Source organism: Actinomadura scrupuli, from assembly GCF_050971785.1.
Classification (GTDB): Bacteria; Actinomycetota; Actinomycetes; order Streptosporangiales; family Streptosporangiaceae; genus Actinomadura_E; species Actinomadura_E scrupuli.
In genome coordinates this window covers 279962-335138 of record NZ_JBPCCU010000011.1, presented here as the reverse complement: position 1 = coordinate 335138, position 55177 = coordinate 279962, and the positions used below count along the sequence as shown (strand labels likewise).

The 55177-nt window shown below is 71.6% G+C and carries 52 protein-coding genes, 2 tRNA genes, 2 pseudogenes and 1 riboswitch (2 of these 57 cut by a window edge); of the genes and pseudogenes, 25 read left to right on the top strand and 31 right to left on the bottom strand.

Annotated features, from left to right (window positions below; genetic code table 11):
* The 3 genes from ACRYCC_RS37650 to ACRYCC_RS37640 all read left to right on the top strand — a co-directional run.
* Positions 1–49 carry the 3' portion of an SMI1/KNR4 family protein gene (locus ACRYCC_RS37650; RefSeq protein ID WP_433818841.1) on the top strand. It extends 1124 nt beyond the left edge of the window, so 49 of the gene's 1173 nt are visible here — the last part of the coding sequence; its start codon lies beyond the left edge, outside the window; it ends in the stop codon at positions 47–49.
* A 77-nt stretch (positions 50–126) separates the two neighbouring features.
* Positions 127–202: riboswitch (S-adenosyl-L-homocysteine riboswitch) on the top strand.
* A gap of 14 nt (positions 203–216) precedes the next feature.
* Complete coding sequence (gene metH / locus ACRYCC_RS37645) at positions 217–3861, top strand: methionine synthase (protein ID WP_433818840.1); 3645 nt, start codon at positions 217–219, stop codon at positions 3859–3861.
* A gap of 74 nt (positions 3862–3935) precedes the next feature.
* The gene (locus ACRYCC_RS37640) at positions 3936–4295 is read left to right on the top strand and encodes a hypothetical protein (RefSeq protein WP_433818839.1); all 360 of its coding nucleotides are present in this window, start codon (positions 3936–3938) and stop codon (positions 4293–4295) included.
* 12 nt (positions 4296–4307) lie between these two features.
* Here the strand turns inward: ACRYCC_RS37640 and ACRYCC_RS37635 are convergent, their stop codons facing one another.
* Positions 4308–4715, bottom strand: a complete 408-nt coding sequence (locus ACRYCC_RS37635) for an RNA-binding S4 domain-containing protein (protein WP_433818838.1) — start codon at positions 4713–4715, stop codon at positions 4308–4310.
* Between the two features lie 131 nt (positions 4716–4846).
* On the opposite strand from ACRYCC_RS37635, the gene ACRYCC_RS37630 reads away from it, so the two are divergent.
* Together ACRYCC_RS37630 and ACRYCC_RS37625 are read left to right on the top strand one after the other, a co-directional pair.
* The gene (locus ACRYCC_RS37630; protein ID WP_433818837.1) at positions 4847–5443 is read left to right on the top strand and encodes a DUF4232 domain-containing protein; all 597 of its coding nucleotides are present in this window, start codon (positions 4847–4849) and stop codon (positions 5441–5443) included.
* 66 nt (positions 5444–5509) lie between these two features.
* Positions 5510–6451 (top strand): annotated as a pseudogene (locus tag ACRYCC_RS37625) (SDR family oxidoreductase); the annotation flags it as partial.
* A 59-nt stretch (positions 6452–6510) separates the two neighbouring features.
* Here the strand turns inward: ACRYCC_RS37625 and ACRYCC_RS37620 are convergent.
* From ACRYCC_RS37620 to ACRYCC_RS37605, 4 genes are all read right to left on the bottom strand, one after another.
* Complete coding sequence (locus ACRYCC_RS37620) at positions 6511–7446, bottom strand: DUF4326 domain-containing protein (RefSeq protein ID WP_433818836.1); 936 nt, start codon at positions 7444–7446, stop codon at positions 6511–6513.
* A gap of 4 nt (positions 7447–7450) precedes the next feature.
* A complete protein-coding gene (locus ACRYCC_RS37615; RefSeq protein WP_433818869.1) occupies positions 7451–8230 on the bottom strand; it encodes a fatty acid desaturase family protein in 780 nt (259 codons plus the stop codon).
* Between the two features lie 5 nt (positions 8231–8235).
* A complete protein-coding gene (locus tag ACRYCC_RS37610; protein ID WP_433818835.1) occupies positions 8236–9729 on the bottom strand; it encodes a phytoene desaturase family protein in 1494 nt (497 codons plus the stop codon).
* A 114-nt stretch (positions 9730–9843) separates the two neighbouring features.
* Complete coding sequence (locus ACRYCC_RS37605) at positions 9844–10353, bottom strand: hypothetical protein (protein ID WP_433818834.1); 510 nt, start codon at positions 10351–10353, stop codon at positions 9844–9846.
* 84 nt (positions 10354–10437) lie between these two features.
* Between ACRYCC_RS37605 and ACRYCC_RS37600 the strand changes: the two genes are divergently transcribed.
* Entirely contained in the window at positions 10438–11334 is an 897-nt protein-coding gene (locus ACRYCC_RS37600) for an NAD-dependent protein deacetylase (protein ID WP_433818833.1), read from the top strand.
* 38 nt (positions 11335–11372) lie between these two features.
* Complete coding sequence (gene dinB / locus ACRYCC_RS37595) at positions 11373–12563, top strand: DNA polymerase IV (RefSeq protein ID WP_433818832.1); 1191 nt, start codon at positions 11373–11375, stop codon at positions 12561–12563.
* A 29-nt stretch (positions 12564–12592) separates the two neighbouring features.
* On the opposite strand, the gene ligD is transcribed toward dinB, so the two are convergent.
* Positions 12593–13543 (bottom strand): non-homologous end-joining DNA ligase, encoded by a 951-nt coding sequence (gene ligD / locus ACRYCC_RS37590; RefSeq protein WP_433818831.1) that lies wholly within the window; start codon positions 13541–13543, stop codon positions 12593–12595.
* A gap of 52 nt (positions 13544–13595) precedes the next feature.
* Here ligD and ACRYCC_RS37585 point away from each other — a divergent pair, with 52 nt between their 5' ends.
* Positions 13596–13970, top strand: a complete 375-nt coding sequence (locus ACRYCC_RS37585; RefSeq protein ID WP_433818830.1) for a DUF6191 domain-containing protein — start codon at positions 13596–13598, stop codon at positions 13968–13970.
* 27 nt (positions 13971–13997) lie between these two features.
* Here ACRYCC_RS37585 and ACRYCC_RS37580 read toward each other — a convergent pair whose 3' ends face one another.
* Positions 13998–16103: a catalase gene (locus ACRYCC_RS37580; RefSeq protein ID WP_433818829.1), complete on the bottom strand. Its 2106-nt coding sequence runs from the start codon at positions 16101–16103 to the stop codon at positions 13998–14000.
* 320 nt (positions 16104–16423) lie between these two features.
* On the bottom strand, positions 16424–16888 hold the full coding sequence (locus tag ACRYCC_RS37575) for an SRPBCC family protein (protein ID WP_433818828.1): 465 nt from the start codon (positions 16886–16888) through the stop codon (positions 16424–16426).
* A gap of 213 nt (positions 16889–17101) precedes the next feature.
* On the opposite strand from ACRYCC_RS37575, the gene ACRYCC_RS37570 reads away from it, so the two are divergent.
* Positions 17102–17275, top strand: a complete 174-nt coding sequence (locus tag ACRYCC_RS37570) for a CsbD family protein (RefSeq protein ID WP_433818827.1) — start codon at positions 17102–17104, stop codon at positions 17273–17275.
* A gap of 83 nt (positions 17276–17358) precedes the next feature.
* On the opposite strand, the gene ACRYCC_RS37565 is transcribed toward ACRYCC_RS37570, so the two are convergent.
* Complete coding sequence (locus ACRYCC_RS37565) at positions 17359–17823, bottom strand: SRPBCC family protein (RefSeq protein ID WP_433818826.1); 465 nt, start codon at positions 17821–17823, stop codon at positions 17359–17361.
* A 199-nt stretch (positions 17824–18022) separates the two neighbouring features.
* Between ACRYCC_RS37565 and ACRYCC_RS37560 the strand changes: the two genes are divergently transcribed.
* Positions 18023–18517, top strand: coding sequence for a DUF6328 family protein (locus ACRYCC_RS37560; RefSeq protein ID WP_433818825.1), 495 nt, complete (start codon positions 18023–18025; stop codon positions 18515–18517).
* Between the two features lie 75 nt (positions 18518–18592).
* Here ACRYCC_RS37560 and ACRYCC_RS37555 read toward each other — a convergent pair whose 3' ends face one another.
* Together ACRYCC_RS37555 and ACRYCC_RS37550 are read right to left on the bottom strand one after the other, a co-directional pair.
* Positions 18593–18844 carry a DUF4235 domain-containing protein gene (locus ACRYCC_RS37555; protein ID WP_433818824.1) on the bottom strand — a complete coding sequence of 84 codons (252 nt, stop codon included), beginning with the start codon at positions 18842–18844 and terminating at the stop codon, positions 18593–18595.
* Positions 18845–19005: 161 nt separating this feature from the next.
* Complete coding sequence (locus ACRYCC_RS37550; protein ID WP_433818823.1) at positions 19006–19974, bottom strand: DMT family transporter; 969 nt, start codon at positions 19972–19974, stop codon at positions 19006–19008.
* A 427-nt stretch (positions 19975–20401) separates the two neighbouring features.
* Between ACRYCC_RS37550 and fdh the strand changes: the two genes are divergently transcribed.
* From fdh to nrfD, 3 genes are read left to right on the top strand one after another with little or no spacing between them, the layout of a single operon-like run.
* Complete coding sequence (gene fdh, locus ACRYCC_RS37545; RefSeq protein WP_433818822.1) at positions 20402–23656, top strand: formate dehydrogenase; 3255 nt, start codon at positions 20402–20404, stop codon at positions 23654–23656.
* Positions 23657–23658: 2 nt separating this feature from the next.
* Positions 23659–24585, top strand: coding sequence for a 4Fe-4S dicluster domain-containing protein (locus tag ACRYCC_RS37540; RefSeq protein WP_433818821.1), 927 nt, complete (start codon positions 23659–23661; stop codon positions 24583–24585).
* A complete protein-coding gene (gene nrfD, locus ACRYCC_RS37535; RefSeq protein ID WP_433818820.1) occupies positions 24582–25595 on the top strand; it encodes an NrfD/PsrC family molybdoenzyme membrane anchor subunit in 1014 nt (337 codons plus the stop codon). Before ACRYCC_RS37540 ends, nrfD begins: the two co-directional genes overlap by 4 nt.
* A 33-nt stretch (positions 25596–25628) precedes the next feature.
* On the opposite strand, the gene ACRYCC_RS37530 is transcribed toward nrfD, so the two are convergent.
* Positions 25629–26492, bottom strand: a complete 864-nt coding sequence (locus tag ACRYCC_RS37530; RefSeq protein WP_433818819.1) for an NAD(+)/NADH kinase — start codon at positions 26490–26492, stop codon at positions 25629–25631.
* Between the two features lie 77 nt (positions 26493–26569).
* Positions 26570–27181, bottom strand: a complete 612-nt coding sequence (locus ACRYCC_RS37525; protein WP_433818818.1) for a TetR/AcrR family transcriptional regulator — start codon at positions 27179–27181, stop codon at positions 26570–26572.
* A 175-nt stretch (positions 27182–27356) separates the two neighbouring features.
* Here ACRYCC_RS37525 and ACRYCC_RS37520 point away from each other — a divergent pair, with 175 nt between their 5' ends.
* Together ACRYCC_RS37520 and ACRYCC_RS37515 are read left to right on the top strand one after the other, a co-directional pair.
* Positions 27357–28268, top strand: a complete 912-nt coding sequence (locus ACRYCC_RS37520; protein WP_433818817.1) for an ABC transporter permease — start codon at positions 27357–27359, stop codon at positions 28266–28268.
* Complete coding sequence (locus ACRYCC_RS37515) at positions 28225–29076, top strand: ABC transporter ATP-binding protein (RefSeq protein WP_433818816.1); 852 nt, start codon at positions 28225–28227, stop codon at positions 29074–29076. Before ACRYCC_RS37520 ends, ACRYCC_RS37515 begins: the two co-directional genes overlap by 44 nt.
* Positions 29077–29108: 32 nt before the next feature.
* Here the strand turns inward: ACRYCC_RS37515 and ACRYCC_RS37510 are convergent, their stop codons facing one another.
* Together ACRYCC_RS37510 and ACRYCC_RS37505 are read right to left on the bottom strand one after the other, a co-directional pair.
* Positions 29109–29924 (bottom strand): PIG-L family deacetylase, encoded by an 816-nt coding sequence (locus tag ACRYCC_RS37510; protein ID WP_433818815.1) that lies wholly within the window; start codon positions 29922–29924, stop codon positions 29109–29111.
* 71 nt (positions 29925–29995) lie between these two features.
* On the bottom strand, positions 29996–30430 hold the full coding sequence (locus tag ACRYCC_RS37505) for a DUF6069 family protein (RefSeq protein ID WP_433818814.1): 435 nt from the start codon (positions 30428–30430) through the stop codon (positions 29996–29998).
* A 232-nt stretch (positions 30431–30662) separates the two neighbouring features.
* Here ACRYCC_RS37505 and ACRYCC_RS37500 point away from each other — a divergent pair, with 232 nt between their 5' ends.
* On the top strand, positions 30663–31673 hold the full coding sequence (locus tag ACRYCC_RS37500) for an AraC family transcriptional regulator (protein ID WP_433818813.1): 1011 nt from the start codon (positions 30663–30665) through the stop codon (positions 31671–31673).
* Between the two features lie 24 nt (positions 31674–31697).
* Here ACRYCC_RS37500 and ACRYCC_RS37495 read toward each other — a convergent pair whose 3' ends face one another.
* The 3 genes from ACRYCC_RS37495 to ACRYCC_RS37485 all read right to left on the bottom strand — a co-directional run bounded on the left by ACRYCC_RS37495 (position 31698) and on the right by ACRYCC_RS37485 (position 34907).
* Entirely contained in the window at positions 31698–32681 is a 984-nt protein-coding gene (locus ACRYCC_RS37495; RefSeq protein ID WP_433818812.1) for an EamA family transporter, read from the bottom strand.
* Positions 32682–32960: 279 nt separating this feature from the next.
* Positions 32961–33797 (bottom strand): SCO4651 family lipoprotein, encoded by an 837-nt coding sequence (locus tag ACRYCC_RS37490; RefSeq protein ID WP_433818811.1) that lies wholly within the window; start codon positions 33795–33797, stop codon positions 32961–32963.
* A 282-nt stretch (positions 33798–34079) separates the two neighbouring features.
* Entirely contained in the window at positions 34080–34907 is an 828-nt protein-coding gene (locus ACRYCC_RS37485) for an exodeoxyribonuclease III (RefSeq protein WP_433818810.1), read from the bottom strand.
* 108 nt (positions 34908–35015) lie between these two features.
* Between ACRYCC_RS37485 and ACRYCC_RS37480 the strand changes: the two genes are divergently transcribed.
* Positions 35016–35867 carry an EamA family transporter gene (locus ACRYCC_RS37480; protein WP_433818809.1) on the top strand — a complete coding sequence of 284 codons (852 nt, stop codon included), beginning with the start codon at positions 35016–35018 and terminating at the stop codon, positions 35865–35867.
* A gap of 63 nt (positions 35868–35930) precedes the next feature.
* Here ACRYCC_RS37480 and ACRYCC_RS37475 read toward each other — a convergent pair whose 3' ends face one another.
* The 3 genes and pseudogenes from ACRYCC_RS37475 to ACRYCC_RS37465 form a co-directional block, all read right to left on the bottom strand.
* The gene (locus ACRYCC_RS37475; protein WP_433818808.1) at positions 35931–37406 is read right to left on the bottom strand and encodes a serine/threonine-protein kinase; all 1476 of its coding nucleotides are present in this window, start codon (positions 37404–37406) and stop codon (positions 35931–35933) included.
* Positions 37407–37509: 103 nt separating this feature from the next.
* Complete coding sequence (locus ACRYCC_RS37470) at positions 37510–38154, bottom strand: nitroreductase family protein (protein WP_433818807.1); 645 nt, start codon at positions 38152–38154, stop codon at positions 37510–37512.
* A gap of 67 nt (positions 38155–38221) precedes the next feature.
* Positions 38222–39235: pseudogene (locus ACRYCC_RS37465) on the bottom strand (TDT family transporter); the annotation flags it as partial.
* Between the two features lie 104 nt (positions 39236–39339).
* Between ACRYCC_RS37465 and ACRYCC_RS37460 the strand changes: the two are divergent.
* The gene (locus tag ACRYCC_RS37460; protein WP_433818806.1) at positions 39340–40251 is read left to right on the top strand and encodes a LysR family transcriptional regulator; all 912 of its coding nucleotides are present in this window, start codon (positions 39340–39342) and stop codon (positions 40249–40251) included.
* Between the two features lie 59 nt (positions 40252–40310).
* Positions 40311–40387: transfer RNA gene (locus ACRYCC_RS37455), tRNA-Met, on the top strand.
* A 126-nt stretch (positions 40388–40513) separates the two neighbouring features.
* Here the strand turns inward: ACRYCC_RS37455 and ACRYCC_RS37450 are convergent.
* From ACRYCC_RS37450 to ACRYCC_RS37435, 4 genes are all read right to left on the bottom strand, one after another.
* On the bottom strand, positions 40514–41113 hold the full coding sequence (locus ACRYCC_RS37450) for a dihydrofolate reductase family protein (protein WP_433818805.1): 600 nt from the start codon (positions 41111–41113) through the stop codon (positions 40514–40516).
* Positions 41110–41577 carry an SRPBCC family protein gene (locus ACRYCC_RS37445; protein WP_433818804.1) on the bottom strand — a complete coding sequence of 156 codons (468 nt, stop codon included), beginning with the start codon at positions 41575–41577 and terminating at the stop codon, positions 41110–41112. Before ACRYCC_RS37445 ends, ACRYCC_RS37450 begins: the two co-directional genes overlap by 4 nt.
* Positions 41574–41918 (bottom strand): ArsR/SmtB family transcription factor, encoded by a 345-nt coding sequence (locus ACRYCC_RS37440; RefSeq protein WP_433818803.1) that lies wholly within the window; start codon positions 41916–41918, stop codon positions 41574–41576. The genes ACRYCC_RS37445 and ACRYCC_RS37440 overlap by 4 nt, the downstream gene beginning before the upstream one ends.
* Before the next feature lie 222 nt (positions 41919–42140).
* Complete coding sequence (locus tag ACRYCC_RS37435; protein ID WP_433818802.1) at positions 42141–42875, bottom strand: ArsR/SmtB family transcription factor; 735 nt, start codon at positions 42873–42875, stop codon at positions 42141–42143.
* Positions 42876–42940: 65 nt separating this feature from the next.
* Here ACRYCC_RS37435 and ACRYCC_RS37430 point away from each other — a divergent pair, with 65 nt between their 5' ends.
* Both ACRYCC_RS37430 and ACRYCC_RS37425 read left to right on the top strand, forming a co-directional pair.
* Positions 42941–43732 carry an MFS transporter gene (locus ACRYCC_RS37430; protein WP_433818801.1) on the top strand — a complete coding sequence of 264 codons (792 nt, stop codon included), beginning with the start codon at positions 42941–42943 and terminating at the stop codon, positions 43730–43732.
* 15 nt (positions 43733–43747) lie between these two features.
* Positions 43748–43824 (top strand) — tRNA-Met (locus tag ACRYCC_RS37425).
* 179 nt (positions 43825–44003) lie between these two features.
* Here the strand turns inward: ACRYCC_RS37425 and ACRYCC_RS37420 are convergent.
* The 5 genes from ACRYCC_RS37420 to ACRYCC_RS37400 form a co-directional block, all read right to left on the bottom strand.
* On the bottom strand, positions 44004–44981 hold the full coding sequence (locus tag ACRYCC_RS37420) for an acetylxylan esterase (RefSeq protein WP_433818800.1): 978 nt from the start codon (positions 44979–44981) through the stop codon (positions 44004–44006).
* Positions 44982–45010: 29 nt separating this feature from the next.
* Positions 45011–45820, bottom strand: a complete 810-nt coding sequence (locus tag ACRYCC_RS37415; protein WP_433818799.1) for an IclR family transcriptional regulator — start codon at positions 45818–45820, stop codon at positions 45011–45013.
* 101 nt (positions 45821–45921) lie between these two features.
* Positions 45922–47217: an ABC transporter substrate-binding protein gene (locus ACRYCC_RS37410; protein ID WP_433818798.1), complete on the bottom strand. Its 1296-nt coding sequence runs from the start codon at positions 47215–47217 to the stop codon at positions 45922–45924.
* 28 nt (positions 47218–47245) lie between these two features.
* Positions 47246–48154, bottom strand: coding sequence for a carbohydrate ABC transporter permease (locus tag ACRYCC_RS37405; RefSeq protein WP_433818797.1), 909 nt, complete (start codon positions 48152–48154; stop codon positions 47246–47248).
* On the bottom strand, positions 48151–49047 hold the full coding sequence (locus tag ACRYCC_RS37400) for a carbohydrate ABC transporter permease (RefSeq protein ID WP_433818796.1): 897 nt from the start codon (positions 49045–49047) through the stop codon (positions 48151–48153). The genes ACRYCC_RS37405 and ACRYCC_RS37400 overlap by 4 nt, the downstream gene beginning before the upstream one ends.
* A gap of 219 nt (positions 49048–49266) precedes the next feature.
* On the opposite strand from ACRYCC_RS37400, the gene ACRYCC_RS37395 reads away from it, so the two are divergent.
* The 3 genes from ACRYCC_RS37395 to ACRYCC_RS37385 are packed head-to-tail and all read left to right on the top strand — an operon-like array spanning position 49267 to position 52072.
* Positions 49267–50415, top strand: a complete 1149-nt coding sequence (locus tag ACRYCC_RS37395) for a mandelate racemase/muconate lactonizing enzyme family protein (protein WP_433818795.1) — start codon at positions 49267–49269, stop codon at positions 50413–50415.
* Positions 50412–51335: a dihydrodipicolinate synthase family protein gene (locus ACRYCC_RS37390; protein ID WP_433818794.1), complete on the top strand. Its 924-nt coding sequence runs from the start codon at positions 50412–50414 to the stop codon at positions 51333–51335. The genes ACRYCC_RS37395 and ACRYCC_RS37390 overlap by 4 nt, the downstream gene beginning before the upstream one ends.
* Entirely contained in the window at positions 51332–52072 is a 741-nt protein-coding gene (locus ACRYCC_RS37385) for an SDR family NAD(P)-dependent oxidoreductase (protein WP_433818793.1), read from the top strand. The genes ACRYCC_RS37390 and ACRYCC_RS37385 overlap by 4 nt, the downstream gene beginning before the upstream one ends.
* Here ACRYCC_RS37385 and ACRYCC_RS37380 read toward each other — a convergent pair.
* Positions 52028–52912, bottom strand: a complete 885-nt coding sequence (locus ACRYCC_RS37380) for an SMP-30/gluconolactonase/LRE family protein (protein ID WP_433818792.1) — start codon at positions 52910–52912, stop codon at positions 52028–52030. The genes ACRYCC_RS37385 and ACRYCC_RS37380 overlap by 45 nt on opposite strands.
* A 95-nt stretch (positions 52913–53007) precedes the next feature.
* Here ACRYCC_RS37380 and ACRYCC_RS37375 point away from each other — a divergent pair, with 95 nt between their 5' ends.
* Positions 53008–55177, top strand: partial view of a golvesin C-terminal-like domain-containing protein gene (locus tag ACRYCC_RS37375; RefSeq protein WP_433818791.1) — the 5' portion only. Its footprint extends 416 nt past the window's final position; the window shows 2170 of its 2586 coding nt (coding positions 1–2170); the start codon lies at positions 53008–53010; its stop codon lies beyond the right edge, outside the window.

The following is a 55177-nucleotide window of genomic DNA, read 5'->3' as shown; positions in this document are numbered from 1 at the left end:
GATGCGGCAACTGCCGCTGCGCACCCGCCAGTTGCGCGCGCTGCGCTGAACGCCCGGCCGTGCCGATGACGGCGAGAAGGGGGCGGACGTTTCCCTCGGAGCGTCCCTTTCGATATCGTCGTTCGCCAGGTCGAGAGGCGCTGCAACGGGCTCAAGTCCGCCACGCTCGACCTGCGTTGTTCAGCAAGGGCGCCTCCCATGACGGGAGGTGGTCCGGTGGACAGGTCCTCGAACCGAGGCGACGAACTGCGGGAGCTTCTGGACCGGCGGGTCGCGGTACTCGACGGGGCTTGGGGCACGATGCTGCAGGCGGCGGGACTGACCGCGGCCGACTATCGCGGGGAGCAATTCCAGGACCACCCGCATGACGTGACCGGTGACCCGGACCTGCTGAACCTGACGCGACCGGATGTCGTGCTCGACGTGCACCGGCAGTACCTGGCGGCGGGCGCGGACATCACGACGACGAACACGTTCACCGCGACGAGCATCGGCCAGTCGGACTACGGGCTCCAGTCGCGGGTGCGGGAGATGAACCTGCGGGGCGCCACGCTGGCGCGCCAGGCCGCGGACGAGGTGGGGGGCCGCTTCGTCGCCGGCTCGGTCGGGCCGCTGAACGTCACCCTGTCGCTGTCGCCACGGGTGGAGGACCCGGCGTACCGGGTCATGTCGTTCGACGAGGTTCGGGCCGCGTACGCCGAGCAGATCCAGGCGCTGGCCGACGGCGGGGTCGACCTGCTGCTGATCGAGACGATCTTCGACACGCTCAACGCGAAGGCCGCGATCGCCGCCGCCCGCGAGGTCGCTCCGCACCTGCCGTTGTGGATCTCGGTGACGATCGTCGACCTGAGCGGGCGCACCCTGTCGGGGCAGACCGTGGAGGCGTTCTGGAGCTCGATCGAGCACGCCGAGCCGCTGGTGGCCGGCGTGAACTGTTCGCTCGGTGCCGAGGAGATGCGGCCGCACGTCGCCGAGCTGTCGCGGCTCGCGGGCACGTACACGGCCTGCCACCCCAACGCCGGTCTGCCGAACGCGTTCGGCGGCTATGACCAGACCCCGGAGGAGACCGCACGGCTGCTCGGTGAGTTCGCCGCGTCCGGAACGGTCAACATCGCCGGCGGGTGCTGCGGGACGACCCCGGCGCACATCGCGCAGATCGCGGCCGCCGTGGCCGGCCTCGCGCCGCGCCCGGTTCCGGCACCCCCGGCCCGCACCCGCTTCAGCGGTCTGGAGCCCTTCGAGATCGGCGCGGACACCGGCTTCGTCATGATCGGGGAGCGCACCAACGTCACGGGCTCGGCCCGGTTCCGGCGCCTCGTCGAAGCGGGCGACCACCAGGCCGCCGTCGACGTCGCGCTGGAGCAGGTACGCGGTGGGGCCAACCTGCTCGACGTCAACATGGACGCCGACCTGCTCGACAGCGAGCGGGCCATGACCACGTTCCTGAATCTGGTCGCGACCGAGCCGGAGGTCGCCCGCATCCCCATCATGATCGACAGTTCGCGGTGGAGTGTGCTGGAGGCGGGGCTCAAGCACGTTCAGGGCAAGGGCGTCGTCAACTCGATCAGCCTCAAGGAGGGCGAGGAGGCGTTCCTGGAGCAGGCCCGGCGCATTCGCGACCACGGCGCCGGCGTGGTCGTCATGGCCTTTGACGAGCAGGGGCAGGCCGACACGACCGAGCGCAAGGTGGCGATCTGTGCCCGCGCCTACGACCTGCTCACGCAGCGGGCCGGGTTCCCCGCGGAGGACATCGTCTTCGACCCCAACGTGCTCGCGGTCGCCACCGGCATCGCCGAGCACAACGGCTACGCGAAGGCGTTCATCGACGCGCTGCCGCTCATCAAGCAGCGGTGTCCCGGGGCGCGCACCAGTGGCGGTATCTCCAACCTGTCGTTCTCCTTCCGCGGCAACGACGTCGTGCGCGAGGCGATGCACTCGGCGTTCCTGTTCCACGCCGTGCGCGCGGGGCTGGACATGGGCATCGTCAACGCGGGACAGCTCGCGGTCTACCAGGACATCCCCGCGGACCTGCTCGAACTCGTCGAGGACGTGCTCTTCGACCGGCGCGGCGACGCCACCGACCGGCTCGTGGAGTTCGCCGAGACGGTGAGCGGACCGGGCACCCGCCGCACGGTGGACCTGTCCTGGCGCGACGCGCCGGTGGAGGAGCGCCTGGCGCACGCGCTCGTGCACGGCATCGTCGACTTCGTCGAGGCCGACACCGAGGAGGCCAGGCAGCAGGCGGCCCGCCCCCTCGATGTCATCGAGGGCCCGCTGATGGACGGTATGAAGATCGTGGGGGACCTGTTCGGCGCCGGGAAGATGTTCCTGCCGCAGGTGGTCAAGAGCGCGCGGGTGATGAAGCGCTCGGTCGCCCACCTCGAGCCCTACATGGAGGCCGAGAAGGAGCAGGCGCGCCTGGAGGGGCGTGCCGACACCGGCCGCGGCAACGCAAAAGTGGTGCTCGCGACCGTCAAGGGCGACGTGCACGACATCGGCAAGAACATCGTGGGCGTCGTCCTCGGCTGCAACAACTACGAGGTCATCGACCTCGGTGTCATGGTCCCCGCCGCCGTCATCCTCGACACGGCGATCGCCGAAGGCGCCGACGTGGTGGGCCTGTCGGGGCTGATCACCCCGTCGCTGGACGAGATGGTCACCGTCGCCACCGAGATGCGGCGCCGCGGGCTGAAGCTGCCCCTGCTGATCGGCGGCGCCACCACCTCGCGCCAGCACACCGCGGTCCGGGTGGCTCCTGCCTACGACGGCACCACGGTCCACGTGCTCGACGCGTCCCGGGTCGTCGGCGTGGTGTCGGACCTGCTCGACGTGGACCGGGCCGAGGAACTGGCCGTGCGCAACCGCGCCGAGCAGCGACGCCTGCGCGAGCAGCACGAGACCAGGCAGCGGAGTCCGCTGCTGACCCTCGCGCAAGCCCGGGCCAACCGTGAGCGGGTCCCGTTCGACGATCTGCCCGTCCCCGAGTTCATCGGCGTCCGCACCGTCCACCCCGACCTGACCGACCTCCGCGCGATGATCGACTGGCAGTTCCTCTTCCTCGCCTGGGAGCTGAAGGGCAAGTACCCGGCGATCCTCGACCAGCCGGTGGCCCGCGAGCTCTACGACGACGCCGGCGCCCTGCTCGACCAGATCATCGCGGACGGCCTCTTCCAGGCGCGCGGTGCCTACGGCTTCTGGCCCGCCCGCTCCGAAGGCGACGACATCCTCATCGACGCCGGTGCGCCGGACGCGGGCGACGGCGGCACCCTCCGCCTGCCGATGCTGCGCCAGCAGACCGCCAAGCCGGCGGGCCGGCGCAACCGGTGCCTCGCCGACTACCTGGCTCCGGCCGGGGATCACATCGGCGGGTTCGCCGTGGCCGTCCACGGCGCCGAAGACCTCGCCGCCACGTTCGAGGCCCGGCACGACGACTACCGGGCGATCATGGTGAAGGCCCTGGCCGACCGGCTCGCCGAGGCGTTCGCCGAGTACGTCCACCTGCGGGCGCGGCGCGCCTGGTACGAACCGGACGCCGATCCGCCGATCGAGGACCTGCACGCTGAGCGCTTCCGCGGCATCCGCCCCGCGCTCGGCTACCCCGCGAGCCCCGACCACAGCCAGAAGCAGACCCTGTTCGACCTGCTCGACGCCGGGCGGCTGGGCATGGGCCTGACCGAATCCTTCGCCATGACCCCCGCCGCCAGCGTCAGCGGGCTGCTCTTCGCCCACCCGTTGTCGCGATACTTCACCGTGGGGCGCATCGGCAGGGACCAGACCGAGGACTATGCCCGCCGGCGCGGCCTCGACCTTCCCGGCGTCGAACGCTGGCTGCGCCCCAACCTCGCCTACGAACCCCGGTGACCCGGACCGGCGGCCGGATCGGTGGTCCGCCGCCGCGGCTCGGCAGGCGGCGGGCGACCTGGGATAGTGGTCTCATGCGTCAGGCGTACGCGCACGAGGCGGTTCTGGTCATGGAGCCGGCTGCCGACGTGCGAGCGCCGGGGGCCCTGATCACGGTGGCGCTGTGCGGGCACTGGGAGCACGAGCCGCCGTGCCCGCTGGCACCGCACCACACCGGCGCGGAACGGATCGGCGGGCACGTGCGTCTGCGGATACTCTTCGCCGCCGAACCAGAGGCGGAGGACACCGTGCGGCAGCGCATCGACACCGCCCTGGCCGAGGGCCGCCTGCACGGCCCGGACGGCGTGACCACCCGGTGGCGGCTGCACGACAGCGGCCCCATCGACGTCCCGGCGCAGGACAGAGACCACGCCGAGCGCCTGACGCGCACCTGACCCGGCGCCTTCTCAGTCCGTACGGTCCCTGCGGTCTCCCCGCTCGGTGGCAGGGCGCCCGAAGAGCTTCTCGATGCTCCGGCGCTCGCGTTTGGTGGGGCGCCCGGCGCCGCGGGCGCGAACGGCCACCGCGAGTTGGCGCGGGGGAGGCGGCGGGCTCTTGTCGATATAGCACTCGGCGGCCACGGGGGCGCCGACGCGCTTGCTGATGATCCGGGTGACGACCACGATGCGCTCGTAACCCTCCTGCCGGAGCCGTACCTCGTCACCGACCCGGATCGCGTGCGCGGGCTTGACCCGTACCCCGTTGATCCGCACATGCCCGCCCCGGCAGGCGTCGGACGCGACCGAACGGCTCTTGGCCAACCGCACCGACCAGATCCAGACGTCCACCCGAGCGCTCACCTGCTCACCCGCCATCCCGTCACTGTAATGCGGTCCGCGCGTGCACCGCGTCCGCGGCGAAGATCATCAGGAGGGGGCGGCCCGGCCGGCGGCGGGCGAGAGGGGGCGGCCGGCGAGGGGCGGGCAGGTCAGGGCAAGATCGTCGTATGTACCCGTCATCTGCCGTGTCCGGTCGTGCGGCCGCCCGCCGCGCGGGCCCGCCGCTCGCCATGATCGCTTTGATCGCCGCGACCGGCGCCTGCACCTCGGCGCCGAGGCAGGGCATCGCGCTCACGCCGCCGGTCACCGCGACCGCGGCGCCCGGGTGCCCGTCGGCCGGGGTCACCCTCACGGCCGGTCCGATCGACGCGGCCATGGGCCTGCGGGCGATGCGCATCGACCTGGTCAACTGCGGTACCGAGCCGTACACCGTGCAGGGACATCCGGCCGTACGGGTCCTCGATGACCGGCGCCGGCCGCTCGGGGTCGCGGTCCTGGAGGGGACGGCGGCGATCTCCCGCATCGAGCGGTTCGAGGGCCGGCCGCAGCGGGTGACGGCGGCGCCGGGCGGTCGTCTGGCGGCGGTCGTGGTGTGGCGCAACACGGTCACCGACCCGTCGGTACCGGCGGTGACCGGACGGCACCTGGAGATCATCCCGGCCGCCGGGCAACCGGCGCAGACGCTGACGCCCGGCGGCGGCATCGATCTCGGCACCACCGGCCGGCTGGCGGTGAGCAGGTGGATCACGCCGCCGAGCGGCTGACGCCGATACGCGCATGATCTCGCGAGATCACCGTCGGGGGCGGCAGGGCGCTGGCAGAATTCGGCTGTGGGCTGGTCGCCGGATCGAGACGCACTGCGCGGGCGCGTGGCCGTCGTCGCCGGGGCGACCCGGGGCGCCGGGCGCGGGATCGCCGCCGCCCTGGGCGAGGCCGGTGCGACGGTCGTCTGCACGGGCCGCAGCAGCAGCGTACGAGCGATCCGGTCCGACTACGACCGTGCCGAGACCATCGAGGAGACCGCCGACCTGGTCACGCGGCTCGGCGGCACCGGTGTCGCGGTCGCGGTCGACCATCTGGAGAGCGGCCAGGTGAAGGACCTGGCCGACCGGATCCGCGCCGACCACGGCCACATCGACGTGCTCGTCAACGACATTTGGGGGGCCGAGCTGCTCAAGGGCGGCCCGGCGGACTGGAACACCCCCGTGTGGGAGCACGATCTCTACAAGGGCCTGCGCATCCTCCGGCTCGCCGTCGACACCCATCTGATCACCTCCCATCACCTCCTCCCGCTCCTGATCGATCAGCCCGGGGGCCTGCTCGTCGAGATGACCGACGGCACCACCGGCTACAACGCGTCCCGCTACCGGATCTCTGTGTTCTACGACCTGGCCAAGGTCGCGGTGAACCGGCTGGCCTACTCCCAGGGGCACGAGCTGGCCCGGCACGAGGCCACCGCCGTCGCCGTCACGCCCGGATGGCTGCGTTCGGAGATGATGCTCGACAACTTCGGCGTCTCCGAGGACAACTGGCGCGACGCGCTCGATCCGGGCGCCGTGGACGGCCGCCCTCCCGCCCCTGCCGACTTCGCGCTGTCGGAGTCCCCGCGATTCGTCGGGCGCGCGGTCGTCGCGCTGGCCGCGGACCCGCACCGGGCGCGATGGAACCAGCGGTCGGTCAGCTCCGCCCAGCTCGCGGCCGAGTACGGTTTCACCGACCTGGACGGCTCCCGGCCCGACATCTGGCGGTTCATCGAAGAGGTCCGCGAGCCCGGGCTCGACGCCGGCCCCCGACGGCTACCGGTGACCGCCGGCCGCGCGGCTCCCTCCGGTCAGCCGGGCCGGTCGGAGCCGTTGGCCCAGCGCAGGAGCACGTCCCCGTGGCAGCGCTCGTCCGGCCCGCACGCGCACACCAGGTCCTTGCCGGCCAGCTCGCGGCGTGCGTCGTCGATGCCGAGCGGCTCCCGGCCCTTCCCGGTGACGAGCCGTCCGGCGATCAGGTCGGCCTCGAACAGGTCGATGGCCTCGTCCCGGGTGTACGGGCCGTAGGGCTGGATCTTGTACGGGTTCGACCACCGGCCGGGGCGGGTGAGCATCACGGCGCCCTCGGGTTTGCGCCATCCCTTCAGGTGGCCGCGGCCGGGCCGGCGATGACGGACGGGGCCCTGGGACGGGGCGTCCGCGCCGGTGAGCGCGTCCCACATCGCCGCCATCGGCTCGGCCGCGGCGAACAGCGCCTCGGCCTGCGAGTACTCCCGGTCGAGGTGGGTCAGGGTCTGGAGGCCGAGGAACAGGGCGACCACGACGGTGCCGATCTCCCGCTCGGGGATCAGGCCTTCCAGCGGGGTGCCCGCGAGGAGCCGCAGGGCGGCCTGCGCGGCGAAGTCCTCCCAGCGGTCCACGTACGGGCGGATGCCCTTCCGCAGCTCAGGTGATCCGGACGCCCCGGCGATCAGCTCCTGTACGGCCGGGATGTGCCCTTCGGTCAGGTCCTCCGCGTACAGCTCGCGGAGCCGGGCGAGCAGCGCGACACCGCTCACCGGCGGAGCGAGCACCTCGGTGTAACGGATCAGGCGCAGCTCGCTGGTGTGGTGCAGCGCGGCCAGCAGCAGGTCGGTCAGGTCCTCGAAGTGGTAGTAGATGACGCCCGGGGCGAACCCGCCGTTCCGGGCGATAGAGCGGGCGGTCGTGCCGCCGAAACCCTCGGTGGCCAGGGTCCGTACGGTCGCCCGCAGGATCTTCTCCCTCGTCTCGGCACGCCGGGTCATGGGCTCAGATCACCCGCCATGGCGCCACCCCGGCCTGATCGAGGAAGGGATCGAGCCGCCGCCCGAGCGTCGCGAGGTGGTGGCTGGGCACCTGGGGGTAGAGGTGGTGCTCCAGGTGGTAGGTCAGCTCCAGGAAGAGGGCGGGCACCACCCTTCCCCGCAGGGTGCGGGTCTGCGTCAGCGGCGTGTCGCCGTAGCCGTAGTGCGGCAGATGGACCGTCAGCAGCGGGTAGACCCAGCTGCCGACGATCGTCAGCACGGCGTACACGAGCAGACCACGCGAGAACACTACGCCGCCGGCGACCGCCGCGAGCGGCACGGCGGCCTCCGCGAGCAGCCAGCCGCGCTGCGCGTTCTTCCGCCGGAACGCCCACCACCACAGGCGGGGCAGGAAGACCGGGCCGTAGAGGATCGCGCCCAGCGTACTCAGGTCGGCCGGATGCCCCTCCGGGTCGTCCTTGCTCGGGAAGAGCCGGTGATGCTGCAGATGGGTGGCCCGGTAGGCGTGGCCGCTCTCCAGGAGCACGGCCCCGAGGAGGAACAGCGCCCACTCCGAGGCGCGGCGGCCCAGGCCCAGGGACCGGTGCACGACGTCGTGGATCACCGTCACGATGGCGACGAAGATCCCGAACACGATGACCGGTGTGATCCACCACCACCGCAGCCAGGCGGCCGCGGCGTAGACCCCGACGCCCAGGAAGGGCAGCGCCAGGGCGACGATCCGGCGGCGCCGGGTGGTGACGAGCAGGTCGGTGCCGAGCTCGGCCAGCCGGGGCGGCTCCATGGTGATCACCGAAGGCGCCCTATCCGCCGGGACGCGCGCAGCGCCTTGCCGGCCACGATCCTGCTGCCGAGCGCGCACGCCACCGTGCCGAGACCGGGCCAGACCGAGTCACCCACCAGCCAGAGACCTGGCACGCCCAGCGAATGCGGGATCGCGTGCTGGTTGGAGTTGCCGAGCCTCTGATGGACGCCGCCGACCGCGCCGCGCGGGCGGAAGGCGTACCGCTCGTAGGCCCGGGGGGTGCCCACCTCCCGGACGAGGGCCCGCTCGCCGAGATGTGGGTGGACCTGGCGGGCCAGGCCGACCAGCCGCTCGCCGATCTCCCTGCTGCGCACCTGGTGGTCGGTGTCCCCGAGGCCCTCCCAGGTGCCCAGCTCGGTGTGCGTGGACAGCATCACGGCCCGATGGCCGGGCGGCGCGCTGTCGGTGTCGCCGGGCGCGGAGACCGAGACGAACATGTTGTTGCCGTCTCCCAGCGGCCGCCGGTAGTCGCCCAGCAACTGGTGGTGGGTGAACTCCTGCCCGCCGACCTCGTCGTCGGGCACTCCGAGGAAGACGATGATCGCACCGCCCAGATCCGCCGCGTCACGTTCGAGGTAGGGCCGGAGCCGGCCGGCGAGCTCCGGGCAGATCCGCGCGGTGGTGCCCGCCGGGACGGCGCTCACCACCTGAGCCGCGTGCACGGTCCCCTGGGAGGTGCGCACCTCGAAGGCGCCCGCCCGGCCGGTCACCGACTCGACCGGGCAGCCCACCCGCACCTCTCCTCCCAGCCCGCGGTAGTGGGTGGTGAACCGCCGCCAGAATCCCCGCATGCCGCCCTGCGCGCGGGACAGCCCGGCGCCGCGGATGGTCACGCCCAGCGCAGCGTTGATCAAGGGGGCCCGGTCGACCGTGCTGTGCACGGTGTCCTCCACCAGCATCGACAGCAGCCCCACCAGCGGCAGATCCCGGCGGAGCCCGTGCTCGGCGAGCACGTCCCCGAGCGTCATGCCCAGGCGGCGGGCGAGCGGGAGGTGACGGGGCCCCAGCGCCCTGAGGTTGTGCACGGCGTCCGCCGGGGTGCGCATCGGCATCCGCACGCCCGCCCGGCTCGCCGCCCAGAAGACGTCCGAGACATGATCGAGGTGGGACCAGAAGGCCCGGTGCTCCGCCGTGCCGCCCAGCGCCCGCAGCCGCTCGCGATGCCAGCGCTCCCGGTCGCGGTAGAGGGTGACCTTGCGATCGGGCAGCCAGGCGAGGTACCCCGGCAGCGCCTCCGCGGGGAACGCGGGCATCCCGACGTCGCCCAGCAGTTCGGCGCCCACGCCACCGGGCTCGAAGTCGACCAGCGTCGTCGCGCCCACGTCGAAGGAGAATCCCCGCCGCCGGTAGTAACCCGCGCACCCGCCCACATGGCCGTGCGCCTCGAGCACCACCGTCGACAGCCCGGCCGCCTGCAGCCGGGCGGCGGTCGCCATGCCCGCGAGCCCGCCGCCCACGACGGCCACGTCACGGCTCATCGGGAAACGGGGCCGGCGCGTGGCCGGGCCCGCGGTCTGAACAACTGTTCTGGACATATGTTCAAAATCCATCGGTGCCCGGGCGGTGTCAAGACCCGGGAACGGCGCCGGAGGTCAGGCGGGCGGCGGGGGATCCGGCCGTGGCTCCAGGCCCCCGCGACCGCCGAGCAGAACGCCGACGATGGCGCCGAAGGCGATGTGGTCGAGCCACTGGGGGAGCCGTGGCAGAGCGCGGATCGCCGGGCGGCTGCGGCCGATGATCTCGAGGTCGAGCGCGGCGATGAGCAGGCCCGCCGTGATGCCACCGGGCAGGCCGAGCCTGCGGCGCCGGTCGACGGCGGTGAGCACCACCGTCCAGCCGGCGGAGACGACCAGGTGGACCGCGACGCCGAGCATCACCTCCCGCCGGTCCCGGCCCCGCCGGTCCGGCCGGCCGGGCACGAGGGTGGCCGCCGCACGGGTGGCCTGGAGCAGGTCGCCGCCGGTCGCCAGCGCGTGCACCGTGGACGGCAGGCCGCTGCCCAGCGCCGCGACCGCGCCCACCAGCGGGACCGGTGCCCCGGCCCGCCGCCGGGGGCGGCCCGGACCGCCTGAAAGCGGCGACGCGCTCCTGCGGCTCTCCATGGACGTCATTCTCGCGCGCCCTGGCGAGGGCCGGACGGCCGTGGTGGGAGGCGGCGGGCCGGGCAGGCGCGGACGTCGGGCACCATGGAAGGCGTGACTACGGCAGCGGACGAGGTCGACGGTGGCCCGGCGGACCCGCGGGACGTGCTCACCACCGCGCGGTTCGAGGCCCTGGCCGATCTCGTCGCGGACGGTGGGGCGGTGATCCTGAGCGGCGCCGGGCTGTCCACGGAGTCCGGTATCCCCGACTACCGGGGGCCGAGCGGGCGGACCCGGCGGGCCGAGCCGATGACGTACCAGACCTTCACCGGCAGCGCCGCGGCCCGCCAGAGGTACTGGGCGCGCAGCCATCAGGGCTGGCGGCACATCGCCGGCGCCGTCCCGAACGCCGGTCATCACGCGGTCGCCGAGCTGGAGCGCCGCGGGCTGCTCGCCGGGATCATCACCCAGAACGTCGACGGGCTGCATCAGGCGGCCGGTGCGCGGCAGGTGATCGAGTTGCACGGCAGCCTCGCCCGCGTGCTCTGCCTGGGCTGCGGCCGGCGCACCTCCCGCGAGGCCCTGGACCGGCGGTTGCGTGCGGCCAACCCCGGCTGGACCGCCTGGGCGAGCGGGATCAACCCCGACGGGGACGCCGTCCTGGCCGACGACCAGGTGGCGGACTTCCGCATCGTGGACTGCGCCGACTGCGGGGGCCTGCTCAAACCCGACGTGGTGTTCTTCGGCGAGAACGTGCCGCGGCCACGCGTCGAGGAGTGCTTTGCGCTGGCCGGGCGGGCCGGCGTGCTGGTCGTGCTCGGGTCCTCGCTGACCGTGATGTCCGGCTACCGGTTCGTACGCCATGCGACGAAGCTCACGATACCCATCGTGATCATCAACCACGGGCCCACCCGCGGTGACGCCCACGCCCTGCTGACCCTGGACGCCCCCCTCGGCTCGACGCTCACCGCGCTCCTCGCGCGGCTCGACCCGGCACCCTGACCTCGCGCGTCCGACCTGGTTCGTGCGAACATATGTTCGTGTCGACCGAGGCGACGATCCTGCATGCCGACCTGGACGCGTTCTACGCGTCGGTCGAGCAGCGCGACGATCCCCGGTTGCGCGCCCGGCCTGTGATCGTCGGTTCCGGGGTGGTGCTCGCGGCCAGTTACGAGGCCAAGGCGTACGGCGTCCGGACCGCGATGAGCGGGCGGCAGGCCCGGCGGCTGTGCCCCGGGGTGCTCGTGGTCGAGCCCCGGATGTCGGCCTACACCGAGGCGAGCAAGGCCGTCTTCGCCGTGTTCCGGCACACGACCCCGCTGGTCGAGGGGCTGTCCATCGACGAGGCGTTCCTCGACGTGGGCGGGCTGCGCAAGATCGGCGGGCGGCCCGTGGACATCGCCGAGCGGTTGCGGCGCGACATCCTGGAGGAGGTCGGGCTGCCCATCACGGTCGGCGTGGCCCGGACCAAGTTCCTCGCCAAGGTGGCCAGCGGCGTGGCCAAGCCCGACGGTCTCCTCGTCGTCCCGCCCGACGGCGAGCTGGCCTTTCTCCACCCGCTCCCGGTCGGACGGCTCTGGGGCGTCGGGCCGGTCACCGCCGACAAGCTCGCCGGCCGAGGGATCACGACGGTCGGGGAGGTGGCGCGGCTGCCGGAGAACCTCCTGGTCGCGATCCTCGGCCGGGCGGCGGGCCGGCACCTGCACGCCCTCGCCCACAACCACGACCCGCGCCCGGTGCGGACGGGGGTGAGACGCCGCTCCATGGGGGCGCAGCGGGCGCTGGGCCGCGGCGACCGGTCACCCGAGGACCTCGACGCCATCGTGATCGGGCTGGTCGACCGGCTGTGCCGCAGGCTGCGGACGGCCCGCCGGGTCTGCCGCACCGTCACGCTGCGGCTGCGGTTCGGCGACTTCTCGCGGGCGACCCGGTCGCACACGCTGGCCCAGGCCACCGCCGAGACCCCGGTGATCATGCACGCGGTGAGACGGCTGCTGGCCACGGCCATGCCGATGATCCAGAGTCAGGGCAGCACGCTCGTCGGGGTCACGCTCGGCAACCTGCACGACGACGGCGCGGTCCAGCTCGCCCTGCCGTTCGGCGGGGCACCGGCCGACGCGCTCGACACCGCGCTCGACGGCGTACGCGACCGATTCGGATCGGCCGCCGTCACCCGCGGCGTGCTGCTCGGCCGCGACCAGGGCATCTCGGTGCCGCTGCTGCCCGACTGACGGGCCCGCCGGCGCGGCCGGCAGGGCGATCAGCCACGGCGGGCCCGGGCGCGCCGCTTGCCCTCGTGCATCGCCTGCACCCGGGCGATCGGGATGCCGTGGCCTTCCTCGATCAGGTCGGCGCGCAGCGGCTGCGGCGCGGGCATCAGGTCGGCCCACGGGTCCGTCTCGGCGATCAACCGTGCCGCGGTGTGCACGGTGAAGTCGGCGGGGCGGGCGTCGTCGAGGTCGTCCCAGGGCACCGGGAACGACACCGGCACGCCCGGCCGGATGCGCGGGCTGTAGACCGAGACCACCGTCGTGCCGCCCGAGCGGGTCGAGTCCAGGAACACCTTGCCGCCGCGGTCCTCCCGGATGAACGCCGTCGTGGCGAGCGCGGGGTCGAGGCGCTCGGCGCGCGCGGCGATCGCCCGGGTGGCCGCCGCGACGTCGTCGAGCGTCGCCCGCGCCTCGATGGGCACGAAGACGTGCACTCCCTTGGCCCCGCTCGTCTTGACGGCGCCCTCCATCCCGGCGTCGGCCAGGACCTGGCGGACCAGCCGGGCGGCGTGGACGGCCAGCGGGAACGCGTCCGGTGCCGGCGGGTCGAGGTCGAGCACGAGGTGGGTGGGGTGGTCGCGGCGGTCGGCGAGGGTCAGGGTCGGGTGGTATTCGACGGCGCGCTGGTTGCCGAACCACAGCAGGGTGCGGCGGTCGTCGCACAGGGCGTAGGAGACCTCGCGTTTGGAGGTCTCCGCCCACAGCGGCACCGTCCGTACCCACGACGGGGTGTACTTCGGCACGTTCTTCTGCATGAACGGCGGCTGGCCCCGGAGCACCCGGACCACCGACAGCGGCCGGCCGGCGAGCTGCGGAACGATACGGTCCGCGACGGCGTCCAGGTAGTCCAGGAGATCCCGTTTGGTGGCGCCTGCCGCGTCGAACAGCGGCTGGTCGAGGTTGGTCAGCTTCACCCCGTCCCGCAACTCATCACCGCTCATCGACTCACCATTTCATACGGAACCATTGCGCGACACGCCACGTTGAAGCGGCATGTCGACCGTGTACACGCTCGTGGCCATCACGTCGATCCCCGGCCTGGCGTTGCTGCTGGTGGTGCTCGCCGCCGTCGATCGCATGGGGCTGGCCGCGAACCGGCACCTGCGGTTGCCGTGGCACCGGGCCGAGTCCGGGCGGCCGATGGCGGCTCCGGGGCTGGACGAGCTGCACGCGATCTACTACGCCGCCAAACGGCACGAGCTGGACCAGCGGCAGACCTCGCTGATGCTGCGGGACGAGGAGGGGGACGCCGCGCCGCCGCGGAGCGAGGTCGACCTGGAGGCCAGTACCGCCGTCATCCGCCTCCGCCGGAGCGGCGGCCGAACCCAGGGCGAGCCCGGACCCGGCCACCGCGGCTCCGCCGGGTGAGCGGTCGCGGGGGAGCGGCCCCGGTGCTCAGGCCGGCACGGACCGCGCCGGACGGTCGTGGTGGCGGTGCGCGGCGACGGCACGGGTGAACGGCTCGACGAAGTCACCGGCGGCCTGCTCGCCCGCGGTCACCACGCCCTGGTCGGAGACCGGGTCGTCGCCGGAGCCGGCCGTGCGCACCGAGGTGATCCTGGCCTGTTCGAGCAGGGAGATCCCGGCTCCCAGCGCCCCGACGGCCTTGCCGTGCTTGTAGGCCTCGGCGAGGAAGTGCACGGCGTCGCCGTCCGAGGCCAGCGCCTGGACGCTCTGCTCGCCGCCCGGCACCACGACGGCGTCGTAGAGCACGGAGCCGACGGTGGTCAGCGCCCTGCTGACCGGTACGGGCTCGCCGGAGGCGCCCCGTACCGACCCGTCGCGGGGTGCCAGCACCTCGCAGATCGCGCCCGTGCCGGTCAGCGCCTCGACGACGGTGCGGACGTGCGCGGCCTCGGCCCCGTCGGCCACCAGGATCGCGATCTTGCGGGTGGCGACGGTGTCGGTGGGCTGGTCGTCCTGGCTGAGGGCGGGCGAGCTGCGCCCGTGGTTGGGCGCCGACGGGGCCGCGGGCGGCTCGACGCCGACGCCCTCGGCGACCCGCACGGCCAGCCCGTGATCGACCTGCGCCAGATTGCGGATCACGCCGGTACGGATCTCGGTGTGCAGCACCTTGCCGAGCTCGAACCGGAACGCGGCGACGATGTGCTCCTTCTCCCAGTCGGCCATGCTGTTCCAGAACAGGGTCGCCTGGCTGAAGTGGTCGGCGAAGCTCTCGCTGCGCTTGCGGATCTTGCGGCCCTCGACCCGCTCCTGGTAGTGGGCGTAGGCCTGGCCGTCCGGGGCGAGGGCGGGGCAGCCGCCGCTGAGGCTGTTGGGGTGGTAGCTGGCCTGGCCGCGCTGGATGGTGGTCTGGTGATATCCGTCGCGGTGGTGGTTGCGCACCGGGTCGATCGGCCGGTTGACGGGGAGCTGGGTGAAGTTGGGGCCGCCGAGCCGGATCAGCTGGGTGTCCAGATAGGAGAACAGCCGGGCCTGCAGGAGCGGGTCGTTGGTGAAGTCGATGCCGGGCACCACGTTGCCCAGGTGGAAGGCGATCTGCTCGGTCTCGGCGAAGAAGTTGTCGGGGTTGCGATCGAGCACCAGCCGCCCGACCGGCTGCACCGGTACCTCCTCCTCCGGGATGATCTTGGTGGCGTCGAGGAGGTCGAAGTCGAAGTCGTGCTCCCTCTCCTCCGCCACGAGCTGGACGCCGAGCTCCCACTCGGGGAAGGAGCCGGAGTCGATGGCCTCCCACAGGTCGCGCCGGTTGAAGTCGGGGTCCTTGCCGGCGATCTTCTGGGTCTCGTCCCAGACCAGCGAGTGGGTTCCGAGCCGGGGCTTCCAGTGGAACTTCACGAAGGTGCCCTGCCCGTCGGCGGTGACCAGCCGGAACGTGTGCACGCCGAAGCCCTGCATCATCCGGAAGCTGCGGGGGATCGCCCGGTCCGACATCAGCCACATCATCATGTGCGTGGTCTCCGGCTGCAGCTGCACGAAGTCCCAGAGCGTGTCGTGCGCGGACGAGGCCTGCGGGATCTCGTTGTGCGGCTCCGGCTTGACCGCGTGCACGAAGTCGGGGAACTTGATGCCGTCCTGGATGAAGAAGACCGGGATGTTGTTGCCGACCAGGTCGAAGTTGCCCTGCCGGGTGTAGAACTTGGTCGCGAATCCCCGCACGTCGCGCACGGTGTCCGCCGAGCCGCGCGAGCCCGCCACCGTCGAGAAGCGCACGAAGACCGGCGTCTGCAGGCCTGGGGTGGTCAGGAACTCGGCCGCCGAGTAGGCGGCCAGGGTGTCGTCGTAGGGTGCGAAGAAGCCGTACGCCCCCGCGCCCCGGGCGTGCACCACCCGCTCCGGGATCCGCTCGTGGTCGAAGTGAGTGATCTTCTCCCGGAAATGGAAGTCCTCCATCAGCGTCGGCCCGCGCTCGCCCGCGCGCAGCGAGTTGTCGGTCTCCCCGATCGGGATCCCCTGGTCGGTGGTGAGCACCGCGTCGCAGGGATCCACCCGGGCGCTGTCGAGCTGGCGGTCCTTGGCGCTGCGGGCGTCATCGGTCATGGTGGGGCTCCCCTCGTCGTGGGCGGCAGGACCTCGGAAGATCTCGTGATCGCGCGGTGTTCACGGGAGCCACCGATGGTGACCATGCGCAGTCCGGCGGGCTCTCTCTGTGACCTAGTGCGCCTCTACCCTCCGGCAGGCCGCCGTACGAGGCTCCGGGCGCGGCGGTCGGCAAAGGATGCTTGCCCTCGGCATGACGAGCGGCGGTGCAACCCGAGGTGCGGCCCCGGCGCGCCGGTACGGCGGCGTGGCGCGGCCCGCCCGGACGCCGAAGAGCGGCACGGGGACGCCGGTCCCGGTGCCGCTCTTCGAGGGAGGGGTCAGTGCAGGGGGTCCTGGCCGACGTCTCCGCGCCAGCCGCCGGACTCGACGCCGCGTGCCTCGATGTACTGCTTGAAGCGGCGCAGGTCGCCCTTGATGCGGTGCTTGACGAGGTTGAGCTTGTCGCCCGCCTTCTCGGCCAGTCCCTCGGGCTCGTACTCCATCTGGAGCATGACCCGGGTCTGGTCCTCACCGATCCGGTGGAAGGTGACCACCCCGGCCTGGCGGGGCTCCTCGGTCGAGGTCCAGGCGATGCGCTCGTCGGGGTGCTGCTCGACGATCTCGGCGTCGAACTCGCGCTTGACACCGGCGATGCTCGTCGCCCAGTGCGTACGGGTGTCGGAGACCTGTTTGATCTGGTCGACGCCCTCCATGAAGAGCGGGAACTCCTCGAACTGCGTCCACTGGTTGTAAGCGGTGCGCACCGGGACGGCCACATCCACCGATTCTTCGATCGTGCTCACGGCTTTCCCTTCTCGTGGGGTTTCTCTGACGGTCTCTTGAGACCGGAACCGTGCCCATCGCTTCCGGCTCGAAACACGGCGCCGATCGCCCGCGGGCGCGGCGGCGAAGGCGGGCCGGGCGGGCGGGCGATGCCGCCGGTGGGGATGTTCGAGCCGGGTCATGGTGGGCAGGGGTGAAAGGGGAAAAAGCAGTTCTACCTGGAGGAGTGACATATGAGTGCAGCGGACAAGGCCCGCAACAAGGCCCAGGAGATGAAGGGCAAGGCCAAGGAGAAGACCGGCAAGATGGTCGGCAACGAGCGGATGGAAGCCGAGGGCAAGGCGGAGCAGGCCAAGGGAGACGTGAAGCAGGCCGGTGAGAAGATCAAGGACGTCTTCAAGGACTGACGCCTTCACCATCGACCCGGTGGGCGGTCACCGACCGGCCACCGGGTCGTCTGCCGTCCGGGCGGCTCACCCGCCGGCCGGGATCACAGTCGCGGGTCCGGGTTGATCTCGCCGCGCCAGCCGCGCGTCCCGCCGCCGTAGGCCTCGGCGTAGTGCTTGAAGCGCTCCAGGTTGCGCCTGATCCGGTGCCGGATGATGCCGAGCCTGTCGCCCGCCCGTTCGGCCAGGCCTTCCGGCTCGTAGTCCATCTGCAGGGTGACCCGGGTCTGGTCCGGGCCGAGGTGATGGAAGCTGATGACGCCCGCCTGGAGGGGCCTGCCGGTCGAGGACCAGGCGATGCTGTCGTCGGGATGCTGCTCGATGATCTCGGCCTCGAACTCGCGCCTGACCCCGGCGATGCTGGTCTCCCAGTGCGTCCTGGTCTCGGTGCTCTGCTCGATCCGGTCGATGCCCTCCATGAACTGGGGGAACTCCTCGAACTGCGTCCACTCGTTGTAAGCCGCGCGTACCGGGACCGCCACGTCCACCGACTCCTTGATCTTGCTCACGGGGCCTTCCCTTCTCCGAGGCGTGTCGAGTGGACCGCCATCCCCGCGCTGAAAGATGCCAAACGTGCCGAGTCGAACGCACGGTCAAGTGGAGGGGTCGTCGAGGTGACCATTAGTTGACCTTTGCCCGGAAAGTCTGCACTATGCGGCAAGTGCGGGGCAGGTGACGGTCGCGGCGGGGCCGCTGGAAGGGGACGTGGTGACCACGGAAGAGCGGCAGGCGGACGGCAGGGATGACGAGACCCCGATGGAGCGCGCGGACCGCAACTTCGTGGAACTCCTCCAGGGCTTCCGGGTCGCCGTGACAGGCGTCCAGGTGCTGTTCGCGTTCCTGCTGACCGTTCCGTTCTCGCCGGGCTTCGAGCGAAGCGCCGACGTGGACCACAGGTTGTACTACGTGGCACTGGTCGGAGCCGCCGTGGCCTCGATGTTCTTCATCGCGCCGGTCGCCCAGCACCGCATCCTCTTCCGCCAGGGACTCAAGGAGTCACTGGTCAAGCGGTCGAATCTCTACGGGATGGTCGGCACGCTGGCGCTCGCGGTGTCGATGACGGCCGCGACCCTCATGGTGGTCGACTACCTGTTCAGCGGCCCGATGCCGGTGATCACAGGCGGCGGGGTCGCGATCCTGGCCTGCTGGCTCTGGTTCGTGGAGCCGCTGATCCATCGCGCGAAGGGAGCGGACCGCCCCTGAGCCCCGGGCGATCCGCTCGCTCCCGTACGGCGCTCGCTCGGCCGGGGGTGCCGTCCGCGCGCGGGCGGAGCCCGGTCAGTCGTCGCTCCACTGGCCGGTCGCCTGGGCGCCGGCCCGCTGGACGGCGGCCCGTACCAGCCCGAACACCGCTCCCTGCAGCGCCGCGGCGGTCAGCACCGCGGCCCAGGAGTGGTCCTGGTCCGTGGCGTCGGGGGCCTCGTCGTCGCCGGAGACCAGCTTCCAGGTCTGCTTGAAGACCGCGCCGGCGAGCATGCCGCCCAGCAGGCTGAATCCCATCGACATGGGCTTGTAGACGGCTTTGTTCATACCGCCACCCCCTTGAGGTGTTGTGGGCGTGAGTCCTGGCGGCACCGGGCCTACCCCGCAGGAGGCGTCCAAACGGCGCCCCGTCCGCGAAATGGCGGGGGAGGAAGCAGTGCTCCTCCCCCGACACGGGTGGTCAGCGGCGCCTTACGGCGCCGCCGGCATCAGCTCTGAACGCCCTGCGCCTCGGGGCTGGTGGGCTTTTCGCCCATCAGCACGACGAGAAGTGAGGCGATCATGATGAGGCCGATGGCGACCCACTGCACGATGCTGGGCCGCTGTACCTCGTCCAGCAGGAACAGGAGAGCTCCGACCGTCCCGATCAACGCCGCGATGGGCGTGTCGAGGCAGTAGAGCACCCCTGTGGTCCGTGCGGAGACCTTCCCTCCGGCCCAGTCCTGCATGAGGGCCGGGACGGTGATCACGAGCAGGCCGGCCAGTACGGCGAAGCCCCAGTTGACGGGGGAGAACTCCGTGAAGAGCTCGCCCCAGGCACCGAAGGGCCACACCACCAGCATCGTCGCGGGGATGGACAGGAGGTTGGCGACGGCCGTGCCCTGCTTGACCTGGTCCCGCGCCGCCATCGGTCCGAAGACGATGACGACGTAGTTCCAGAAACACCAGGCGGCAGCCACTGCCCAGCCGAGGCCGACGAGGTCGAACTCGCCGGTCCACGGGTGGGTCATGACGAGCACTGCGAGCAGCGCGATGACGCGCACCCCCAGCTGCTTGTACCCCCAGATCTGGACCGGCGACGGCTGGTCGAGGCCGAGGCTCCGCAAGATCTCCGTGAGCCCGACGCTGAGCACGCCGATGGCCCCGATTGCGGCCACCGGCCCCAGGCCCAGCTTCTGCACCGCAAGAACATATGCGATGCCGATGAGGGTGTTGCTGGCGGCCACGCGGGCCACCAGCTTCCACATCACCCTGTCGAACTGGCGCATGCCCATGCCGAATCGCCAACCGACGTACGCGGCGAGTAGCACGGAGCCCGCGACGGTCACCACCAACGCCACCGCCAAGGCGGGCAGCGTAGAGGTGATCCCGAAGCCGACCTGCTGGACGGCCAGCTCACTTACGATGATCCCCCCTCCGAACAATCGCGTTCCGAGGGAGGTCCTCTGTTCTGACATGCGTACCCCTTGTTTGTGGGACGTCCCGGCCTAGCCGGGACGCAGGTGGGGTTCCGAGGAACCGCCGTGCGCCCTGACCTGGTGGTCAGGACGCACCCACGGTTCCGGGGAACCTTGGACACGCCCGACCACGATCGGTCGGGACAGCCGTCTGGCTCCGGGAGCCAGACACAGGGGACCGTCCAGAACAGGGCGGAATGGGCAACTTCGTTCATCCCAAATTGCGCTTGACCCGCAGGTCGGCGGCCGGATGCGCATCCGTGCGCCGACCGGCCCTCCTGTGCGGTCGGGTCGGCAGCGGCGGGACGGGCCCAGGCGCGGCCGTCGGCACCATGCGAGAACGGCCGTTTCAGCCGCCGTCCCGGTTCAAGGTCCCTGCGCGGGGTAGGGCGTCCCCGATCGACTATTCGCGCAGGTGGAGGGCGTCATGGGGCTGCGATCTCGGATCGCGGAATGGCCGGTGTACCGGCAGCTGACGGGCGATGACCCGCTGGGCCGCGGGGCCGCGGTCGCGTCGCCGCACACCCGGTCCCTGCGCGCCCGCACCGCCACGGCCGACCGGGTCGTGAAGTCGATCTGCCCGTACTGCGCGGTGGGCTGCGCCCAGAACGTCTACGTCTCCGGCGACCGGGTGGTGCAGATCGAGGGGGACCCCGACTCGCCGGTCAGCCGCGGCCGGCTGTGCCCGAAGGGCTCGGCGAGCCTGCAGCTCACGACGGGATCGGCGCGCGAGCACAGGGTGCTCTACCGGCCTCCGCACGGAGCCGACTGGGAGGAGCTCGACCTCGAGACGGCGATGGACATGGTCGCCGAGCGGGTGATCCGTACCCGTGCCGCCACCTGGCAGTGGGACTGCGGCGAGGGCTCCCGGGTCCGCCGGACGATGGGCCTGGCCAGCCTGGGCGGGGCGACGCTGGACAACGAGGAGAACTACCTCATCAAGAAGCTGTTCACCGCGCTCGGGGTGGTCCAGGTGGAGAACCAGGCCCGGGTCTGCCACAGCTCCACGGTGGCGGGGCTGGGCACCTCCTTCGGGCGCGGCGGGGCGACCACCTACATGCAGGACCTGCAGAACGCCGACTGCATCGTCGTCCAGGGCTCCAACTTCGCCGAGGCGCACCCGGTGGGGTTCCAGTGGGTGATGGAGGCGAAGGCACGCGGAGCCAAGATCATTCACGTCGATCCCCGGTTCACCCGTACGAGCGCGCTGGCCGACCTGTACGTGCCCCTGCGGGCCGGTTCCGACATCGCCTTCCTGGGCGGGATCATCAACCACGTCCTGTCCACCGAGGCGTACTTCCGCGAGTACGTGCTCGCCTACACCAACGCGGCCACGATCATCACCGAGGAGTTCCGCGACACCGAGGACCTCGACGGGCTGTTCTCCGGGTTCAACGAGGAGACCCGGCACTACGAGTTCGACACCTGGCAGTACGAGGGCATGGACGTCGCCGCCTCCTCGGGGGACCGCGACTCGCAGTACGACAGGCGCACCAGGCAGGGCCGGACCATCCGGGAGTCGGGCCGGGGGGAGAGCCACGGAGCCGGCGGGGCCGCCATCGGCACCGGCACGCCGCGCACCGACGAGACCCTGCGGGATCCGCGGTGCGTCTTCCAGATCCTCAAGCGGCACTACGCCCGCTACACCCCGGAGATGGTCCAGCAGATCTGCGGAGTGCCGCCCGAGCTGTTCGCGCAGGTCTGCGACGCGCTGGTGAGCAACTCCGGCCGCGACCGGACCAGCGCCTTCGCCTACGCGGTCGGGTGGACCCAGCACACCGTCGGCTCGCAGTACATCCGGGCCGCCTCCATCCTGCAACTGCTGCTGGGCAACATCGGGCGCCCGGGCGGCGGCATCCAGGCGCTGCGCGGGCACGCCAGCATCCAGGGCTCCAGCGACATCCCCACCCTTTTCGACCTGCTACCGGGCTACATCCCGATGCCGCACGCGCACGCGCACCAGGACCTCGCCGCGTTCATCACGGCCGACGCCGCCGAGAAGGGCTACTGGGGCAACATGCGCTCCTACGTCGTGAGCCTGCTCAAGGCGTGGTGGGGCGAGGCGGCCACCCCGGACAACGACTTCTGCTTCGACTACCTGCCGCGGCTGACCGGGAGCCACAGCACCTATGAGACCGCACTCGCCCAGCTCGACGGCGTCTGCAAGGGCTACTTCCTGATGGGGGAGAACCCGGCCGTCGGCTCGGCCAACGCCAAGGTGCAGCGGCTGGGGATGGCAAATCTCGACTGGCTGGTGGTCCGCGACTTCTCACTGATCGAGAGCGCGACCTGGTGGAAGGACGGCCCCGAGATCGAGACCGGGGAGCTGCGGACCGCCGACATCGGCACCGAGGTGTTCTTCTTCCCCGCCGCCGCGCACACCGAGAAGTCGGGCAGTTTCACCAACACCAACCGGATGCTCCAGTGGCATCACACCGCCGTCGACCCGGCCGGCGACGCCCGCAGCGACCTGTGGTTCATGTACCACCTGGGGCGGCGCATCCGTGCCGCGCTGGCCGGCTCCACCGAGGAGCGGGACCGGCCCGTACTCGACCTGACCTGGGACTACCCCACGGAGGGCGAGCTCGAGGAGCCCAGCGCCGACGCGGTGCTCGCCGAGATCAACGGCTACGGGCCCGACGGGGCGCACCTGTCCTCGTACGACCAGCTCACCGGCGACGGCTCCACGTCCTGCGGCTGCTGGATCTACTGCGGCGTCTACGCCGACGGCGTCAACCAGGCGGCCCGCAGGAAGCCCGCCGCCGAGCAGGACTGGATCGCCGCCGAATGGGCCTGGGCGTGGCCGGCCAACCGGCGGATCCTCTACAACCGGGCGTCCGCCGACCCCGAGGGCAGCCCGTGGAGCGAGCGCAAGGCCCTGGTCTGGTGGGACGGCGAACGCTGGACCGGCCACGACGTGCCGGACTTCGCCCCGGACATGGCCCCGTGGTACCGGCCACCGGAGGGCGCCACGGGCCCCGCCGGCCTGTCGGGTACCGACCCGTTCGTCCTGCAGGCCGACGGCAAGGGCTGGCTGTTCGTGCCGGCCGGGCTGGTCGACGGCCCGCTGCCCACGCACTACGAGCCGCAGGACTCGCCGTTCGACAACCCGCTGTACGGGCATCAGCGCAACCCGGCCAGGGAGGTCTTCCCCGGCGAGCACAACCGCTTCCACCCCAGCGGGTCCGAGCCGGGCGCGGAGGTGTTCCCCTACGTGGTCACGACCTACCGGCTGACCGAGCACTTCACCGCCGGCGGGATGAGCCGCTGGACGCCGTACCTCGCCGAGCTGCAACCGGAGTTCTTCTGTGAGGTCTCGCCGGAGCTCGCAGCCGAGCGCGGGCTGGAGCACGGCGGGTGGGCGACCATCGTGACGGCCCGCAACGCGATCGAGGCCCGGGTGCTGGTCACCGACCGGATGGCGCCGCTGCGGGTCCAGGGCCGCACCCTGCACCAGATCGGGCTGCCGTTTCACTGGGGTCCCAATGGCCACTCGCGCGGGGACGCGGCCAACGAGCTCGCGTCCATCGCGCTGGACCCGAACGTGCACATCCAGGAGGTCAAGGCGCTCACCGCCGACATCCGCCCCGGCCGCCGGCCGCGCGGGCCGGCGCTGCCGGAGCTGGTCCGCGACTACCGGCAGCGGGCGGGCATCACCGAAGAGACCGGAATGAGGATCTGACCATGGGACTGCTCTCCGGTCCTGAGCCGGACGTCGCCGGGGACGCCGGGCATCACGACCATCCGCCGCGCAGGGGCTTCTTCACCGACACCTCGGTGTGCATCGGCTGCAAGGCCTGCGAGGTGGCCTGCAAGGAGTGGAACGCCATCCCCGAGGACGGGCTGACCTTCACCGGCATGTCGTACGACAACACCCAGGGGCTGGGCGCCGACACCTGGCGCCACGTGGCCTTCATCGAGCAGCGCCGGCCGCTGCGCGAGGAGGACCTCGGCGACGACCTCGGCGGCGTGGACGTGCTCGGGCTGGCCGCCGACGCCGCGGGGAACGGCGACGGCGCCGGGATGCGCTGGCTGATGGCCTCCGACGTCTGCAAGCACTGCACCCACGCGGCCTGCCTCGACGTCTGCCCCACCGGGTCGCTGTTCCGCACCGAGTTCGGGACCGTGGTCGTGCAGGAGGACATCTGCAACGGATGCGGCTACTGCGTGCCCGCCTGCCCGTACGGAGTGATCGGCCAGCGCGAGGACGACGGCCGGGTGTGGAAGTGCACCCTGTGCTACGACCGGCTCGGTGACGGCATGGAGCCGGCCTGCGCCAAGGCCTGCCCCACCGACTCCATCCAGTACGGCCCGCTCGACGAGCTGCGCGAACGCGCCGCCGCCCGGGTGACGCAACTGCACGAGGCGGGCGTCCCCGAGGCCCGGCTGTACGGAGAGGACCCCTCGGACGGGGTCGGCGGGGACGGGGCGTTCTTCCTGCTGCTCGACGAGCCGGAGACCTACGGGCTGCCACCGGATCCGGTCGTCACCACCCGGGACCTGCCCTCGATGTGGCGGCACGCGGGGGCCGCGGCACTGACCCTGCTCGGCGGGATCGCCGCGACGTACGCGGCCACGGCGACGACCAAGCTCACAGGGAGGCGCGGGTGAGCGAGGCCCAGGTCACCAGGGAGGGGCTGCGGGGAGAGCGGCCCGGGCGGGAGGCGCCGGTGGGCGTCCAGGGCCCGCGCCGGCGCCGCGGGCGCAGGGGCGAGCAGAGCATGGTCCCCGACGCCGAGTTCACCTCCTACTACGGCCGGCCGATCATCAAGGAGCCGACCTGGAGCGCCCTCGACATCGCGGGCTACCTCTTCCTCGGCGGGCTGGCCGGGGCGTCCTCGGTGCTGGCCGCGGGCGCGGCCGTCACCGGCCGTACGAGGCTCGCCCGGGTGGGCAGGACCGGCGCGCTGGCCGCGATCTCGCTGTCCACCGTGGCGCTGGTGCACGACCTCGGCCGGCCCGCGCGGTTCGGCCACATGCTCCGGGTCATCAAGCCGACGTCGCCGATGAGCGTCGGCTCGTGGACGCTCGCGGCGTACGCTCCCGCGGCCGGGGTCGCCGCGGTCACCGACCTCACCGGATGGTTCCCCCGGATCGGCCGGGCCGCCACCGGATGGGCGGCGCTGACCGGCCCCGCCGTCGCCTCCTACACCGCCGTCCTCATCGCCGACACCGCGGTGCCCGCCTGGCACGAGGCCTACCGCGAGCTGCCCTTCATGTTCGCCGGCTCGGCCGCCACCGCCGCCGCCGGGCTCGGCCTGCTCGCCGCGCCGCGGACCGAGACCGGCCCCGTCCGGGTGGTCGCCGTGTACGGCACCGCGCTGGAGCTCGCCGCCGCCGCCCGGATGGAACGGCGGCTCGGGATGGTCGCCGAGCCGTACACCACCGGCGCGAGCGGCCGGCTCATGCGGGCCGGCAAGGCGCTGACCATTGCCGGAGCCGTCATCGCCGGCACGCTCGGCGGGCGGTCCAGGGCCGCCGCGGCACTGTCGGGCACGGCCCTGCTGGCGGGCTCCGCGTGCACCCGGTTCGGCGTCTTCCGGGCCGGTGTCGCCTCGGCCAGAGACCCCAAGTACACCGTCGTCCCGCAGCGGCAACGGCTCCGCCAGGAGGCGCGCTGAGACCCCGGAACGCACACGAGGCGCGGGGAGAGCTCAGTCGACCTCGAGGCTGCCGTTGACGCGCAGCTTGCGGCGGGCCCGTTCGTAGAAGGTGGTGTCGCCCAGCCGTACCACCATCGCGGCGGCGCGGATGGCGTTGATGGCCAGCCGGTCGCCGGCGGAGACGTACCCGGCGACGATGCCGTCCACCTCCACGGCCAGCCGCCCGCTGGTGGGCAGCACCTCCAGGGCCGCCTCCTCGTCCGCGGACAGCACCAGCGCCCGGTTGAACGCCGAGTGCGCGGCCGCCGGGACGACCAGGAACCCCTCGACGGTGGGGGACACGATCGGGCCGCCGGCGGAGAAGCTGTAGGCGGTCGATCCGGTCGAGGTCGCCACGATCACCGCGTCCGCCGCGTACCGGACGAAGGGGTGTCCCTGCACGTCGATCGCCACCGCCGCGAGCCCGTCACCGGGGATGCGCACCAGGGCTATGTCGTTGAACGCCGTGTGCACCGACCCGTCGGGAAGGACGGTGGAGACCGCCATCCGGGGCTCCACGAGGTAGCGGTGCTCGTCGATGACCGAGAGCCCGCGGGGAAGATCCTCCACGTTGATCTCGGCGAGGAAGCCCAGCCGGCCCAGGTTGACGCCCAGCACGGGCGTCGGCCGCCCGGTCACCAGCCGCATCGTCCGCAGCATGGTGCCGTCCCCGCCCAGGCTCACCAGCAGGTCGGAGCGCTCGATCAGGACTTCCGCGGTCACCGGCACGGCGCTGCAGTCGATGCGCAGGATCTCCTCGGGCAGTCCGAGGACGGTCGCGCTGCGCTCGCCGGCCCACTCCACGATCGTGTCGATCGCGATCTTCGAGTCTCGTCTGGGGTGCAACACCAGTCCGACCGTGCCGACCATTCCCATACCGTCACTGTACGGGGCCGCCGGAAGCCGGCGGCTGACCAGGTGATCTCTGGCCGGAACGGCTCCAGGTGCGGTGATCAGCCGGTGCCGGTGAGCGCGGCGGTGGTGGCGGCGGCGAGCCGGTCGAGATGGCCCTTGGGCAGGGGGGTGCGGATCACCGCGAGGCGCCAGTAGAGCGGACCGGTGATCAGGTCGAGGGCGAGCTCGTGGTCGGAGCCGGCGGGCAGTTCGCCGCGCCCGACGGCGTTGCGCAGGACGACGGTGATGACGTCCCGCTGGGTGTCGCGGAGCGCGACCTCCAGCGTCCGGGCGATCTCCGGGTTGCGGGCGGCCTCGGCCAGCAGGTCGGGGATGATCTGGGCGGCCAGCGGGTTGCGCAGGGCGCGGGCGATCATGCTCAGCAGGACGCGCACGTCCCCGCGCAGGGTGCCGGTGTCGGGCACCGGCATGCCCTGCACGGCGATGGCCGACACGACGTCGATGACGATGTGCAGCTTGGAGGGCCACCGGCGGTAGACGGCCGTCTTGCCCACCCCGGCCCGGCGGGCGACGGCCTCGATCGACATCCGGGCGTACCCGGTGGAGGCGAGTTCCTCGATGACGGCGGCGCGGATCGCGTCGGTGATGTCCTCCCGGAGCACGGCGGCTCCGGCCGGAGCGCGACGGGATGTAGGCAATTCCGCTGTCATGCCCCGATCCTAGCGCGACGACGAAACGGTTGCGTTCCATCCTGGCCCTCACTACCATCGACGGCAGGACGTAACGGTACCGTTCTATCGTCCGCAATGGCGATGCAAGGGGACGACGCGCCATGCGCACGGACCCGGCACGCGCCCCTGTTCCCTCACGAATGAGAGCGCTGAAGTGAGCCGACCAGGCAGATCCGACACGGCGTTGCTCGACCCGGATGCGGGTCTGAGCGCCGAGGCACTGGCCATGAAGTACGGGCTGACGGTGAGCGGCGCCCGGCCCGGCCTGGGCGACTACACGCGCGGGCTGTGGTCGCGCCGCCACTTCATCACCGGCTACGCCACCGCCCGGCTGACGGCGATGTACACCAGCGCCAGGCTGGGGCAGATCTGGCAGGTGATGACCCCGCTGCTCAACGCGGCCGTGTACTACCTGATCTTCGGTGTGCTGCTCGGGACCCGGCACGGGATCGCCAACTTCGTGCCCTTCCTGTGCACCGGCGTCTTCGTCTTCAACTTCACGCAGTCCGCGGTGCTGTCCGGCACCCGCTCGATCGAGGGCAATCTGGGGCTGATCCGGGCGCTGCACTTCCCCCGGGCCTGCCTGCCGATCGCCTTCACCCTCATCCAGCTCCAGCAGCTGATGTTCTCCATGGGCGTGCTCGCTGTGATCGTGCTGGCGTTCGGCGAGCCGGTCACCCTGCGCTGGCTGCTGGTCGTGCCGGTGCTGCTGTTGCAGTCGATGTTCAACGCGGGGCTGGCGATGGCCGTGGCCCGCATCGGTGCCAAGACCACCGACACCGCACAGCTCATGCCGTTCCTGCTGCGCACCTGGATGTACGTCTCCGGGGTCTTCTACAGCCTCAAGGTCTTCACCGCGCACGCTCCGCACTGGATCGCGGTCCTGCTCGACACCAACCCCGCGCTGATCTACATCGACCTGATGCGCTACGCGCTGCTCGACTCGGTGGCCGCCGACCGGCTGCCCCCGCACGTGTGGCCGCTGGCACTGGGCTGGGCGGTCCTGGTGGGAGTCGCGGGCTATGTCTTCTTCTGGAAGGCGGAGGAGGAGTACGGCCGTGGATGAGGTCCTGACGAAGACGGCCGCACCGGCGGCGCCCACACCGAGCGGCGTACGGGTGCCCACCGTCATCGTGGACGGGGTGCACGTCGTCTACAAGATCCACGGAGCCGGGGCCGGGCGGGGGAGTGCCACCGCGGCGCTGAGCCGGATGCTGCGGGGCCGGAGGTCTCCGGCCATCCGCGAGGTGCACGCCGTCCGGGGGGTGAGCTTCACCGCCTACCGGGGCGAGGCCGTCGGCCTGATCGGCGGCAACGGGTCGGGCAAGTCCACGCTGCTCAGGGCCGTCGCCGGTCTGCTGGCCCCGCAGCGCGGGCGGATCTACACCGACGGCCGGCCGTCGCTGCTGGGCGTCAACGCCGCGCTGATGAACGACCTCAGCGGCGAACGCAACGTCGTCCTGGGCTGCCTCGCCATGGGCATGAGCCCGCGGCAGATCAGGGCGGAATACCAGGGCATCGTGGAGTTCTCGGGCATCAACGAGCGCGGCGACTTCATCTCGCTGCCGATGCGCACCTACTCCTCCGGCATGGCCGCCCGGCTGCGGTTCTCCATCGCCGCGGTCAAGACGCACGACGTCCTGCTGATCGACGAGGCTCTCGCCACCGGCGATCTGCGGTTCAAGAAACGCAGTGAGGACCGCATCCGCGAGCTGCGCGAGGACGCGGGCACGGTCATCCTGGTCAGCCACAACAACAAGTCCATCCGGGACACCTGCGACCGCACGATCTGGCTGGACTCGGGCGTGGTCCGGATGGACGGGCCGACCGACGAGGTCCTGCGGGCCTACGAGGAGTCGGCCCGCAAGAGCTGACCTCACGGGTGCGCCGGAAGGGTCCTCGTACGTCAGCGGAGCCCGGCGAACAGATCGTCCTCCTGGTCCGGCGCCTCCACCCGGCTGAGGTGGCGGACGAAGAACTCGGCGGCGAACACCTCGTGCTGCACCTCTTCGGGCAGCCGGAGCAGGAAGATGTTCTCGCCCTGGCTGGCGTGTGCCTCCAGGGCCTTGCGCTTGCGCTCGACGTACGGCGAGACGTCGACCATGCTCGTGATCAGTTCCTCGGGGACGCCGAAGTCCTCGGGCAGCTCGATCTCGGCCATATCGGCGCCGTTGGCCCGCATGAACTCGAAGAGCCGGCGGATCCGCTCGCGCGGCACGGCGGTGTAGTAGAGCTTGGCGGGGATCGCGGTGGCCTCGGCCGCGGCGATCGCGATCCGGTGGGCCTGGATGTGATCGGGGTGACCGTACCCCCCGTTCTCGTCGTAGGTCACCACGACCTGCGGGCGGTAACGCTCCATCAGCGCGCCGAGCCGCGCGGCGGCGACGTCCACCGGGACCTCGGCGAAGGCTCCGGGATGCTCGTTGGCGTCCCAGCCGGCCATGCCGGAGTCGCGGTAGCCGAGCAGTTCGACCACCTCGATGCCCAGATGGTCCGCGGACTCCCGGAGCTCCTGCAGGCGGAGCCTGCTGACGGCTTCGGGGTCGTGGCCGGGCTCGCCCGGCTTCACCCCGTCGGGCCCGTCGCCCTGCTCGCCGTTGGTGCAGGTGACCAGGACGGTACGGACGCCCTCCGCCGCGCTGCGGGCCAGCAGGCCGCCGGTGCCCAGCACCTCGTCGTCGGGGTGGGCGTGCACGGCCATTAGGGTCAGTTCGGTTGGCATGGGTCTCCGTGCTCCTGGGGAGGGTGGCCGTTCGACCTGCCCCACTCTACGTCGATACCTCGCACGGCCGGTCAGGCCGCCGGTCGTCCTCCTCCCCGCAGCGACGGGATGAGCACGGCGGCCACCGCGAGGTGCATGAGGGACAGGGCGACCTTCGTGCCGGTCGTGGCCGACACCGTGACGACCGGCACGAACGACAGCAGCAGCACCGCGGCGGCGAGCCCGGTCCACCAGGTCCGGGCCCGGCGGGTCCGGTGTTCCAGCAGGGCCAGCACGCCCCAGCCGAGCAGCGCCACGACGAGCGTGCAGCCGGCGACCATCGGCAGGCCGACGACCTGGGACTCCTGCCCGTCGCCCTGGGCGACCCTGAGGTCGACGTCCAGCGCGCGGGCGACGAGCCAGAGCAGCCCGGCCGCCGCGACGGCGCCGCCGGCCGCGATGGCCCTGCGGCGCCGCCGGGTGCCGCCGGACGGGGCAGGCGCGGAGGTACGGTCGTCAGTGATCATGGTGATTTCTCTTCCTGGTGACTGGTGACTGGTGATCGGTGAGGCGCGGGCGGGAGCGCCGGCCGGGCGAGGACGGTTCGGGCGGGGGCGGCTTCTTCGTGCCCTCCGGCTGGAGGGGCGACCGTTTCGCCTGCCACGACCGTAGGGCTCGGTTGGGCAACGTCCAATGCGCCGGGATCTCGGATTCATACGTGATCGTCTCAGCCAGGGCGGACGGCGATACGCTGACGCGATGGACGTCCTCAGCGATGTGATCGCCGTGATGCGCACCGGGGAGCCTCGTTCGTCACGGGTGGAGTGGTACGCCCCGTGGGGGCAGCGCTTCATGCCGGTGCGCGGGGCGGCGGGCTTCCAGGTGATCCTCCAGGGGTCGTGCTGGCTCGTCCCCGTGGACGGTGCGCCCTTCGCCCTCGGTGTCGGCGACGTGGTCTTCATGCCGCACGGCCGGGGGCACGTCCTGGCCGACAGCCCGACCACCCCGGCGGCCGAGCCGGGCTGCGACCCGCGGGACGGCTCCCGCTTCGAACGGCGTCATCACGCCCCGCCCGTCGGCCGGATCCGCCCGGACGGCGCCGCGACGGTGACGCTCTGCGGCGCCTACCAGCTCGATCCGGCCCGGGCGCATCCGCTGCTCGGCGATCTGCCCGACCTGATCCATCTGCCCGCCCGGCCGGGGCATCTCCCCGAGATACGCGGCGCGGTGGAGCTCCTCGGGGCCGAGCTCGTCAACCCGTGGCCCGCGGACGCCGTCGTGCGCGCCCTGCTCGACATGCTCCTGCTCTACATCCTGCGCGCGTGGTTCGCCGACCAGCCCGGCCGCGGCCCGGTCACCGGCTGGACCGCGGCGCTGAACGACCCCGCGATCAGCGCGGCGCTGTCCAGCCTCCACGGTGATCCGGCGTACCCGTGGACCGTGGAGACGCTGGGAGCCCGTGCGGGGCTGTCGCGGGCGGCGTTCTCGCGGCGGTTCACCGGGCTGGTCGGGCAACCGCCCCTGACCTACCTCACCTGGTGGCGGATGACCACCGCGGCTCGCCTGCTGGTCGACACCGACGCCCCGCTCGGCGTGGTCGCCGCGCAGGTCGGCTACACCTCCGAGTTCGCGTTCGCCAACGCCTTCAAGCGCCGGTACGGCACCGCTCCGGGCCGGTACCGGCGCGGGCCACGGGAGGGCGGCTCGATGGCGGGCGGTCACGACCGTACGGCCGGCGCGCCCGGATCCGGCCGGGAGGCCGCCGAGTGAACGCGGGTCTCCGGCCCCGGTGGCTCAGCCGGGCTGCGGTTCCCTGGCCGGACTCCGGGCGGTCTCGACGCCCACGGGCGGCGCCGCCTCCTCTGCCGTCGCGGGCCGCCGGGACAGGCTCGACTGTGCCAGCAGCGCTCCGGCCAGCATGATCATGGCTCCGGCGAGCTGGACGGCGGTGAGCGACTGGCCGAGCAGCAGCCAGGCGACGACGATGCTCGCGAGCACCTCCAGGGAGGCCACCGTCGCGCCGACCGCCGCGCTCAGCGTCCGTACGGCCACGATGCTGGTGACGTACGCCAGCACGGTGCCCACCAGGACCAGACCGGCGCACACCACGGCGGCCGGGAGGACGCGCCCGCCGACCTGGAGGTCCCTGCCGAGCACGTGCCAGGGCAGCGCCCACGGCCGGGCCATCGGGGTCAGCGCGGCCACCGCGCCCAGCAGGCCCCAGGTCAGCGAGCCCAGCGGGTGGATCTGGTCGCCCGCCTGCGGGATGAGCAGGAAGTACGCCGCCGCGCAGGCCGCAGTGCCCAGCCCCAGCAGCAGCCCGAACGGATCGATGCCCGCGCCGTCCCAGATCCCGACGACGAACGTCAGGCCGACCAGCACCACCAGCGGACCGGCCAGGGCGGTCCTGGGCAGGCGGGTCCTGCGGACCACCCGGACCCAGAGCACGACGAGGATGGGTGAGGTGTACTCCAGCAGTACCGCGATGCCCACCGGCAGCCGCGCCACCGAGGAGTAGTAGAAGGCCTGGACGGCGGCGAAGCCGATCAGGCTGTACGCGGCGACGGCCGGGATCTGGTGCCGGGGGATCAGCAGGGCGCGCGGGCGGAGCACGACCGTCACGGCCAGCAGGACCAGCGCACCGCCCGCCAGCCGGATCCACACCGTCTGCAGCGGGTCGAGACCGCCGTCGAGCAGTGCCTTGGCCAGCGGCCCCGACCAGCCGAAACCGATGGCCGACACCAGCGCGAACAGCAGCCCGGCTCGGGGCGTCCTCATGGTTCCTCCTCGATCGACAACACCTCCATACCCATTTTGCCGGTGTCTATAGCGACCTGTCGAACTCCCTCGGCGCGGGAGCCGGCCGGGCCGGCCAAGGGGCGAGCCCGTACGGCCGCGGCTCGTGACGCGCCCGCCCGCTTCCCGGCCCGAATGGCGTTCTGTGGTGAGAGAAGTACCTGAGGGCAGCCGGCCGAAAATGGTTTTCTCACCACAGAACGGGGTTCGGTGGCGATGCCCGGTGCTTCGCCCGCAGGATTCCGGGGCGGGGAGGGTGCCCTATCGGATCCCGCCGACCTGGCTCGCGGGCGGCGCGGTGACGGTGAAGCGCCGGCCGTAGTGATAGGTGATCGTGGTGGAGGTCGGGGTGTTGGTCCCCCGCAGGCTGTAGGCGCTCCTGCGGGGCAGGCGCCGGTCGTCGACCCACAGGTCGAAGGAGATCGTGCCGGCCGTGTCGGACCCGTAGATCCCGTAGGACTTCTCGAGCCGTGCCCGGTCCTCGGAGTCGAGCTCGGCCAGGGCGGACTGAGCCGAGACGGATCCCCGGTAGTGGATGGTCGTCGCGCCCTCGACGGTCTCGGTGCCGACGGCGTGCACGTTCTTGGACGCGGTGAACATCTTGGTCACCTTCTCGGGAGTGGTCGCCATGAGGCTGCTGACCACCGCCGCCGCGTTCACCCCCGTCACCCGTTGGAGACCGCCCAGCGGTACCCGGAACCACGGCCTGCCCCCGCTCAGGAACTGCGAGATGACCGGAAGACGCAGATACAGGACGTCGTCCAGGATGACGACCTGGCCCCGGCCCGAGACGTTCGTGCCGCCGTACTGGAGCTGGCTGAAGTCGGCGCTCACGGCCGGGTCCGGCTTGGACCGGAACCGGAACGTCCCGGCCAGCCGGGTCGTCTTCCCGTCCGCGGTGCCGGTCTCGACGATGTCGGCGGCGAAGGTGTCCAGCTTGCCGGCCTTCTCGGAGGTCAGCTCGACCACCTGGGCCGCCGAGAGCCGCCTGCCGTCCCGGGGGGCGGCCCCGCCCTCCTCGTCCACGGCCTTGCATCCTGACAGGCACACCAGCACGGCACCGCCGATCACGGCACCGGTGACGAGACGACGGCTCATGGACGTACCTCCATGTTCGCGGGCCGCCCACCCGGCCGGCGTCGAGGTTTCCCGAGCGGGGAGCGCCGGGACAGATCCTGTCCCGGACATCTCGGGCGCGCAAGGGCCCGCAGGTGACCGTGGCGGGGGCGGGGCCGCCTGTGGAGAGGACCCGACACCTCCGGCGCGGGGTGGCCCGTGGCCGTGTTCGGGCAGCTCGGCACCTGATCCGGGCACTCACCCGGCGTGACGGCGAGCCGGGCGCCGGGTCCGCTCCGCGGTGAGAAATGTCGCAGAGCGTCCCTAGGTGAGGTCCACCACGATGGGGGCGTGGTCGGAGGGGCCCTTGCCCTTGCGAGCCTCGCGGTCCACGTACGCCGAGTCCACCCGGTCGGCGACCGCGGCGGCGGCGTACACCAGGTCGATGCGCATGCCCTTGTTCTGGTGGAACATTCCGGCCCGGTAGTCCCAGTAGGTGTACGGGTGAGGGCCCTTCATCGGCGTGGGCACCACGTCGCGCAGCCCGAGGGCCCGCAGCTCGGCCAGCGCCTCGCGTTCGGGCGGCGTGACGTGCGTCGAGTCCACGAACACCGCCGGATCCCAGACGTCCGCGTCGGTCGGTGCCACGTTGAAGTCACCGCACGCCACCAGCGGGGGCCCCTGCCGCAGCTCGTCGGCGAGCGCGGTCCGCAACGCCGCGAACCAGTCGAGCTTGTAGCGGTAGTGCGCGGACTGCGGCGTCCGCCCGTTCGGTGCGTACAGCGACCACACCCGGATGCCGCCGCAGGTCGCGCCGATCGCCCGGGCCTCCGGGAGGGGCGGCCCGAGCCCGCCCGCCTCGTCCAGCAGATCCGGCTCCGCGGGCTCGCCGGCGAAGCCCGGCTCGCCGGGGAAGCCCAGCGAGACGTCGTCGATGCCGACCCGCGACAGCAGCGCGACGCCGTTCCACCGGCCGTCGCCGTGGGCCGCGACGGCGTACCCGAGCTCACCGACCTCGGCGGCCGGGAACCGGCCGGCGGCGCACTTGGTCTCCTGCAGGCAGACGATGTCGGGCTTGGCCTCGGCAAGCCAGTCGAGCAGCCGCGGCAGCCGTGCCTTGACCGAGTTCACGTTCCAGGTCGCCAGGCGCATGCCCCCAGCCTGCCACCCTGGGGCCACGATGGCCCGCCGGGCCGGAGAGATCGATCCCAACGACCCGGAAGTGTTCCACGCCCGGCCCGTACAGGATGGGGTGGGGGCATGGCCCTGCCGATCGGACCCGTACTCGCCGTGCTCTTCGCCGGGGTGCTGCACGCCGTCTGGAACGCCGTCGCGAAGGGTGTGCCCGACCGGCAGGCCGGATTCGCGCTGATCGGCCTGGGTCAGACGGCTGTGGGCCTGGTGCTGCTGCCGCTGGTGCCGGTGCCCGCCCTTGCGTCCTGGCCGTGGCTCGCGGCCTCGACCCTGCTCCAACTCGGTTACGTGATGCTGCTGGCCCGCTCCTACGACCTGGGCGACTTCGGGCAGGTCTACCCGCTGGCGAGAGGCAGCGCGCCGCTGCTGGTGGCGGCCGTCGCGGCGGTCGCGCTGGGGGAGCGGCTCGGTCCGGTGCGGTTCGCCGGAGTGGCCGCGATCTGTGGTGGGCTGGCGGCGCTCGCCTTCGCCGGTGGCCTGCGCCTGCGTCGTTCGGAACGGCCCGCGGTGTACGCGGCGCTGCTCACCGGAGTCTCCATCGCCGCGTACACCCTGGTCGACGGAGTGGGCGTCCGGCTCTCCGGAAGCGCGACCGGCTACATGGCCTGGATGTTCGCCATCGAGGGCCCGTTGATCGTGGTCTGGGTCCTCGTGCTGCGCGGTCGCGGGCTGCTTCCGGCGATGCGCGCCCACGCCCCGGCGGGCACGGCGGGCGGGCTGATCGCCGCGGTCGCGTACGGCATCGCACTGTGGGCGCAGACCCGCGGATCGCTCGCGGCGGTGGCGGCCCTCCGCGAGACCGGGGTCATCTCAGGAGCGATCATCGGCGCGGTGTTCTTCGCCGAGCCGATGGGCCGCAGGCGCATCCTGGCGGCCTGCGTCGTGGCGTTCGGGGTCGTCCTGCTCAATGCGCGGTGACCACCACGCCCGTGAACGCATCGCCCGTGAACGCATCGCCCGTGAACGCGACGTTCGCCGGGCTCACCGGGTGAGGGTGCCGAACGAGGAGGGCGACTGAGGAGTGTCCGGCTGGTAGCTGAAGCTGAGCTCCCCGCCGGAGGACCGCACGACGAACTCACCGGCACTGGTGCACCCTCCGGCGGTGATGCGCTCACGCAGCCGCACCGCGCCGCCCGGCGCGCCGGGCACGAGGGTCAGCCGCCCCTGGCAGCCGAGCGACGGGTAGAGGGTGGTGCCGGTGGTCCCGCCGCCCCGCAGGGTGAGGGTCAGGGAGTACGTGGGGTTGACCGTCGACGTGGGCTGCCGGCCGGTCCCGGACCACGTGCCGTCCCAGTCCGCCGGGATCGTGGTGGCCGCCGTCGGCTCACCGGACGGCGACGCGCCCGGGGAGGAGCCCGCTCCGGCAGCGGAGCCCGACGCAGAAGCGCTCGTGGAACGCCCGGGGGCGGCGGAGGGGGCGGGCGAGGAGGAGAACGCGCCGGCGACTGCGAGCGCACCGGCGGCACCTGCCCCGAGCAGCACGATCACCCCCGCCGCGACGAGCACGGTGGTCCCCGCGCCCCGGCGCCGTACGGCAGGCCCGGACGGCGGCGGGAACGGCGAGGGGGACGGGGCGGGCGGCGCGGCGTAGGTCCCCGGCAGGGTCGGCGCCTGAGCGGGCCCGGCGGACAGCGTCGTGCCCTCGCGCAGCGCGTCGGCCGGGGCCGCCGGGGTGTGCCCGAGCAGCCGGATGAGAACGTCCTGGGCGGCGGGGCGGGCCGCCGGGTCCTTGGACAGGCAGGCGGTCACCAGCCCGCGCAGCCGGTCGGGCAGGACGCTCACGTCCGGTTCGCTGTAGAGCACCCGTTGGATGATCGCGGGCAGCGTGTCCGAGCCGAACGGGCTCCGCCCGGTCGCCGCGAACATGATGGTGACCGCCCAGGCGAACATGTCGGCGGCGGGCCCGGCGGGCTGCCCGTTCATCTGCTCAGGGGCCATGTACGCGGGGGTGCCGCGCAGCTCGCCCACGGTCGCCGTCACGTCGAGCGCCCTGGCGATGCCGAAGTCGATGACCCGCGGCCCGTCCGGGCCCAGCAGGACGTTGGCCGGTTTGAAGTCCCGGTGCACCACCCCGGCCTGGTGGATCGCCGACAGAGCGGTCGCGGTGCCGATCGCCAGCCGCTCCAGCGCGCCGCCCGTACGCGGCCCGTCGGCCTCCACCACGTCGCTGAGCGAGCGTCCCTCGATGTACTCGCTGACGATGTACGGGGTGTCGCCCGCCACGTCGGCGTCCAGGATCTGCGCGGTGCAGAACGACGCGACCTGCCGGGCCATGGACAGCTCACGGAGCAGGAACGACCCGTCGACCTGGCCGTGCAGCATCTTGACGGCCACCTGCTCACCGGCGGGGCCGCGGCCGAGATAGACGACGCCCTGTCCGCCCGCGCCGAGGCGGCCGACGAGGTCGTACGACCCCAGCCGTGGGGGGTCACCGGGCCGGAGCGGAGCGGAGGCCATCGAGCTCCTCAGAAGGCGACGATCATCTTCGAGCGCACCTTATCGAGTACCCGGCCGGTGCCGGGGTGTGATCGTCGCCCATTCCCGGATATCGGCCGGGCCGCTACCAGCCGTTGAGGTGCATGACCTCCTCCAGCGGCTGGCGGGCGGCGGGCCGGAAGCCGGTGCCGGTGTAGTAGGCGGTCGGGATGAGCACTCCCTGCCGTACGTTCGCGGGCAGGCCCAGCAGCCCGGCGACCTCCTCCTCGTACATCAGGTGCAGGGTCGTCCAGGCCGTGCCCAGGCCGCGGGCGCGGGCGGCCAGCATGTAACTCCACGCGGCGGGCAGCAGAGATCCCCACAGCCCGGCCTGGTTGCCCTGCGGCAGCTCGGCGGTGGGCAGTTCCACACAGCCGATGACCTGCACGGGGACCTGGCCCATCCGCTCGGCCAGGTGCGCCGTGCTGTCGTGCACGCGCCGCTGCACCTCGCTGCGCGCCACGTCGTCGGCGAAGAGCTTGCCGACGGCGTGGTCGGAGGCCAGGTAGCGCTCACAGGCGCGGCGGTAGACCTCGCCGACGGCCGCGCGCAGCTCGGGATCGGTGACGACGATCCATCGCCAGTTCTGGATGTTGGAACCGCTGGGCGCCTGCAGCGCGACCTCCAGGCACTCCTTGACCAGCTCCAGCGGGACGGGCCGGCTGAGGTCGAGGCGCAGCCGTACGCTTCGGGTGGTGGTCAGCAGCTCGTCCACGGTGAGATCGCTCATGTGCCGACAGTATCCGGGGCACCCGGCCGGCGAGTTCTCCCCTCCCGATCGCCCGTACGGTCCGGGTCCCGACCAGGAGCCACGCCAGGACCAGCAGGGCGTACAGGGCCGCCGCCGGCCACCGCAGGGACACCGAACCGGTCCGGGCCGCCAGCGCGCTGAGACCGGTCGCGCAGGTGCCCACGGGGAAGGTGAAGGCCCACCAGGTGAGCGCGAACGGCAGGCCCCCGCCGGTGGCGCGGGCGGTGCGGACCGTGACGGCCGTGGCCAGGCAGAGCCAGAACAGCGCGAAGCCGCCGACCGGCACGCTGTAGATCACCGCCGCGGTGCCGTACGGCTCCGGGAGCGCCCTGCTCAGCAGGCAGACGGCGGTGATCGACTGGCCGAGCGGACCGAGCACGATCCACAGGGTGGGGATCAGGTGGGCGGGACCCGCGCTGATCGACGCCAGTCGGCGGCAGACCAGCGGGATGATCAGCGCGGAGGCCGCCAGGCTCAGCGCGAACATCACCGCGCAGCCGGTCAGGAGCACGCGCCGCGGCGTGCCCGGCGGAAGGTGGGGCACCAGGAGCGCCCCGGTCGCCGCCGAGACCATCGGCGGGACCACCGGCATCAGCCAGGTAGGGGAGGCGTCGCCCGGCCCGCGAGCGTGCCGGGTGGCCATCAGGCAGGGGACGATCGCCATGCCGGCCAGGCCGGTGAGCGTGCCGATGGTCCACAGCACAGCGTCGATCGTCAGAGCCGCGGGCAGGCCCACGAGGTCCCTGCCGGCCAGCAGTGCGCCCGCGCCCACGGTCATCATCGCCATCGGCGGCGCCCCGAGGAACACGGCCATGGCCGGGTCGAGCGCGTGTGCCCGGATGCGGTCCCGGTGGACGACCGAGACGGCGGTCAGCGCGATCAGCAGGACGGCGGCCAGCACCCAGACCCCGCTGGCCGCGGCCCGCTGGCCCGGGAACCGCAGCGGGAGGCCGGCGGTGGCGTTGGCGACGATGCCGGTGCCCATGACGACGGTGAACCAGTTCGGGCCCAGTTCGCGCAACCGCCGGTGGGCCTGGAAGGACCGCCTCGGCAGAGCCATCGTCGTCATGACCCCACCCTCGCCGCGGGGGTCATGATCCGCTAGGCGGCCCGCTCCGATCACCTCATCAGCATCTTTGATGAGGTGAGGCGTACTGTCGGAGAATGGTGTTGTCCCGGGTCCCCGACCTGCCCGCACTGGAGTTGCTGCTCGACGTCGCGCGAACGGGCAGCCTGGGCGCCTCCGCCCGGGCGCACGGCATCTCGCAGCCGGCCGCGTCGGCGCGGATCAAGACCATGGAGCGGCTGATCGGGGTGGCCCTGCTGGAACGTTCCCCGACCGGCTCACGGCTGACCGAGGCGGGACGCCTGGTCACCGGCTGGGCAGGGCCGCTGATCGCGGCGGCGCAGGCGATGGACGCCGGCGTCGACGCGCTGCGGGAACGCCGCGACAGCCGGCTGACGGTGGCGGCCAGCATGACCATCGCCGAGTACCTGCTGCCGGGCTGGCTGGTGGCGCTGCGGCACGACCGCGCCGGCACGGCGGTGTCGCTGCAGACCGGCAACTCCACCTGGGTCGCCGCCCGGGTCCTGGCCGGTGCCGCCGGCCTGGGATTCGTCGAGGGCGCCGAGGTGCCCGCCGGGCTGGACACCGCCGTCGTCGCCCACGACCGGCTGATGGTCGTCGTCGCGCCCGCCCACCCGTGGGCCCGGCGCCGCCGGCCGCTGCCCGCCGCCGAGCTCGCGGCCACCCCGCTCATCCAGCGGGAACCGGGCTCGGGAACCCGCATGGTGCTCGAGAGCGCGCTGGCCGCGTACGGGCCGCCCGCCGCCCCGCTGCTCGAGCTCGCCTCCACCACCGCCGTCAAGAGCGCCGTACGGTCCGGCGCGGGACCCGCCGTGCTCAGCTCGCTGGCCATCACCGCGGAGCTTTCCAGCGGGCAGCTGCGCACCATCGAGGTCGGTGGTCTCGACCTCACCCGGCGACTGCGCGCGGTCTGGCCGGCCGGCACCCGCCCCGCCGGTCCCGCCCGCGATCTGCTGTCCATCACCCGGTCTCCCCGGCCGGAGACCTGACCGTGCCGGGAAACCGGTTTGCCCAAGGGGACCGGGACCACTAAAGTCATACCTACCGACGCGGGGTGGAGCAGCTCGGTAGCTCGCTGGGCTCATAACCCAGAGGTCGTAGGTTCAAATCCTACCCCCGCTACCAAGAAGTAGCAGATCAGAGGCCGGTCCCAGAGTCACCAGGGACCGGCCTTCGATCGTTCGTCGGTCATTCGCCAGTGCGGAAATCGGGATCGCCGCCTGGGCGGATGGGCACGGGCCTCCGGCAGGCTCAGGTGTTCACCCGGTAGGACAGGTGGTGGGCCGACGGAGTGGACACGATGCCGACCTGCTCCAGCCGCAGTCGTTTGGCGTCGTGCGCCGGGAACAGCCTCGTCCCGGCGCCGAGCACGATCGGCGAGAGGTGGATGTTCAGCAGGTCCACCAGGCCCGCGGCGAGGAAGTCGTGACAGACGGCGCCGCCGCCCATGACCACGACGTCCTTGTCCCCCGCCGCCGCGCGGGCCTGGTCCAGGGCGCTGTGCGGGCCGTCGGTGACGAAGGTGAAGCGGTCGCCGAGCCGCCACGTCTTCGGTGCCTGGTGGGTGAGCACGAAGATCGGTGGGGGAGCGTTGCGGTCGGCGCCGTAGCCGATCGACTCGTTCCAGCCGTGCGGGCCGTCGACGACGTCGAACGTGCGGCGGCCCATGATCACGGCGCCGGTGCGCGCGGTCATGTCGTCGAGGATCGCGCCGTCCCCGGGCGTGCCGGAGAACACCCAGTCGTGCAGGGGCTCGCCGTCGATGCCGAGGCCGTGGTCGAGGTCGGCGCCGGGCGCGGTCACGTATCCGTCGAGCGACATCGTGATGTCAACGATCACCTGGCCGGTCATCGGGCCAGCACCTCGTCCAGCCGCTCCATCGAGTCGCGCAGGCCGTGTTCCATGCCGCTGGCGACCATCGCGTCGCGGCTCTCGACCGTCGTGTAGACGGTGCGGCCGTGCACCCGGGTGCGGCCGCCGCCGAGGTCCTCGAACGTCATCGTCTCCAGGCTGACCTGGTTCGGCACGCCCTCGTACTCGAACGTCTGGATGATCAGCTCGTCCGGGACCACGTTGTGGAAGACGCCACGGAAGCCGTACTCGCCGCGGTCGTCGGCGTGGACGTAGTGGTAGCTGCCACCGGGGCTCGCGTCGAACTCGAACAGCTTCATCGTCATGCCGCGCGGGCCGAGCCACTGCGGCACCAGCTCCGGGTCGGTCCACGCCCGGAACACCCGCTCGCGGGGCGCGTCGAACTCCCGGACGACCTCGATGAACGGGGTGCCGGGCTGGGCGGTGATCGTGGTCTCGTTCATTTCTCCTGCTCCTTCATGGTTTCCAGGACTGCGTCGAGCCTGCGGTGGCGCCGTTCTGCCTCCAGCCGGTACGTGTCGATCCAGCTGGTCAGCTGCTCCAGCGCGGTCGCGTTCAGGTGACAGGGACGCCGCTGGGCGTCCTTGCTGCGGGTGATCAGGCCCGCCGCCTCCAGCACGTGGATGTGCCGGGAGACCGCCTGCTTGGTGATGGCGAACGGTTCGGCGAGTTCGTTCACGGTCGCGTCGCCGCGGGACAGCCGGGCGACCAGCGCGCGCCGGACGGGATCGCCCAGCGCGGTGAACGCGCGGTCCAGCCGCTCTTCACCCTCGTCAACCGTCATGCTTATCAACCAATCTGTTTATCAATCGATGTGTTTACTATAAGCACACCGACAGGCGGCCGTCAACACCTCGAGAGAGGCCATCAGACCGGTCGCGAAACGCCGGTTCGGTCACCGGCACGCCGACCTGCCGGGCCACGTAGTCCACTGCGGCGTCGGGGATCTCGCTCCGGCTGCGCCGAGTGAGATGCCGCTGTCGCGCGAGCCCGGAGGCGGGAACGGTCAGCGGTCCTGTCGGCCTGCCGCAGCGGGTGGGTCGTCCCAGTCGAAGGGGACGCCGAAGGTCTGGTGCAGGCCGGTTCGGCCCGCCTCGGTGAGCTGGACGACCCGCCGGGCCCGGCCCCGGCGCAGCCACTCCAGCGCGAACAGCCGGTTCGCCATGGCGGCGCCGAGCGCACCGGCGAGATGGTGGCGGTTCTCGCCCCAGTCGACGCAGTACCGAATCGCCGGTCGCCGTCGGGAGAACTCCTCGACGTCGATCCCGAAGGACCGCAACTCGTCGAGGCCGGTCGGGGTGATCCGGTAGCTGCCCGCGGTGTTGGCGAGAACATCGCCATCCACCAACGCGGTGAGCAGCGCGACCCCGAGCCGCCCGGCGAGATGGTCGTAACACAGCCGGGCCCGCAGCAGCGCCTGTGTGCGCACGCCATCGCGCAGCGATCGGACCGGCAGTGGTCGCGCGATCCTGGCCAGCTCCTCCAGCGCCCTTGCCACATCGGTACTGGCCAGGCGGTAATAGCGGTGCCGGCCGTCGTGCTCGACGGTGAGCAGCTTCGCCTGAGGCAGCCTGGTCAGGTGGCCGCTGATCGTGGACACGCTGACGCCGGCCTCAGCGGCGAGTGCACTGGCCGGCAGCACCCCTCCGTCGGCGAGCGCGCGCAGCACCTTGGTCCGTGACGGATCGCCGATGGCCGCCGCGACCTCGGCGATGTCGGTCTCCGTCGCCGCGTTCCACATGCCGGCATTGTAGGACGACGACACTTCGGCGATCACCGTAGTGATCCCGGGCGAGACTGGCGTTCATGACGGCCACCATGCGGGAACCGACCGCGTCCCACACGAAAGCCGGCCGGCTGCCGCTCGCCGCGGTCTGCCTCGGATATTTCCTCGTCATCTTGGACGTGACCGTGGTCACTGTCGCGATCCCGGTGATCGGCACCGATTTGCACACCGGGCTGACCGCCTTGCAGTGGGTCGTCGACGGCTACACGCTCGCGTTCGCCGGGCTGCTGCTGTTCTGCGGCGGGCTCAACGACCGACTCGGCGGGAAGCCGGTGTTCCTGAGCGGCCTGGTGGTGTTCACCGTCGCCTCGGCCGGCTGCGGGCTGGCGCCGTCCACCGGTGCGCTGATCGGTGCCCGGCTGGTGCAGGGGGTCGGCGCAGCGCTGATGGTGCCGGCCTCGCTCGCATTGCTGCGCAACGCCTATTCCGACCGCGAGTCGCGAGCGCGGGCCTTCGGCGCGTGGGGCATGGTCGCCGGGATCGCCGCTGGTGCCGGTCCGGTGCTCGGCGGTGTGCTGGTGTTCGCGGCCGGCTGGCGGTGGGTGTTCTTCGTCAACATTCCGTTCGGCGTACTCGGCCGCGGGACTCGCCGTGCTCAGCTCGCTGGCCATCACCGCGGAGCTGTCCAGCGGGCAGCTGCGCACCATCGAGGTCGCTGGTCTCGACCTCACCCGGCGGCTGCGCGCGGTCTGGCCGGCCGGCACCCGCCCCGCCGGTCCCGCCCGCGATCTGCTGTCCATCACCCGGTCTCCCCGGGCGGAGACCTGACCGCGCCGGTGAACCGGTTTGCCCAAGGGAACCGGGACCACTAAAGTCAGGCCTACCGACGCGGGGTGGAGCAGCTCGGTAGCTCGCTGGGCTCATAACCCAGAGGTCGTAGGTTCAAATCTTACCCCCGCTACCAAGAAGTACGAGGTCGAAGGCCGGTTCCCAGAGTCTGGGGACCGGCCTCTTGATCGTTGGTCCGTGCAAGGCGTCCATGTCGTAGGTGCGGGCCACGTGGGCGACGTTGGGATAGGCGTCGAATGCCTCGGCGGCGGCCCGGGATGCTTGCCAAGCAACAGGTCAGAGGCCGGTTCTCTATCACTGGGAACCGGTCCGTGCTCGAGCGAAGGGGAACATCTCCCGGTATTGGAAGGCCGCCCCGCCCTCGTGGCCGTTGTACGGCCAGACGGTGATGTCCCTGTCCGTCCCGGCGTAGTGGTTGTAGGCGGCGAAGACCGTCGAGGGCGGGCAGACGGCGTCCATCAGAGCGACCGAGAACAGGGCGGGAGCCGTGGCGCGGGTGGCGAAGTTGACGCCGTCGAAGTAGCTGAGGGTTTCGAAGACCCGGTCCACCTCGGTGCGGTGCGCCTTGAGGTAGGCGGTTATCTCGCCATACGGGTGGGCATCGGTGATCTCTGTGGCGCGACGTTGGTGGCATAGGAACGGGACGTTCGGCATGACAGCGGTCAAATCGTCGACGAGTCCGGCGACGGCCAGGGAGATGCCGCCGCCCTGACTGACGCCGGTGACGAGGACGCGGGCCGCGTCGACGCGGGGGTGGGATCGGGCGGCGTCGACGGCACGGACCGCGTCGGTGAACACGCGGCGGTAATAGTAGTGCTCGGGGTCGGTGATGCCTCGCGTCATGAACCCGGGTGCCTGGGGGCCGCCGAAGGCGTCCGGGTCGGGGGTGTCGCCCACAAGTGAGCCGTTGCTGCCCTGGCCGCGGGTGTCCATGATCAGGTGGGCGAAGCCGGCGGCGCTCCAGGGCAGCCATTCGTGTGGCAGGCCACGGCCGCCGTTGTAGCCGATGTACTCGACGACGCACGGGACCGGCCCGTCCGTGTGCCGGGGAAGCAGGAACCAGCCCTTGATCGGCTGACCGGCGAACCCGCTGAACGTCACGTCGTGGACATCGACCGTGGTCAGGCCCGCGTCATAGGGGGCGAAGATCGGATCGGTCCCGGCGGTCCGGGCCTGCTTGAGCGTGGAGCTCCAGAAGTCGTCGAAGTCCGTGGGTTCGACACGGTCCGGCAGGTACTCGCGGAGCCGTTCCAGGGGCCAGTCGACCAGCACGGGGAGTTCTCCTTGCTCGGGATGTCGGTTCAGCGGGTGGAATCGAGCTGTGCCGGGAGGTGCGCGGGCCCGGTGAAGCCGAGGCCGATGCTGATCGAGTCGGCCGCCTCGATGACCCTGCGGGCCAGTTCCGGCTGGCGGGCGGGCAGGTCGATCGCCGACAGGGGCCCCGAGACGGACAGCGCGGCGACGACCTGCCCGGTGGCGCCCCGGATCGGCGCGGCCACGCAGGCCCGGCTCAGGGCGAGTTCTTCGATCTCGGCCGCGTGTCCGTGCCGGGCGATGTCGGCGATCGCGACGTCCAGTTGTTCATGCGTGGTGAAGGTCCGCGCGGTGTAGGCGACCAGGCCGGCTGCCGGGAGCAGTTCCCGTCGCTGCTCGGGGCCGAGCCCGGACAGCAGGCACTTGCCGAGCCCGGTGGCGTGCAGCGGCTTGACCTGCCCGGCGAGCACCGACGAGCGGGGCGCGTGGCGTCCCTCGAAGTTCAGCAGGTAGAACAGGCGGTCCCCGCGGCGGATCGCGGCGTTGACGCCGAGGCCGAGTTCCGCGGCGAGATTCTGGCAGACCTGCCGCGCCTCTCGATGGATCGGATGGTTGTTGAGCACCGTGGTGGACAGCGACACCACGTCCAGCCCGAGCCGGTAGAGGCCGGTGACGAGATCACGATCGACCAGACCCGCGGACTCCAGCGTCGCCAGGAGCCGGGAGGTCGTCGAGACGCCGAGGCCCGTCACCTTGGCGACGTCGGACACCCGCAGTTCGGTCGGGTCGCCGGCAAGTGATCGCAGGACGCCCAGCGCCCGTTCGACGCTCTGGTTGCTTCCTTGTTCCGACGCCACGCTCGTGCCTCTCCTGCTGCCTGCCGCCGCCTGTGGCGGACGGGTGTGTTCGCGGGTAAGCCATAGTGTCCGGTGGGCGGCTTCCCGCCCACCGGACGACGTCACAGCTTGATTATCGACTGCATCTGCTTGGCCGCGTCGGTGAGCGCGGGCTTGGCCTTCTTCCGCCCGGCCAGGACTTCGGCCACCGAGTCGGTGAGGATCTTCTCGATCTGCGCGAAGTTGGAGAAGGCCCAGAACGGGTCGGGTGTCGCGCTGTCGGTGACCTTCGCGGCGAAGTCCTTCTGGTATTGGTCGTTCGCGAAGTAGGAGGCTTCCAGGCTGGTCTTGGTGGGCGTGGGCAGGCTGGTGCCCTCGAAGAAGGTCTTCAGTGCCTCGGGGTCGCTGGTCAGGTACTCGGCGAGGGCGCGGGCCGTCGTCGAGCCCTTGCCCTTGAGCACCGCGATCGCATGGCCGTGGGTGAGCGCCCTCGGCTTATCACCGGCCTTGAGAACGGCCCGGGCGACGGGGCGGATCGTCTTGACGGTCTCCGCGCCGTGCGGCGCGGCCGTCAGGTAGGAGCGGGCCAGCGTGGCGTCCTCGTAGTAGGCGCCGTCGCCACGGCCGAAGATGACCCGCGATTCGGTGCGCGACACGTCGGGGATGCACAGGCCCCGGTCGAGGATGCTCTTGTACCACTCGAGCGCCTCCACGGAGGCGTCGTCGCCGACGGTGACCTTGCCGTTCTCGAAGATGGGACTGCCGAACGTCCACATCCACGGGATGATGTCCTTCAGCGCGGGGTCCTTGGTGGAGGCCACCCATGGGATCACGCCCTTGATCTTCTTCAGCTCCAGCAGGAGCTTCTCGAAGTCGGCGATCGTCTCGGGTTCCTCACCGGGCTTGACGCCGACCCGGTCGAGCCACTTCTGGTTGACGAAGGTGCCGATCGCACCGGAGTACTGCGGCAGCGCGTACTGCTTCCCGTCGATCTGCCCGTTGAGCAGGGTCGCGGGGACGTAGTCGTGCTTGGCGGCGATGTCGCTGAGGTCTTCCAGGACGCCGAGGCTCGAGAAGGACTTCACCACGTCGATGCCGATCTGGAAGGTGCCGAACGCCTGGCCGTTGCGCGCCGCCAGGAGCATCGGCTCCAGGAAGCCGGTGAACGGGTACGTGACGGGCTTGATCTTGATCCCGGTCTTGGTCTGGTAGGCGGCGAGCATCTTCTCCCAGACGGGCTTCGGTGCCGCCTCGGCCATCGACCAGTTGTAGAAGTTGAGTTCCTTCACCTCGGCGGCGCCGGTGACGGGCGAGGCGCCCTTGGACGAGCAGGCGGCGACGGTCATCGCCAGCCCGCCGAGGCCGAGCGCCTGCAGCGCCTGGCGGCGGTTCCACAGTGAATCGGTGGGGTTTGTCATGCGTTTCTCCTGAAGGGAAATGGGGGGTTCAGCCCTTCACGGCGCCGGCGGAGAGGCCCGCGACGAGGAAGCGCTGCAGCAGGATGAACAAGACGACGACCGGCGCTGAGACGATCAGCGAGGCCGCCATGAGGTCGGGCCAGTTGGCCTGCGCCTCCGTCATGTAGGTGCGCACCAGGCCCGGCGGGAGGGTCTGCTTGTCGGGTCCGCCGAGGGTGAGGGCGAAGATGAAGTCGTTCCAGCCGCGGATGAAGGCGAACAGGGCGGCCGCGACGAGCCCGGGCCCGAGCATAGGCAGCAGCACCCGGTGGATGATCGTCCACTGGGACGCCCCGTCGACCTTGGCCGCCTCGATCACCTCGTCGGGGATGGCGTCGAAGAAGCCCTTGAGCACGAAGACGCAGAGCGGCAGCGTGAAGGTGGAGAAGGACAGGACGAGCGCGGTGTAGCTGAACAGCAGGCCGAGGTTCTGGAATAGCACGTAGAGCGAGATCAGCAGCAGGGAGCCGGGGAAGAGCTGGCTGGTGAAGACCAGCGTCATCAGCGAGCCGCGACCTCGGTAGCGGAACTTGGAGAAGGAGTACGCCATGTAAGTGGCGACTCCGACGCCCAGCAGCGCGGTCGCCCCGGACACGAGCAGGCTGTTGAGCAGGAAGTGCATCAGCTGCGGGTCGCGGAAGAAGTTGGCGAAGTGCTCCGCCGTCAGCCGGGCGGGGAAGAGGTGGAAGTCGCCACCGATCGCGTCGGCGTCCGGGGTCACCGAGGTGACGAGCATCCAGTAGATCGGGACGAGGCCGAATCCGGCGAGGGCGGCCAGCAGCAGCCAGCCGAACACTCCTGGGCGTTCGGCCCCGATCCGGTCCGGGTTGCCGCGTTGCCGGACGGGCTCGGGGGCGGACTCGGTGCGGGGCCTCCGGGCTCGGACGTCGGTCATCATTGGGCCTGTCCTTCCACCTTGCGGTCGAGCCAGCGGTAGACGACGAAGAGGCTCATCAGCACGACCAGGCCGCAAAAGCCCAGGGCCGCGGCGTGTCCGAGGTCGAAACCCTGGAACGCCTCCGTGTACACGCGGACGGCGAGGGTGCTGGTCGACTTGCCCGGTCCGCCGCCGGTGAGGACGTAGATGATGTCGAAGTGCTGGAAGTTCCAGATGACCTCGAGCAGCGCGACGACCAGCATCACGCCCCTGATCTGGGGCAGTTTCACCTTCCAGGTCCGCTGCCACCGGTTCGCGCCGTCGACCTGGGCGGCCTCCAGCAGCTCGGGCGGCACCGTCTTGAGCGCGGCGAGCAGGGTCACCATCACCCACGGGAAACTGGTCCAGGTCTTCGCGATGATCACGGCGAGCATCGCGGTGCCGGGTTCGCCGGTCCAAACCCGGTCGGACGGCAGGCCGACCATCCCCAGGACGTTGTTGAGCAGGCCGTAGTTGGAGTTGAGAATCCACGACCAGAGGAAGGAGACGACCACGCTGGGGATGACCCAGGGCAGCAGCAGCACGCCGCGCAGGGTGCTGCGGCCGGGCACCTTCATGTCGAGCAGCAGCGCGAGCGCGAGGCCCACGGCGAATGGCGCCACGGTCGCGCCGATCGCGAAGGTCACCGTCGTCTTCAGGGTGTCCCAGAGCTCGCCATTGAGCACCGCGCGGTAGTTGGCCAGCCCCGCGAAGGACCTCCCGGGCTCCACCAGGCTCTCGTGGGAGAAGCTGGTGATGAGCGAGCCGACCAGCGGATAGACGGCGACGAGCCCGAGCAGCGCCAGACCGGGCAGCACCAGCAGAATCCCCACCATGCCGTGCGAGAGCGGGCGGCCGGACCGTTGGTTCGCCACGAGCGCCTCCGTCTTGAATGTCAGTTGCACATGTTGAGTATTGATCTGCTTTTTATGCAAGTGTCATGCAGTAGGCGTCACAGTAGGGGCCGAGATGCAGGCCGTCAACAGTCCGGAACCCGTGATACGCATGGACGTCGGGACTATATGGAAGCTCATTGCACTATGCGGCATACTCTCCTGCATACTGCAACAGCTCAACTAGTTGGAAGGGTTGCCGTGCGGATCGAACGCGTCGAGACCTTCGTCCTGAAGCTCGCACCCCCCGAGGCCTATCTGGGCACGCCACCGGTGGCCGCGGAGTCCGGCGGATACTTCCTGCGTCCGCCGTGGCGCAGCCTCTACTCCGCTCGGTTCGAGACCCTGCTGGTCCGCATCACCTGCACCGACGGGACGACCGGCTGGGGTGAGGCGCTGGCCCCGGTCGCCCCGGAGGTGCCGCAGGTGATCGTCGACCGGCTCCTCGCGCCGGTCCTGCTCGGCGAGGACCCCCGCCGGGTGCGTCCGCTGTGGACGAAGCTGGGCGGGCTCATGCGCGAGCGCGGACATCTCGTCGGCCACCAGGCGGACGCGATGGCCGCCGTCGACATCGCCCTCTGGGACCTGGCGGGGAAGGCGTACGGCGTGCCCGTGCACGCGCTGCTCGGCGGGGCGTTCCGCGACGAGATCCCCACCTACGTGTCGGGCCTGCCCCGGCCGACCGACGAGGAACGCGCCGAGCTGGCGGGGGAGTGGGCCGAACGGGGCGTCCGCGCGATCAAACTCCACCTCGGCAACGGTGTGGACGACGACCTCGCCACCTACGACAAGGTCACCATGGTCCACCCCGGCCTGCGGGTCGCCGTGGACGCGCACTGGGCCTACGACCTGGCCGGCGCGCTGCGCCTGGGCCGCGCGCTGGACGAGCGGGGCGCGTGGTTCCTGGAAGCCCCGCTCGCCCCGGAGGACCTGGACGCCCACCGCGAGCTCGCCGCCGCCCTGACCACGCCGGTCGCCGTCGGCGAGGCACTGCGCAACCGGTACGAGTTCCGCGCCTGGCTGCGGGAACGGGCCGTCGACCTGTGCCAGCCCGATGTCGGACGCACCGGGATCACCGAGGCCATGGCGATCGCCGAACTGGCGGCGGCACACCACGTTCCGGTCGCGCCGCACCACTCGGTCGGCCTCGGCGTCAGCGTGGCCGCGGGTCTGCACGTCAGCGCGGCGATCGAGGCGATGCCCGCATTCGAGTTCCAGCCGACGACCATGACGGTCGCGAACCGCATCCTGACCGCGAGCCTGACCGGCGGGCCGGTCGCCTTCGCCCTCCCCGACTCACCCGGCCTCGGCATCGACGTCGATCTCTCATCCGTGCTGGAGGAAGCATGACCGAGCGCAGCGAGGGGATGACCACCCGGTCTTCCGATGTCCGCGGCCTCATCCCGGTCCTGGCGACGCCTTTTCACCCCGATGGTGATCTGGATCTGGCCTCGCTGGCCGGGCTGGTCGGTTTCCAGCTCACGTCGTCCGTCTCCGGGGTGGCGGTCTTCGGTTTCGCCAGCGAGGGATTCGCGCTGACCGCGGCCGAGCGTGCCGCCATCCTGCGGACCGTGACCGCCGAGACCGGTCCCCGGCTCCCGGTGATCGCGGGCATCGCGGCGACCGGGACCCGCGACGCCCTGGAGCAGGTGCGGGCGGCGGCCGAGCACGGCGCGAGCGTGGCGATGGTGGTGCCGCCGTTCATGGTCAAGCCCAGCTCTGCCCAGCTCGTCGACTTCTACGGGGAGGTCGCGGCGGGTGGCGGCCTGCCGGTCATGGTGCAGGACGCGCCCGGACCGACCGGCGTGAGCATGCCCGTCTCCCTGCTGGTCGAACTGTCCAAGCTCGAGGGCGTCGAGTCGGTGAAGGTCGAGAGCCAGCCGACCGCGCCGAAGGTGGGCGCGGTCGTTGCCGGCACCGCCGACGACTTCCTGGTGCTCGGCGGTCAGAACGCGCTGTTCCTGCTGGAGGAGCTGGCCTGCGGTGCGGTCGGGACGATGCCCGCGTGCGAGTTCCCCGACCTGCTCACCCGGGTCCTGGACCCGTGGGCCGAGGGTGACCGGCCGCGCGGCCGCGCGGAGTTCGCCCGGATCCTGCCGCTCATCCGCTTCGGCCTGCAGCCGGGCATCGCCTGGTCGATCCACAAGCACGTGCTGGTGCGCCGGGGCATCATCCGCTCGGCGACGGTGCGTCCGCCCGCATCCGACGCCGACCCCGCTACCCTGGCCTGGCTCGACGACATCCTCGGTGACCTGGGGCTGATGGCATGACTGAGGCAGGGCGCGGGGTGCTGGTCGCCGGCTCCAGCTCGCCCATCGGGCGGGCGATCGGGGCGGCCTTCGCCGGGGACACGGTCGTCGGTGTCGCGTTGGAACCGGTGGACGATGACGGGTTCGCCGAGAACCTGGTGCTCGACTGTGCAACCGGCGATGGGGCGCGGGCCGCCGTCGAAACGGTGGTGCGGGTGGCCGGACGGCTGGATGTGGTGGTGCTCGCCGCCGCGGCGATGCCGGTCGCCGCGATCACGGAGACCACCGACGCGCAGTGGCGTCAGGCGCTCGACTCGGTGCTCGGGACGGCCTTCGCGGTGAGCCGCGCGGCCCTGCCGGTGATGGGTGACGGCGGCGCGATCGTCGCGGTCAGCTCGGTCAATTCGTTCCTCGCCGCGCCCGGGCTGCCCGGTTACGCGGCGGCGAAGGCGGGGCTGGAAGGGCTCGTCCGGCAGTTGGCGCTGGAGTACGGGCCGCGTGGCATCAGGGTCAACGCGGTCGCGCCCGGCATGATCGGCGGCGGTGACGTGCCGGACGCGGCGGCAGGCTATCCGCTGGGGCGTACCGGCACCGAGCAGGAGGTGGCGGCGGCCGTGCACTTCCTGGCGGGCGCGGGGTTCGTCACCGGAGCGGTGCTGCCCGTGGACGGCGGGCTGTCGATCGCCTCGCCGGCGGCCTTCTTGCGGGCGGACCTATGGGCCAGATGGGGCGGGCTCGCCGGACCAGACGGCGGCTGACGGGCCGCTGACCCCGACGTCCAGGGCGAAGATCCGTCCGCTCAGCGGGGCGCGCGCCCGGGTGACGGGATCGAGCCCCACCCAGGCGGTGGTCACCACGAGGACGGTCCCCACCAGGCAGACGGCGGTGGGGCGGGGGACCGGCAGGTCGACCGTGGTGAGGAGTCGTCCGGTGGCGGTGAACCGGCGCACGCACCAGGCGTCCCACACCGCCACCCAGACGCAGCCCTCGTCGTCGACGCACAGGCCGTCCGGGCTGCTGTCGCCGAACGCGGCCAGAGTACGGCGTCGGCCGACGGCACCGGTCGGCAGGTCGTAGTCGAAGGCGTCCAGCCTGCGGGCGAGGGAGTCCACGTAGAACATGGTGGTGCCGTCGGCGCTCCAGCCGATCCCGTTGGAGCAGCCGACGCCGGTCAGCGTCGTCGCGATGGTCCGGTCGGCGTCGAGCCGGTAGAGCGCGCCGGAGCCGGGGGGCGCGCCTTCGAGGACCTGGCTTCCGGCGACGAAACGCCCGGCGGGGTCGCACGCGCCGTCGTTCATCCTGGTGCCCGGCGCGGCGACGTCGTCGGGGCCGAGCGGACGGACCGTGCCGTCGGCGGCCAGATGCCGGAATCCCCGTCCGGCCGCGACCACCCAGCCCGCGTCGGCGCGGGCGAGCGGGGCGACCGCTCCGCAGGCCGCGCCCACGTCGTAGTGCGCACTCACGACCAGCGCTCCGTCGCGGAGCCGTCCCCGGTGTACCCGGCCTGCCCGGAGGTCCACCCAGAGCAGCTCACCGGTCCGCGGATCGAGCCGAGGGCTCTCAGCCAGCTCGTACGCCTCGCTTGAGATCACGTCCACTCTGGCAAACTACATCCATATAGCGATTGCTCATCTCGTTATGAGCTATATGAATGCTATTGACAGATGTAACATACGCATCGAGCATCTGTAACATGTATCGAAGATCCTGGAGAGCCGGGACGGCTCTCGTCCTCCTGGCGGCGACCGCCTTCGCGATCTCGAGTCCCGGCCCGGCGGCAACCGCCGCGCCCGCGCCCGCTCCTGCTCCGGCCGGCTACGAACAGGCCTGGGCGGACGAGTTCGACGGGACGGGGCTCGACACCGGCCAGTGGTTCCACCGCGGCGGCGACCGCGCCCTGTGCACCAACAAGCCCGAGAACGTGGACGTGTCCGGCGGCTACCTGCGCCTCAAGCTGGACAAGGCCACCTCGGGGAAGATGCCCTACACCTGCGGCGGCGTCATCACCCGGCAGTTGTTCGGGTACGGCTACTACGAGACCCGCGCCAAGCAGTTCAGCGGTCCCGGGTGGCACTCCTCGTTCTGGCAGATGGGCGTGCCGCTCGACCACGAGAGGCGGGTGCCCGACTACACCGGCCCGAACAATCTCGTGAACGAGGTGGACGGGTTCGAGATCGACTCCCACACGCCCACCCGGGTGCAGGCCAACTCGCACTACTACACGCCCACGCACGTCGGGTGGGGCGGCGGCATCTCCACGGGCGTCGATTCGACGGATGGCTACCACACCTACGGTTACGAGTGGACGCCGACGAAACTGCGCTTCTACACCGACGGCGTGCTCACCGTCGAGAAGGACTACCCCGGCCCGCACGCGCCGCAGAACCTGTGGCTGACGTCGGTGGCCTACACCGAACCCGTCGACGACGGCGCGCTGCCCGGCGAGGTGACCTACGACTACTTCCGCTACTACCGCCCGATCGCTGCAGGCGACGAGGACCCGGCCGTCGTCGTCGACACCTCCGACAGCGGTTATGCCGAGACCGGCGAGTGGACCTCGTCGCCGACGCCCTGGGCGTACGGCTTCCAGGACAAGGACACCCGGCAGAGCTCGGCGGCCGGTGCGACGGCGAGCTGGACTCCGGCGCTGCCCGCCGCCGGGTCGTATGAGGTGTACGCGTGGAATCCAAGCGTCTTCAACGGATCCAACACGAGCGCGAGATTCACCGTGACGCATGGCGGCGGCAGCACCGACGTGCTGGTCGACCAGGTCACCGCCGGACAGCAGTGGGTCAGCCTGGGCGCCTACCAGCTCGTACCGGGCGACAAGGTGACCGTCAGGGGCGAGGGCACAGGTGCGCTGCGGACGGACGCGGTGAAGTTCGTTCCCGCAGTGGTGACCGACAACGGCTCCTCCGGTTACACGGAGTCCGGTCCGTGGAACGCCTCCGCGACCGTCCCCGGCTGGCGGGGAACCGGCACCCGGTGGGCGACCGCCGGCGCCTCGACCGCGCGCTGGACCCCCGACCTGCCGTCGGCCACCACCTATGACGTGTTCGCCTGGATCCCGCGCAACGCCACCGACTCGACGTCGGCCGCGTTCACCGTGGTCCACAACGGGACGACCTCGTCGGTCGATCCGGACGAGCGCATGGGCGTCAACCGCTGGGTGAAGCTCGGCAACTTCGACTTCGCCGCCGGTACGGGCGGTTACGTCCAACTCGGCCAGGGCGTGACGGCGGGACTGATCCGGGCCGACGCGGTCAAGTTCGTGGCCGCCGCTCCTCCGGACACCATGGCGCCACCCGTGCCGACCGGTGTGACCGCCTCCGCCGCGGCCGCCCGGGCGACCGGAGACGCGACGCTCACCTGGCGGTGGAAGCCGGTTGCCGCCGCCGATCTCGTCGGGTACCACGTCTATCTCGACGGTGTGCGGATGACCTGGAACCCGGTACGCCGGACCGGCTTCACCATGCACCGGATGAAGCCCGGCCAGCGTTACTCGCTGACCGTCACGGCGGTCGACCACAGTGGGAACGAGTCCGCGCCGTCCCGTGTCGTCAACAAGGGGATCCCCGCCGACACCGCCGCGCCGGCGACCCCCGCACCGGTGGCCGCCGAACTCGCCAACGGCCAGGTCATCCTGACCTGGGCCGCCAACACCGAGTACGACGTCCTCGGCTACCACGTCTACAAGGACGGTGTCCGGGTCGACGAGGAGCAGTGGGGCTGGGGCGGCCCGCCCACGGCAGAGACGCTCCGCGGCTACTCGGTGACCGGCCTGACCAACAACCGGGCGTACACGTTCCGCGTCACGGCGGTGGACTACTCCGGCCACGAGTCGGCGGCCCGTACCGTCGTCG

Coding starts and splice junctions, on each gene's coding strand:
- ACRYCC_RS37640 (WP_433818839.1), top strand. CDS start 3,936: ATGCGTCAGGCGTACGCGCACGAGGCGGTTCTGGTCATGGAGCCGGCT.
- ACRYCC_RS37635 (WP_433818838.1), bottom strand. CDS start 4,715: ATGGCGGGTGAGCAGGTGAGCGCTCGGGTGGACGTCTGGATCTGGTCG.
- ACRYCC_RS37630 (WP_433818837.1), top strand. CDS start 4,847: ATGTACCCGTCATCTGCCGTGTCCGGTCGTGCGGCCGCCCGCCGCGCG.
- ACRYCC_RS37620 (WP_433818836.1), bottom strand. CDS start 7,446: ATGACCCGGCGTGCCGAGACGAGGGAGAAGATCCTGCGGGCGACCGTA.
- ACRYCC_RS37615 (WP_433818869.1), bottom strand. CDS start 8,230: ATGGAGCCGCCCCGGCTGGCCGAGCTCGGCACCGACCTGCTCGTCACC.
- ACRYCC_RS37610 (WP_433818835.1), bottom strand. CDS start 9,729: ATGAGCCGTGACGTGGCCGTCGTGGGCGGCGGGCTCGCGGGCATGGCG.
- ACRYCC_RS37605 (WP_433818834.1), bottom strand. CDS start 10,353: ATGGAGAGCCGCAGGAGCGCGTCGCCGCTTTCAGGCGGTCCGGGCCGC.
- ACRYCC_RS37600 (WP_433818833.1), top strand. CDS start 10,438: ATGGAAGGCGTGACTACGGCAGCGGACGAGGTCGACGGTGGCCCGGCG.
- ligD (WP_433818831.1), bottom strand. CDS start 13,543: ATGAGCGGTGATGAGTTGCGGGACGGGGTGAAGCTGACCAACCTCGAC.
- ACRYCC_RS37585 (WP_433818830.1), top strand. CDS start 13,596: ATGTCGACCGTGTACACGCTCGTGGCCATCACGTCGATCCCCGGCCTG.
- ACRYCC_RS37580 (WP_433818829.1), bottom strand. CDS start 16,103: ATGACCGATGACGCCCGCAGCGCCAAGGACCGCCAGCTCGACAGCGCC.
- ACRYCC_RS37570 (WP_433818827.1), top strand. CDS start 17,102: ATGAGTGCAGCGGACAAGGCCCGCAACAAGGCCCAGGAGATGAAGGGC.
- ACRYCC_RS37555 (WP_433818824.1), bottom strand. CDS start 18,844: ATGAACAAAGCCGTCTACAAGCCCATGTCGATGGGATTCAGCCTGCTG.
- ACRYCC_RS37550 (WP_433818823.1), bottom strand. CDS start 19,974: ATGTCAGAACAGAGGACCTCCCTCGGAACGCGATTGTTCGGAGGGGGG.
- fdh (WP_433818822.1), top strand. CDS start 20,402: ATGGGGCTGCGATCTCGGATCGCGGAATGGCCGGTGTACCGGCAGCTG.
- ACRYCC_RS37540 (WP_433818821.1), top strand. CDS start 23,659: ATGGGACTGCTCTCCGGTCCTGAGCCGGACGTCGCCGGGGACGCCGGG.
- ACRYCC_RS37530 (WP_433818819.1), bottom strand. CDS start 26,492: ATGGGAATGGTCGGCACGGTCGGACTGGTGTTGCACCCCAGACGAGAC.
- ACRYCC_RS37525 (WP_433818818.1), bottom strand. CDS start 27,181: ATGACAGCGGAATTGCCTACATCCCGTCGCGCTCCGGCCGGAGCCGCC.
- ACRYCC_RS37515 (WP_433818816.1), top strand. CDS start 28,225: ATGTCTTCTTCTGGAAGGCGGAGGAGGAGTACGGCCGTGGATGAGGTC.
- ACRYCC_RS37510 (WP_433818815.1), bottom strand. CDS start 29,924: ATGCCAACCGAACTGACCCTAATGGCCGTGCACGCCCACCCCGACGAC.
- ACRYCC_RS37505 (WP_433818814.1), bottom strand. CDS start 30,430: ATGATCACTGACGACCGTACCTCCGCGCCTGCCCCGTCCGGCGGCACC.
- ACRYCC_RS37500 (WP_433818813.1), top strand. CDS start 30,663: ATGGACGTCCTCAGCGATGTGATCGCCGTGATGCGCACCGGGGAGCCT.
- ACRYCC_RS37495 (WP_433818812.1), bottom strand. CDS start 32,681: ATGAGGACGCCCCGAGCCGGGCTGCTGTTCGCGCTGGTGTCGGCCATC.
- ACRYCC_RS37490 (WP_433818811.1), bottom strand. CDS start 33,797: ATGAGCCGTCGTCTCGTCACCGGTGCCGTGATCGGCGGTGCCGTGCTG.
- ACRYCC_RS37485 (WP_433818810.1), bottom strand. CDS start 34,907: ATGCGCCTGGCGACCTGGAACGTGAACTCGGTCAAGGCACGGCTGCCG.
- ACRYCC_RS37480 (WP_433818809.1), top strand. CDS start 35,016: ATGGCCCTGCCGATCGGACCCGTACTCGCCGTGCTCTTCGCCGGGGTG.
- ACRYCC_RS37475 (WP_433818808.1), bottom strand. CDS start 37,406: ATGGCCTCCGCTCCGCTCCGGCCCGGTGACCCCCCACGGCTGGGGTCG.
- ACRYCC_RS37470 (WP_433818807.1), bottom strand. CDS start 38,154: ATGAGCGATCTCACCGTGGACGAGCTGCTGACCACCACCCGAAGCGTA.
- ACRYCC_RS37460 (WP_433818806.1), top strand. CDS start 39,340: ATGGTGTTGTCCCGGGTCCCCGACCTGCCCGCACTGGAGTTGCTGCTC.
- ACRYCC_RS37450 (WP_433818805.1), bottom strand. CDS start 41,113: ATGACCGGCCAGGTGATCGTTGACATCACGATGTCGCTCGACGGATAC.
- ACRYCC_RS37445 (WP_433818804.1), bottom strand. CDS start 41,577: ATGAACGAGACCACGATCACCGCCCAGCCCGGCACCCCGTTCATCGAG.
- ACRYCC_RS37440 (WP_433818803.1), bottom strand. CDS start 41,918: ATGACGGTTGACGAGGGTGAAGAGCGGCTGGACCGCGCGTTCACCGCG.
- ACRYCC_RS37435 (WP_433818802.1), bottom strand. CDS start 42,875: ATGTGGAACGCGGCGACGGAGACCGACATCGCCGAGGTCGCGGCGGCC.
- ACRYCC_RS37430 (WP_433818801.1), top strand. CDS start 42,941: ATGACGGCCACCATGCGGGAACCGACCGCGTCCCACACGAAAGCCGGC.
- ACRYCC_RS37410 (WP_433818798.1), bottom strand. CDS start 47,217: ATGACAAACCCCACCGATTCACTGTGGAACCGCCGCCAGGCGCTGCAG.
- ACRYCC_RS37405 (WP_433818797.1), bottom strand. CDS start 48,154: ATGATGACCGACGTCCGAGCCCGGAGGCCCCGCACCGAGTCCGCCCCC.
- ACRYCC_RS37390 (WP_433818794.1), top strand. CDS start 50,412: ATGACCGAGCGCAGCGAGGGGATGACCACCCGGTCTTCCGATGTCCGC.
- ACRYCC_RS37385 (WP_433818793.1), top strand. CDS start 51,332: ATGACTGAGGCAGGGCGCGGGGTGCTGGTCGCCGGCTCCAGCTCGCCC.